At 72.8% G+C, this 55,625-nt stretch carries 60 protein-coding genes, 2 pseudogenes and 1 riboswitch (1 of these 63 running past the window's edge); of the genes and pseudogenes, 34 read left to right on the top strand and 28 right to left on the bottom strand.

Annotation, left to right across the window (positions count from 1 at the left end; genetic code table 11):
* From BXY45_RS06370 to BXY45_RS06380, 3 genes and pseudogenes are all read right to left on the bottom strand, one after another.
* Nucleotides 1-2,006, bottom strand: a pseudogene (locus tag BXY45_RS06370) (hypothetical protein); the annotation flags it as partial.
* Between the two features lie 99 nt (nt 2,007-2,105).
* The gene (locus tag BXY45_RS06375; RefSeq protein ID WP_109773501.1) at nt 2,106-2,582 is read right to left on the bottom strand and encodes a MerR family transcriptional regulator; all 477 of its coding nucleotides are present in this window, start codon (nt 2,580-2,582) and stop codon (nt 2,106-2,108) included.
* A 9-nt stretch (nt 2,583-2,591) separates the two neighbouring features.
* The gene (locus BXY45_RS06380) at nt 2,592-3,515 is read right to left on the bottom strand and encodes an SDR family NAD(P)-dependent oxidoreductase (RefSeq protein WP_109773502.1); all 924 of its coding nucleotides are present in this window, start codon (nt 3,513-3,515) and stop codon (nt 2,592-2,594) included.
* Between the two features lie 135 nt (nt 3,516-3,650).
* Here BXY45_RS06380 and BXY45_RS06385 point away from each other — a divergent pair, with 135 nt between their 5' ends.
* The 4 genes from BXY45_RS06385 (at nt 3,651) to BXY45_RS06400 (ending at nt 7,158) form a co-directional block, all read left to right on the top strand.
* Nucleotides 3,651-4,187 (top strand): RNA polymerase sigma factor, encoded by a 537-nt coding sequence (locus tag BXY45_RS06385; protein ID WP_109773503.1) that lies wholly within the window; start codon nt 3,651-3,653, stop codon nt 4,185-4,187.
* Nucleotides 4,184-5,584, top strand: coding sequence for a hypothetical protein (locus tag BXY45_RS06390; RefSeq protein ID WP_109773504.1), 1,401 nt, complete (start codon nt 4,184-4,186; stop codon nt 5,582-5,584). Before BXY45_RS06385 ends, BXY45_RS06390 begins: the two co-directional genes overlap by 4 nt.
* 51 nt (nt 5,585-5,635) lie before the next feature.
* On the top strand, nt 5,636-6,316 hold the full coding sequence (locus BXY45_RS06395) for an RNA polymerase sigma factor (protein WP_109773505.1): 681 nt from the start codon (nt 5,636-5,638) through the stop codon (nt 6,314-6,316).
* 233 nt (nt 6,317-6,549) lie between these two features.
* Nucleotides 6,550-7,158, top strand: a complete 609-nt coding sequence (locus tag BXY45_RS06400) for a hypothetical protein (RefSeq protein WP_109773506.1) — start codon at nt 6,550-6,552, stop codon at nt 7,156-7,158.
* Nucleotides 7,159-7,306: 148 nt separating this feature from the next.
* On the opposite strand, the gene BXY45_RS23720 is transcribed toward BXY45_RS06400, so the two are convergent.
* A complete protein-coding gene (locus BXY45_RS23720) occupies nt 7,307-7,840 on the bottom strand; it encodes a S1 domain-containing protein (RefSeq protein ID WP_211319282.1) in 534 nt (177 codons plus the stop codon).
* A 31-nt stretch (nt 7,841-7,871) separates the two neighbouring features.
* On the opposite strand from BXY45_RS23720, the gene BXY45_RS06410 reads away from it, so the two are divergent.
* Nucleotides 7,872-8,354 carry a hypothetical protein gene (locus BXY45_RS06410; RefSeq protein WP_146211107.1) on the top strand — a complete coding sequence of 161 codons (483 nt, stop codon included), beginning with the start codon at nt 7,872-7,874 and terminating at the stop codon, nt 8,352-8,354.
* Between the two features lie 168 nt (nt 8,355-8,522).
* Nucleotides 8,523-9,218, top strand: coding sequence for a TolB family protein (locus BXY45_RS06415; RefSeq protein WP_170131341.1), 696 nt, complete (start codon nt 8,523-8,525; stop codon nt 9,216-9,218).
* 159 nt (nt 9,219-9,377) lie between these two features.
* Here the strand turns inward: BXY45_RS06415 and BXY45_RS06420 are convergent, their stop codons facing one another.
* Nucleotides 9,378-10,004, bottom strand: coding sequence for a TetR/AcrR family transcriptional regulator (locus BXY45_RS06420; protein ID WP_211319283.1), 627 nt, complete (start codon nt 10,002-10,004; stop codon nt 9,378-9,380).
* Nucleotides 10,005-10,185: 181 nt separating this feature from the next.
* On the opposite strand from BXY45_RS06420, the gene BXY45_RS06425 reads away from it, so the two are divergent.
* From BXY45_RS06425 to BXY45_RS06435, 3 genes are all read left to right on the top strand, one after another.
* Nucleotides 10,186-11,310: an MFS transporter gene (locus BXY45_RS06425; protein ID WP_211319284.1), complete on the top strand. Its 1,125-nt coding sequence runs from the start codon at nt 10,186-10,188 to the stop codon at nt 11,308-11,310.
* 108 nt (nt 11,311-11,418) lie between these two features.
* On the top strand, nt 11,419-12,342 hold the full coding sequence (locus tag BXY45_RS06430) for a LysR family transcriptional regulator (RefSeq protein ID WP_170131342.1): 924 nt from the start codon (nt 11,419-11,421) through the stop codon (nt 12,340-12,342).
* 113 nt (nt 12,343-12,455) lie between these two features.
* Nucleotides 12,456-13,040, top strand: coding sequence for a hypothetical protein (locus BXY45_RS06435; protein WP_146211109.1), 585 nt, complete (start codon nt 12,456-12,458; stop codon nt 13,038-13,040).
* A 5-nt stretch (nt 13,041-13,045) separates the two neighbouring features.
* Here the strand turns inward: BXY45_RS06435 and BXY45_RS06440 are convergent, their stop codons facing one another.
* Entirely contained in the window at nt 13,046-14,743 is a 1,698-nt protein-coding gene (locus BXY45_RS06440) for an amidohydrolase (RefSeq protein ID WP_218566897.1), read from the bottom strand.
* Between the two features lie 65 nt (nt 14,744-14,808).
* Between BXY45_RS06440 and BXY45_RS06445 the strand changes: the two genes are divergently transcribed.
* A complete protein-coding gene (locus BXY45_RS06445; RefSeq protein ID WP_109773512.1) occupies nt 14,809-15,801 on the top strand; it encodes a pirin family protein in 993 nt (330 codons plus the stop codon).
* Between the two features lie 115 nt (nt 15,802-15,916).
* Nucleotides 15,917-16,990: a GGDEF domain-containing protein gene (locus BXY45_RS06450; RefSeq protein ID WP_146211110.1), complete on the top strand. Its 1,074-nt coding sequence runs from the start codon at nt 15,917-15,919 to the stop codon at nt 16,988-16,990.
* Between the two features lie 19 nt (nt 16,991-17,009).
* Here the strand turns inward: BXY45_RS06450 and BXY45_RS06455 are convergent, their stop codons facing one another.
* Nucleotides 17,010-18,131: a YihY/virulence factor BrkB family protein gene (locus tag BXY45_RS06455; protein WP_109773514.1), complete on the bottom strand. Its 1,122-nt coding sequence runs from the start codon at nt 18,129-18,131 to the stop codon at nt 17,010-17,012.
* A gap of 271 nt (nt 18,132-18,402) precedes the next feature.
* Nucleotides 18,403-18,565, top strand: a riboswitch (cyclic di-AMP (ydaO/yuaA leader).
* Between the two features lie 139 nt (nt 18,566-18,704).
* On the opposite strand from BXY45_RS06455, the gene BXY45_RS06460 reads away from it, so the two are divergent.
* Both BXY45_RS06460 and BXY45_RS06465 read left to right on the top strand, forming a co-directional pair.
* A complete protein-coding gene (locus tag BXY45_RS06460) occupies nt 18,705-19,091 on the top strand; it encodes a C40 family peptidase (RefSeq protein ID WP_170131343.1) in 387 nt (128 codons plus the stop codon).
* A gap of 80 nt (nt 19,092-19,171) precedes the next feature.
* Nucleotides 19,172-19,390, top strand: coding sequence for a hypothetical protein (locus BXY45_RS06465; RefSeq protein WP_109773516.1), 219 nt, complete (start codon nt 19,172-19,174; stop codon nt 19,388-19,390).
* Here BXY45_RS06465 and BXY45_RS06470 read toward each other — a convergent pair.
* Both BXY45_RS06470 and BXY45_RS06475 read right to left on the bottom strand, forming a co-directional pair.
* Nucleotides 19,360-20,178 carry a nitrilase-related carbon-nitrogen hydrolase gene (locus BXY45_RS06470; RefSeq protein ID WP_109773517.1) on the bottom strand — a complete coding sequence of 273 codons (819 nt, stop codon included), beginning with the start codon at nt 20,176-20,178 and terminating at the stop codon, nt 19,360-19,362. The genes BXY45_RS06465 and BXY45_RS06470 overlap by 31 nt on opposite strands.
* A 158-nt stretch (nt 20,179-20,336) precedes the next feature.
* The gene (locus BXY45_RS06475) at nt 20,337-20,522 is read right to left on the bottom strand and encodes a hypothetical protein (protein WP_146211111.1); all 186 of its coding nucleotides are present in this window, start codon (nt 20,520-20,522) and stop codon (nt 20,337-20,339) included.
* A gap of 431 nt (nt 20,523-20,953) precedes the next feature.
* Here BXY45_RS06475 and BXY45_RS06480 point away from each other — a divergent pair, with 431 nt between their 5' ends.
* Both BXY45_RS06480 and BXY45_RS06485 read left to right on the top strand, forming a co-directional pair.
* A complete protein-coding gene (locus BXY45_RS06480; RefSeq protein ID WP_146211112.1) occupies nt 20,954-22,678 on the top strand; it encodes an exonuclease domain-containing protein in 1,725 nt (574 codons plus the stop codon).
* Nucleotides 22,679-22,730: 52 nt separating this feature from the next.
* Complete coding sequence (locus BXY45_RS06485) at nt 22,731-23,504, top strand: DUF429 domain-containing protein (protein ID WP_109773520.1); 774 nt, start codon at nt 22,731-22,733, stop codon at nt 23,502-23,504.
* Between the two features lie 14 nt (nt 23,505-23,518).
* Here BXY45_RS06485 and BXY45_RS06490 read toward each other — a convergent pair whose 3' ends face one another.
* On the bottom strand, nt 23,519-23,968 hold the full coding sequence (locus tag BXY45_RS06490; RefSeq protein ID WP_109773521.1) for a MarR family winged helix-turn-helix transcriptional regulator: 450 nt from the start codon (nt 23,966-23,968) through the stop codon (nt 23,519-23,521).
* Nucleotides 23,965-25,101, bottom strand: a complete 1,137-nt coding sequence (locus BXY45_RS06495) for a CE1758 family FMN-dependent luciferase-like monooxygenase (RefSeq protein ID WP_109773522.1) — start codon at nt 25,099-25,101, stop codon at nt 23,965-23,967. Before BXY45_RS06495 ends, BXY45_RS06490 begins: the two co-directional genes overlap by 4 nt.
* 351 nt (nt 25,102-25,452) lie before the next feature.
* On the opposite strand from BXY45_RS06495, the gene BXY45_RS06500 reads away from it, so the two are divergent.
* Both BXY45_RS06500 and BXY45_RS06505 read left to right on the top strand, forming a co-directional pair.
* Nucleotides 25,453-26,013, top strand: coding sequence for a hypothetical protein (locus BXY45_RS06500; protein ID WP_109773523.1), 561 nt, complete (start codon nt 25,453-25,455; stop codon nt 26,011-26,013).
* A gap of 136 nt (nt 26,014-26,149) precedes the next feature.
* Nucleotides 26,150-27,217 carry an acetamidase/formamidase family protein gene (locus tag BXY45_RS06505; RefSeq protein WP_109773524.1) on the top strand — a complete coding sequence of 356 codons (1,068 nt, stop codon included), beginning with the start codon at nt 26,150-26,152 and terminating at the stop codon, nt 27,215-27,217.
* Nucleotides 27,218-27,293: 76 nt separating this feature from the next.
* Here BXY45_RS06505 and BXY45_RS06510 read toward each other — a convergent pair whose 3' ends face one another.
* The 3 genes from BXY45_RS06510 to BXY45_RS06520 are packed head-to-tail and all read right to left on the bottom strand — an operon-like array spanning nt 27,294 to nt 30,132.
* Entirely contained in the window at nt 27,294-27,794 is a 501-nt protein-coding gene (locus BXY45_RS06510; RefSeq protein WP_109773619.1) for an arsenate reductase/protein-tyrosine-phosphatase family protein, read from the bottom strand.
* A 32-nt stretch (nt 27,795-27,826) separates the two neighbouring features.
* Nucleotides 27,827-29,647, bottom strand: a complete 1,821-nt coding sequence (locus tag BXY45_RS06515) for a dihydroxyacetone kinase subunit DhaK (protein ID WP_211319286.1) — start codon at nt 29,645-29,647, stop codon at nt 27,827-27,829.
* 59 nt (nt 29,648-29,706) lie between these two features.
* A complete protein-coding gene (locus BXY45_RS06520; protein WP_109773525.1) occupies nt 29,707-30,132 on the bottom strand; it encodes a hypothetical protein in 426 nt (141 codons plus the stop codon).
* A 451-nt stretch (nt 30,133-30,583) separates the two neighbouring features.
* Between BXY45_RS06520 and arfA the strand changes: the two genes are divergently transcribed.
* The 3 genes from arfA to BXY45_RS06535 all read left to right on the top strand — a co-directional run bounded on the left by arfA (nt 30,584) and on the right by BXY45_RS06535 (nt 34,225).
* Nucleotides 30,584-32,161, top strand: a complete 1,578-nt coding sequence (arfA, locus tag BXY45_RS06525; protein ID WP_109773526.1) for an arabinosylfuranosidase ArfA — start codon at nt 30,584-30,586, stop codon at nt 32,159-32,161.
* 242 nt (nt 32,162-32,403) lie between these two features.
* Nucleotides 32,404-33,018, top strand: coding sequence for a type II toxin-antitoxin system PemK/MazF family toxin (locus BXY45_RS06530; RefSeq protein WP_109773527.1), 615 nt, complete (start codon nt 32,404-32,406; stop codon nt 33,016-33,018).
* Nucleotides 33,019-33,250: 232 nt separating this feature from the next.
* Nucleotides 33,251-34,225, top strand: coding sequence for a hypothetical protein (locus BXY45_RS06535; RefSeq protein ID WP_109773528.1), 975 nt, complete (start codon nt 33,251-33,253; stop codon nt 34,223-34,225).
* Nucleotides 34,226-35,067: 842 nt separating this feature from the next.
* On the opposite strand, the gene BXY45_RS06540 is transcribed toward BXY45_RS06535, so the two are convergent.
* Nucleotides 35,068-35,961 (bottom strand): LysR family transcriptional regulator, encoded by an 894-nt coding sequence (locus BXY45_RS06540; RefSeq protein WP_211319287.1) that lies wholly within the window; start codon nt 35,959-35,961, stop codon nt 35,068-35,070.
* An 88-nt stretch (nt 35,962-36,049) separates the two neighbouring features.
* Here BXY45_RS06540 and BXY45_RS06545 point away from each other — a divergent pair, with 88 nt between their 5' ends.
* The 5 genes from BXY45_RS06545 (at nt 36,050) to BXY45_RS23725 (ending at nt 39,956) form a co-directional block, all read left to right on the top strand.
* Nucleotides 36,050-36,958 (top strand): aspartate/glutamate racemase family protein, encoded by a 909-nt coding sequence (locus tag BXY45_RS06545; protein WP_109773530.1) that lies wholly within the window; start codon nt 36,050-36,052, stop codon nt 36,956-36,958.
* A gap of 21 nt (nt 36,959-36,979) precedes the next feature.
* Nucleotides 36,980-38,056, top strand: coding sequence for a zinc-binding dehydrogenase (locus BXY45_RS06550; protein WP_109773531.1), 1,077 nt, complete (start codon nt 36,980-36,982; stop codon nt 38,054-38,056).
* Nucleotides 38,053-38,412: a TraR/DksA family transcriptional regulator gene (locus BXY45_RS06555; protein ID WP_245961673.1), complete on the top strand. Its 360-nt coding sequence runs from the start codon at nt 38,053-38,055 to the stop codon at nt 38,410-38,412. Before BXY45_RS06550 ends, BXY45_RS06555 begins: the two co-directional genes overlap by 4 nt.
* A gap of 415 nt (nt 38,413-38,827) precedes the next feature.
* Nucleotides 38,828-39,274, top strand: coding sequence for an HIT family protein (locus tag BXY45_RS06560; RefSeq protein ID WP_109773532.1), 447 nt, complete (start codon nt 38,828-38,830; stop codon nt 39,272-39,274).
* A gap of 340 nt (nt 39,275-39,614) precedes the next feature.
* The gene (locus BXY45_RS23725) at nt 39,615-39,956 is read left to right on the top strand and encodes a DUF1905 domain-containing protein (protein WP_211319288.1); all 342 of its coding nucleotides are present in this window, start codon (nt 39,615-39,617) and stop codon (nt 39,954-39,956) included.
* A 71-nt stretch (nt 39,957-40,027) separates the two neighbouring features.
* Here BXY45_RS23725 and BXY45_RS06570 read toward each other — a convergent pair whose 3' ends face one another.
* Nucleotides 40,028-42,271, bottom strand: coding sequence for a DEAD/DEAH box helicase (locus BXY45_RS06570; RefSeq protein WP_109773533.1), 2,244 nt, complete (start codon nt 42,269-42,271; stop codon nt 40,028-40,030).
* 209 nt (nt 42,272-42,480) lie between these two features.
* Between BXY45_RS06570 and BXY45_RS06575 the strand changes: the two genes are divergently transcribed.
* Together BXY45_RS06575 and BXY45_RS23130 are read left to right on the top strand one after the other, a co-directional pair.
* The gene (locus BXY45_RS06575) at nt 42,481-42,735 is read left to right on the top strand and encodes a ribbon-helix-helix domain-containing protein (protein WP_109773534.1); all 255 of its coding nucleotides are present in this window, start codon (nt 42,481-42,483) and stop codon (nt 42,733-42,735) included.
* On the top strand, nt 42,728-43,099 hold the full coding sequence (locus BXY45_RS23130; RefSeq protein WP_109773535.1) for a PIN domain-containing protein: 372 nt from the start codon (nt 42,728-42,730) through the stop codon (nt 43,097-43,099). Before BXY45_RS06575 ends, BXY45_RS23130 begins: the two co-directional genes overlap by 8 nt.
* Before the next feature lie 3 nt (nt 43,100-43,102).
* Here the strand turns inward: BXY45_RS23130 and BXY45_RS06585 are convergent, their stop codons facing one another.
* On the bottom strand, nt 43,103-43,774 hold the full coding sequence (locus BXY45_RS06585; RefSeq protein ID WP_109773536.1) for a class I SAM-dependent methyltransferase: 672 nt from the start codon (nt 43,772-43,774) through the stop codon (nt 43,103-43,105).
* Nucleotides 43,775-43,917: 143 nt separating this feature from the next.
* Here BXY45_RS06585 and BXY45_RS06590 point away from each other — a divergent pair, with 143 nt between their 5' ends.
* Together BXY45_RS06590 and BXY45_RS06595 are read left to right on the top strand one after the other, a co-directional pair.
* Entirely contained in the window at nt 43,918-44,307 is a 390-nt protein-coding gene (locus BXY45_RS06590; RefSeq protein ID WP_109773537.1) for an NAD-dependent epimerase/dehydratase family protein, read from the top strand.
* A gap of 76 nt (nt 44,308-44,383) precedes the next feature.
* On the top strand, nt 44,384-44,998 hold the full coding sequence (locus BXY45_RS06595) for a short chain dehydrogenase (RefSeq protein ID WP_109773623.1): 615 nt from the start codon (nt 44,384-44,386) through the stop codon (nt 44,996-44,998).
* A gap of 65 nt (nt 44,999-45,063) precedes the next feature.
* On the opposite strand, the gene BXY45_RS06600 is transcribed toward BXY45_RS06595, so the two are convergent.
* The 3 genes from BXY45_RS06600 to BXY45_RS23135 are packed head-to-tail and all read right to left on the bottom strand — an operon-like array spanning nt 45,064 to nt 45,897.
* The gene (locus tag BXY45_RS06600) at nt 45,064-45,330 is read right to left on the bottom strand and encodes a type II toxin-antitoxin system RelE family toxin (protein WP_109773538.1); all 267 of its coding nucleotides are present in this window, start codon (nt 45,328-45,330) and stop codon (nt 45,064-45,066) included.
* Complete coding sequence (locus BXY45_RS06605) at nt 45,327-45,605, bottom strand: type II toxin-antitoxin system Phd/YefM family antitoxin (protein ID WP_109773539.1); 279 nt, start codon at nt 45,603-45,605, stop codon at nt 45,327-45,329. The genes BXY45_RS06600 and BXY45_RS06605 overlap by 4 nt, the downstream gene beginning before the upstream one ends.
* Nucleotides 45,606-45,642: 37 nt before the next feature.
* On the bottom strand, nt 45,643-45,897 hold the full coding sequence (locus BXY45_RS23135; protein ID WP_170131344.1) for a hypothetical protein: 255 nt from the start codon (nt 45,895-45,897) through the stop codon (nt 45,643-45,645).
* 88 nt (nt 45,898-45,985) lie between these two features.
* Here BXY45_RS23135 and BXY45_RS06610 point away from each other — a divergent pair, with 88 nt between their 5' ends.
* Nucleotides 45,986-46,675, top strand: coding sequence for a Crp/Fnr family transcriptional regulator (locus BXY45_RS06610; RefSeq protein WP_170131345.1), 690 nt, complete (start codon nt 45,986-45,988; stop codon nt 46,673-46,675).
* A gap of 27 nt (nt 46,676-46,702) precedes the next feature.
* On the opposite strand, the gene BXY45_RS06615 is transcribed toward BXY45_RS06610, so the two are convergent.
* Nucleotides 46,703-48,445 (bottom strand): MFS transporter, encoded by a 1,743-nt coding sequence (locus tag BXY45_RS06615; RefSeq protein WP_170131346.1) that lies wholly within the window; start codon nt 48,443-48,445, stop codon nt 46,703-46,705.
* Nucleotides 48,446-48,542: 97 nt separating this feature from the next.
* Nucleotides 48,543-48,716 carry a hypothetical protein gene (locus BXY45_RS23140; RefSeq protein WP_170131347.1) on the bottom strand — a complete coding sequence of 58 codons (174 nt, stop codon included), beginning with the start codon at nt 48,714-48,716 and terminating at the stop codon, nt 48,543-48,545.
* Nucleotides 48,717-48,879: 163 nt separating this feature from the next.
* Between BXY45_RS23140 and BXY45_RS06620 the strand changes: the two genes are divergently transcribed.
* Both BXY45_RS06620 and BXY45_RS06625 read left to right on the top strand, forming a co-directional pair.
* On the top strand, nt 48,880-49,518 hold the full coding sequence (locus BXY45_RS06620) for a GAF domain-containing protein (protein ID WP_170131348.1): 639 nt from the start codon (nt 48,880-48,882) through the stop codon (nt 49,516-49,518).
* Nucleotides 49,496-50,311, top strand: coding sequence for a S8 family serine peptidase (locus BXY45_RS06625; RefSeq protein ID WP_170131349.1), 816 nt, complete (start codon nt 49,496-49,498; stop codon nt 50,309-50,311). The genes BXY45_RS06620 and BXY45_RS06625 overlap by 23 nt, the downstream gene beginning before the upstream one ends.
* Before the next feature lie 27 nt (nt 50,312-50,338).
* Here BXY45_RS06625 and BXY45_RS06630 read toward each other — a convergent pair.
* Nucleotides 50,339-51,349, bottom strand: a pseudogene (locus BXY45_RS06630) (GlxA family transcriptional regulator); the annotation flags it as partial.
* Between the two features lie 52 nt (nt 51,350-51,401).
* On the opposite strand from BXY45_RS06630, the gene BXY45_RS06635 reads away from it, so the two are divergent.
* Nucleotides 51,402-51,827, top strand: coding sequence for a cupin domain-containing protein (locus BXY45_RS06635; protein WP_109773544.1), 426 nt, complete (start codon nt 51,402-51,404; stop codon nt 51,825-51,827).
* Nucleotides 51,828-51,839: 12 nt separating this feature from the next.
* On the opposite strand, the gene BXY45_RS06640 is transcribed toward BXY45_RS06635, so the two are convergent.
* Both BXY45_RS06640 and BXY45_RS06645 read right to left on the bottom strand, forming a co-directional pair.
* Nucleotides 51,840-52,325, bottom strand: coding sequence for a hypothetical protein (locus tag BXY45_RS06640; protein ID WP_109773545.1), 486 nt, complete (start codon nt 52,323-52,325; stop codon nt 51,840-51,842).
* A gap of 43 nt (nt 52,326-52,368) precedes the next feature.
* Nucleotides 52,369-53,088, bottom strand: coding sequence for a hypothetical protein (locus tag BXY45_RS06645; protein ID WP_109773546.1), 720 nt, complete (start codon nt 53,086-53,088; stop codon nt 52,369-52,371).
* Nucleotides 53,089-53,181: 93 nt separating this feature from the next.
* On the opposite strand from BXY45_RS06645, the gene BXY45_RS06650 reads away from it, so the two are divergent.
* Nucleotides 53,182-53,718, top strand: a complete 537-nt coding sequence (locus tag BXY45_RS06650) for a GNAT family N-acetyltransferase (protein WP_109773547.1) — start codon at nt 53,182-53,184, stop codon at nt 53,716-53,718.
* 46 nt (nt 53,719-53,764) lie between these two features.
* Here the strand turns inward: BXY45_RS06650 and BXY45_RS06655 are convergent, their stop codons facing one another.
* The 3 genes from BXY45_RS06655 to BXY45_RS06665 all read right to left on the bottom strand — a co-directional run.
* A complete protein-coding gene (locus tag BXY45_RS06655; protein WP_146211113.1) occupies nt 53,765-54,892 on the bottom strand; it encodes an acyltransferase family protein in 1,128 nt (375 codons plus the stop codon).
* A gap of 112 nt (nt 54,893-55,004) precedes the next feature.
* Nucleotides 55,005-55,469, bottom strand: coding sequence for a MerR family transcriptional regulator (locus tag BXY45_RS06660; protein ID WP_211319289.1), 465 nt, complete (start codon nt 55,467-55,469; stop codon nt 55,005-55,007).
* A gap of 86 nt (nt 55,470-55,555) precedes the next feature.
* Nucleotides 55,556-55,625 carry the 3' end of a SulP family inorganic anion transporter gene (locus BXY45_RS06665; protein WP_109773550.1) on the bottom strand. 1,520 nt of this gene lie beyond the right edge of the window, so the window shows 70 of its 1,590 coding nt (coding positions 1,521-1,590); the start codon falls outside the window, past its right edge; its stop codon occupies nt 55,556-55,558.

Raw genomic sequence — 55,625 nt, forward strand, 5'->3', positions numbered from 1 at the left:
TTGGCGTTGTTCGAGGTGCTGCCGGTGAAGCTGGGCCGGTTCGGGGCAGGTGGAGGTGTCCCGGTGGCATTGGGGCGCGGCGGGGTGGGGTCGCTCCGATGGGCCGGGCACTGGGCCGGCTGCTCGGAGGTGGGGGGTGCATTTGTGGGGCGGGGTCGATCTCGCCCACCGGGTGGACTCGTCGCTGTCGCCGTCGATGAGGGCGGCGATGAGCCCGGCGGGGAGGTCGGTGTCGGTGCTGGTGGTGGGGTCGCTGACGATCCCGACGACTCCTCGGGTTCGCGGTCGTGGTGGCCGTGGTGGCCGTGGGGCTGGCTGCTGGGTTCAGGGGCGGGGAGGTCGGTGTCGGGCCAGTCATCAAGATCGCCGGGCCAGTCGTCTGGGCCTTCGGGGTCGTCGGGCCATCCGCCGGGCCCGTTAACCTCGCCGCCGTCTCCGGGGCGGCCGTCCGGCCCGTCGTCTGGCGGGCCGTCGGGCTCCTCATCAGGCCCGTTGTATGGGTCGTCTGGCCCGCTGTCCGGATCCTCGGGACCCTCGTCACCTTCGGGGCCGTTGGAATCCTCGTCGCCGTCGGGGTCTTCGAGGTCATCGTCGATGAGGTCGTCTGCCAGGACGACGATGTGGATCTCCGACAGGCGAGCTCGCTGCTCCGGGGTGGGGATCCGCACCGGAGCGCGGTTATCCGCCGCAGCCCGCGCCGCGGAAGCGTTCATCGACCCGGACTCGTCGCCCTCGTCGCCCTCGTCGTCCTCGTCGAAGTCCTCGACATCGTGCTCATCACGGTCGTCGTCGGTGTCCTCGAGGTCGTCAGCGAGGTCGTCAGCGTGACCGCCGTCGGCGAACAGCTCCTCCCCGAGCGGGGAAGAGCGGTCAGCAGCCGGCTCGGTGGGCTCGCCGGCCTCGCCGGGGACGGGGTCGCCCAGGGCCTGCGCGATCGTCACCGGGGTCGCTTCGATGTCACCCAGCACCAAACTCGCCAACGCGTCCGCGCGCAGCTGCCCCTTGGTGCGGGTCTCCGGCTCGCCCTCACCAGCATCGCCGTCACCGGCGTCGGGGTTCTCGGTGTCACCCGCCAACGCGTTCGCCGCGATCTGGTTGATCACCTGCCACACCCGCGTCGCGTCCCCCAACTCCATATCCGCCACGATCCGCGCACACCCCGGCAGCGGAGACGCACGCAGCACCACGTCACGGTCATTGATACCCGCGGCCATCGCCCGCGCCGCATACCCCGGATCAGCAGCCAACGCCGCTTCCTCCAACGTTGCTGCCAGGCGAGCCCGGCTCAGCGTCGCCGCAGCAGCCACCGCCGTGGCCTCCACGACCCGGCGTGCCCGCTCACCCTCGACGCCTTCGGGCAGGCGCCGGCACACCGTGACCAGCTCCCGCCACTGCGACGGCGTCATCACCCCGCAGACCAGGGCCTCTTCAGCAGCAGGAAGGAAGCAGAGCTGCCGTGCCTGCCCGACCAGGGCTGTCGCTGACCGTCCGGAGATCCGCAGCACCGGGGCGAGTTCATCGGAGGCAGGGCGGCGGGAGTCCTTCCACGTCGCCCGCGAGGACTGCTCCGCCAACTTCGCAGTGTCCAGGCCAGCGATGAAGTTCAGCTGCAACGCGTACAGGTAGGAGGCGCACCGGTCGCTGGCGGCGATGACCTCGGTCCACTCCCGACTCGACAGGCCCAACCCGGCGGGGTCGACCTCGGGGGCTGCTGATGCAGAGGACTGGTTGGCGTTGACGACGGTCAGCAGCGTCTCCAACGCTGCCATCTGCGCCGACCCCGGGGACTGCTCCACTGCAGCGACCACGCAGCCGCGGAGGCGCCGTCGTTCGGCGATCGACCCCGTCAACGGCTCCGCTGCCAGGACCTTCGTCCACCAGGGGATGCTGAAGGGGACCAGGCGCTCGCCGTCGTCGTCCAACGCGAAGGCGGGCGTGGCGGAATTGCGAGTGGGCTCGTCGTCGTAGTCACCGACGGCCCACTCTGGAGCCCCGCTCGAACTCATGTTCCCACCGTAGAGGCAACCACCGACAGTCCGGTCGGACTCGTTTCAGCAGCTCAGGAGCGTGATCGGGGCCTCACGGAACGTCATGCTCGGCACGGCTTAGGCGCCAGAACTACCTCCGTAGAGCTCGATCTTGTACTCGGTGACCTCCAGCGCCAGCGAGAGCTCCCGCATCCTGCGCAGGATCCGTTCCCGCTGCTCGAGCATGATGCGCCGCCGCTCGTCGACGGTGTGCTCGCCCTGCTCGACCAGTCGCACGTAGCGCGTGAGGTCGTGCATGGTCATCCCCGACAGCCGCATGCGGGTCAGGAACACCAGCCGCCGCAGGTCGGCCGCGCGGTACAGGCGGTGGCCCGAGGGGCTGCGCGCCGGCCGCACGAGCCCCTGCTGCTCGTAGTAGCGCAGCGTGTGCGCGGTCAAGCCGACCAGCGCGGCCGCCTCGGCGACGCTCCGCGGCGCATCGTCATCGGCGTCGAGCATCGAGTCGTCCAGCAGCTGGTGCAGCGCCTCGACCACCGACCTGCCGACTTCCGGGGGAGCGGCGAGCAGCTGCTCGATCAACGCATCGGTGGACACGGCCGCACCCTACGAAGAGCAGGAGGACGACGATGGCGACGCCAGCGTCGTGCTGAACGCTCGCGTGGCCGTCGGAGCGTCGGGGAAGTCGGCGGACCGGCTCAGATCGGCCCAGGCCCTCACGTCCTCCAGCGACCGGGTGTAGGTCCGTTCGAGGTTCCTCACCGCCTCGGCGCCCAGCGGCAGCCGCAGCGGCGCCTGCGGAGCGTCGAGCGCAGCGCGGATGGCAGCGGCCGCCCGCGCGGGGTCGCCCTCCTGCCTGCCGTCGGCGCCGGCCATGTCCGCGCGGATCGCCCCGACCACCCCGTCGTAGTCAGCGCTTGGGGCGGCTGCGCGCAGCACGTCAGCGGCGTTGAACTCGGTCCGGAACCTGCTTGGCTCCACGATCAGCACCCGGATCCCGAACGGCGCTACCTCCCCGGCCAGGGCCTCCGACCAGCCTTCCAGTGCGAACTTGCCCGCCGAGTAGCTGCCGACCGCCGGGAACGACAGGCGTCCGCCCTGGCTGCTCATCTGCACGATCGCCCCAGACCCGGCCGCCCGCAGGTGTGGCAGCACTGCGCGGACGAGTGCCGCCGGCCCGAAGAGGTGCTGGTCGAGCATGTCGCGCAGCGCGGCATCGCTGACCTCCTCGGCCGTGCCGACCTGCCCGACCCCGGCGTTGTTGACGAGCACATCGACACGTCCGAAGACCCGCATCGCGTGCTCCACGACACCGCCAGCCGCCGCCGTGTCGCGCACGTCGTGCTGCACCACGGACAAGCGCTCCCCGAACTTCGCCTGTAGATCCGCGAACCGCTCGAGCCGACGGGCGGTGCCCATCACGTGCTCACTGGCCTCGAGGGCCGCCCGCGCCAGGGCGAGGCCGAGCCCGGAGCTCGACCCCGTAATGAGCCACGTCCGCGTCGATGCCTTGTGTGGTGTCTCGATCATGTCGAGGACGCTAGAAGTTCGAGCGCGCTCGAAGGCAAGCCCCGAATCCCCGAAGCCTCGGCTTCTCAGAAGATCCCGGGCTCGTCCCAACCATCTGGTCAGCTCGTGCGTATGGAGGGGCCGAGGAGGTGGGGGATGGGCCCGGACGCACGATCGGCCGAGGAGTCGTTCGACGAGTTCGCTGCGTTCGCGCTGCCCCGCCTGCGACGGGTCGCCTACGCCTACTGCCAGGACTGGCACCGCAGCGACGACGCCGTGCAGGGCGCCTTGGAGCGGGTCTACAGCGCGTGGTCGCGGGTGCGCAGCGGCGACGCCTACGGCTACACCCGCACCACGCTCGTCCGGCTGCTCGTCTCCGAGGGACGCCGCCCGTGGCGTCGCCACGAGGTCACCACCGACGATCTCACCCCGCACGAGCACTCACGCCGCAGCGCCCCGGCGAGCACCGGCCATCCGCCCCCCACCGAGCAGGAGCTGTTCGCGCTGCTGGCGGACCTCTCGCCGGGGCAGCGCGCCGTCGTCGTCCTGCGCTACTTCGAGCACCTCTCCGTGGCGGAGACCGCCCGGACGCTCGGGTGCAGCGAGGGCACCGTCAAGAGCCAGACCCACGCCGCGCGGCAGGCCCTGCGTGAGCTGCTGACCGACCCCTCCGAGCAAGGAGCACCGCGGTGACCCCACGCGACAGGTCCTCCTCCTTCGGTCATGAGGACGACGACGACGGCGGGCGCGGCGCCGTCGACCTCGACTTTGTCGATGACCCGGACGCCACCGAGCACGACCGCGCTCTGGACGCCCAGTTGTCGCGCCTGGTCACCGACCGTCTTCTGGCCGTGGAGCTGCCGCCCACACGGGTGGACCTGGAGGCCGCGAAGCGGCGGGTCGACGCGGCACGGCCTCGTGCGCGGCGCCGCAGGGCGTGGGTGTTCACCGGTGCGGCAGCTGCTGCGGCGGCGGCCGTCGTCGTCGTCGTCGTCGTCGTTGTCTCGGGTGTCGGGGGCGGTCCTGCTCTGGTGAGTCCCCTCGGCCCGCAGGTCCAGGGGACCGCCAGCCCGAGTCCGGTCCCTCGCGAGAGCGGCCCGGTGCCGCTGCGGGACGGGGTGCCTGACCTGCCCGCTGACGAGGTCGCCCGGCTGGAGGCGCTGCACGCGCCGGGGCCGCTGCCGATGCCGTCTCCGCCGGGTCCGTTCGGTGCCATCACCCAGCCCGAGGACTGCGGTCGCATCGAGATGGACCTCGAGGTCCATCCGGCCGAGCTCGACGGGCTCGACGCGAGCGGGATGAGCCAGGTGTGCGCCGTCACGGAGAACGTTGGGGGCGCACTCGGCACCAACGGGGTTCTCACCCAGCTGGAGACCGTCTACCGCTTCTACCTGCCGCCGGGAGTGGACCTCGACGCCATCGACAGCATGTCCGCGACCGACGCCGGCGTCTCGTGGACCGAAGTGCTCGTCAACGAGCCCACGGATCCGATTGCTCCCGACGACCGCCCGACCGCCGAGATCGGCGGAACGACCACCGTGCGGTGGGGAGCGTGGGACCCAGCGCTCGCGTCAGTGCGTCGCACCGGACCGTCCAGCACAGAGATCTCGTGGGTCGAGCCGTATGCCCGCTCCACGTCGGACGGCTACTCCGCCCTGGCGGTCCGCGCGACCGTCGCTGCGGCACCGGTGCGGGCCGTCCGTGCGGCGCTCGGCTTCACCAACCAGGGCGGGAAGCAGGTGCTGCACAGCGACGACGGCACGTTGCTGCTCGTGCCGTCGTCCCCGCCGCAGGACGTCATGCAGGCGCTCAATGGTGGCGTCCTGACCCGGACTGAGGAGGGCTGCCTTGGCCTTCACGACGACGCGGGCGGCTTCCAGCTGGTGCTGTGGCCCTACGGGTCGACGTGGGATTCGGCGACGCAGACCCTGTCCGTGCCCGCCACGGAGGGTTCCGGTCGCCAGGGGAAGACGTTCCGCCTCGGTGAGGACGTGCTCATCGGCGGTGGCGAAGCGGGCAGCATGGCGCCGCTGGGACTCCTGCCCGCCGCCTGCGCAACGGAGAAGACCTGGATCGCCGGCATCTCGTGACCTGTTGGACGACCGACGTAAGGATCGCGGCGTGCCAGCACATCACAGGGCATGAGCCTTCCTCACCACGACGCCGATCCACCACGTGGATCGAGCGCCGGACCTCCTGCTGACGCCAGCGCCGACCCCGACATCGCCAGGTTCAACGAGCTGTGGGCGTCGTGCTCCTCGCGGGTGCTGGCCTACGCCACCCGGCACGTCGGCCGTGATGACGCGCAGGAGGCGCTCGCGGAGACCTTCCTCGTCGCGTGGCGTCGCCTCGCCGACGTGCCCGAGCAGCCGCTGCCGTGGCTGCTCGTTGTCGCCCGCAACACGATGGCCAACCAGCGCCGTTCCGCTTACCGCCGCACCGCGCTGCACAGCGAGCTCGCTCACCTGCACGCGTCCGCGGCGCCCGCAGCCGCTGCCGACGTCACCGTCGGTCAGCGAGCTGACGTCTTGGCCGTTCTCGCCGCACTCTCTCCCAGCGAGCGCGAGGCGCTGCTGCTCGTCTCGTGGGACGGGCTCAGCGTGCCCGAGGCCGCTCGCGTCGCGGGCTGCTCGACCTCGGCGATGCACGTCCGTCTCTTCCGCGCCCGCCGTCGCCTGCGGGCCTCCTCCCTTGAGCCGATTGGGGACGACGACGAGGGCCGCCCAGCCGTGACCGCTCCGCCCAGGCAGCAACGAGCGACCAACCGCACTCCCGCCACTGCCCCCGCAACCGTCACGACGTCCGCTAGGAGCCCGCGATGAATCGCCCCGCCAACTCGCAGAACGTCAGCGCTGACCGTCTCGCTGTCTTGGCCTCCCTCCGCCCGGGTTCGGCTACTGACCAGGGCTGGGATGCGGAGACGCATGATGCGGTGCGCCAGCGCGTCCTGACCGCAGCTCGTTCTGCCGCAGCTCGTCCCGAGGCTGGCCGCACCTCACTGATCAACGCTCCTCGTGCCAACGTTCCGCGGAGGAGGGTGGCTCGTCACCGCGGCGTGACAGTCGCCGTCGCCGGAGCCCTGGTGCTCACCGGGGGAGGTGTCGCAGCAGCGGGCGGCCACCTGCCGCTGGCGTTCACGTCGGCCTTCGCGTCGTGGGCGGAGGACTGGTCCATGAACGGTGTCCACGGCGTTGACTCCGACACCGCCGAGCGCGTTGCCACCGCGCCCGGTCCGGACGGCACCACCTTCACCGTGATGGCCGCCCCGAGCACCACGCTCGACGGCGCCGACGCCGCGTGCACCGTCGTCGTCCTCGAACGAGCCGGGAGCCTGCGCAGCGCGGGACCGTCGGAGTTCCTGGACGTCTTGGACTCCGGGTGTGCCCCCGGTCTGCAGGGGCAGCCGTTCGGCGTCGCGTCCGTGAGCCTCGTGAGGGCCGACGATGCACCGGAGTGGACCAGCCAGGACCTCTACGTCTGGACCGCCGCCGCGGGACACGCCGCCACCGCCGAGGTGATCACGGCGGACGGACGCCGGTGGCCGGCGGTGTCGTACGACGGCACGCTCTACGGCTGGATCCCCGCTCCGCGTGAGGGGACCGCACTCCCACAGCTGATCGGCTACGCCGCCGACGGCTCGGAGGTCGGACGCAGCGACCTGTGACCTCGCGAGACCTGTCAGTACACGTAGACAGAAGCCCTCAGGCCGTCGGAGCGCAGCTGCGCCCAGTGTCGGTCTCCGGTGAGGACCGGCTGGCGGTGGGGTCCCTCGTCGGACGTGGTCGGGCGGGGTCCCAGGCGTGGGGTCAGCATCATGGCTGCTCGACCGCCGTCGTCGGAGTGTCGAAGGTCAGCATCAGCGACGTGGAGTACGCGCCGCCGTGGGCGTCCGTCGCCGCCGTCCTCTCGACGGGACTGTGCCCGGCGGGCCACGCGGACGTCGCCCGGAAGTCGTAGCCGTCCTGGCGCGCTGCCTCCCACTCCAGCTCCACGCATTGACCGGCGGTGAGGCTGGCGTACCCCTCGACGAGGACGACGGAGAAGTGCGCCCAGCACCCTCCTGGGGTCTGGGGCGCATCGATGACGCCCCAACCCTCCTCGTCGTGCCACACGCGAACCACGCCGCTGGCTCTCCCGGCGGGAAGCTGTGGCACCTCGGCCGGCGACAGCGCACGCACAGCGCTGACCAGCTGATCCTTACCGGGAGGGCTGCCGTCGGCGTTCGCCACGGTCACGGTGCGCTGCTGTCCGTTGACCACCCAGCGCAGCTCGTAGGTCACGGCGTCATCGGGCAGGGCGGACACCGAGACCTGCAGCCCGTCCACCGTGATCGATCGCTGCTTCACAGGGGCCAGTGTGATCGGCCAGCGCGCACCAGTGAAGGTCCGGTCCGCGTCATGGTGGGGGATCGCCGACTGGCAGCGTCGCCTCACGGGAGCGGTGCAGGGGGCGGCGGAGGAGTCGATGATGCGGAAGATCACCGTGGCGCTGGCGGTGGGTGTCCTCATGCTCTGCTCGGCGGGTTGCGCCGGTGGAGCCGCGCGCCGGGCCGACAGTGGACCCACCGCCGAAGACTCTGCTGCGGCGGGGCCGGGGAGGTTGGCGCTCGTCGGGTTCCACACGGGCGATCTCGTCACCGGGGTGATCGTCGTCGACCTCTCCTCCGGCTCGTCCGCACGTGTTGGCGGTGGCCAGGAGGCGTGGTCTCCGGTGTGGCTCGGCGACGGGCGCCGCCTTGCCATGATTCGTCGCGCTACCCCCGACGCTGTCGGCCAGCTGGTCACCGTCCGGACCAGCCTTCGCGACGACATGGAGGGCGACGACGTCAGCGGTGACGGCGCACTCGTGGCCGCCACGTAGCAGGTGCTCGATGCGAGAAGCACGCCCAACGGCCGGCGACTCGTGTGGATCGGACGCTCAGCAGCAGCCTCGCCGCTCTGCGACGCCCCGCCCCCGCGTGAACCGCTCGGCCTCTACGTCGCGGACGTTGCCGACACCGAGACCCCGGACGGTACGGGTCTCACCGGCGTGCGACGCGTCGCTGACCTGGCCCCCACCGCGAACCTCGCCGTGCCATCGCCGGACGGGCGCACTGTCGCCGTCGTCGACCTCGGCGAGAACGCCGGGCCCTGCGACGGCGGCACCGCGCGCCTCGTGCTGTTCGACGTCGCGACGGGCGCCCAGAGCGCCGTTACCGGCCTGACCGAGCGCATCGGGGTGCCGCACTGGAGCCCGGACGGGCACACCCTTGCGCTCGACGGCGACGACTTCGCCACGGGTCAGACTCGTGACGTGGTGCTCGTTGACGTGCCCAGCGCGACCGCCCGGCGCATCGTGACTGCCAGCAGCGTCGAGTCCTCCCCGGTCTTCTCCCCGGACGGACGGCACCTGGCGTTCCTCCGTCACGACGACGGCGCACGCGGGCTGGCGAGCGCCTCCATCGTGCTGGCTGATGCCGACTCCGGTCTTGCACGGGTGCTTGCCCTGACGGGTACCGACGACGAGGACCTCGTCTGGTCGCGAGACGGTTCCCAGCTCGTGGTGGCCGGTGCCCGCATCGAGCCGACGTGTGACGGGGACGGCGGGAGCAGCGGCGATGACGGTGGGTGCGACGTCGCGGGCGCTGATCCGGGGGTCCGCACGGTCGATGTCGCCACGGGTGAGCTGCGGTCCCTGTCCGTCACGGCCGCTCTCCTGCAGTCGCAGCTCACCGTCTCCCCCTGACGGTGAGGATGTAGGCGAGCCCCGCAGCCACCGGGTCTGACCCGTCTCACGCCCACCGTGGAGCTCCCCACCTCTGCAGCGACACTCCACAGGTCCGGGTGCACCCCTCCCTGTCAGTCTGAAGTGAGGCGAAGAGCGGATGCGTCACACAGCAACTGATCATGAATCCGCTCGGCTCCCTGGACCAGCTTCCGGGGGCGTCAGGTCAAGAAGGTGTTCCACGACCTCGCGTCCGCTGCGGAGCATGTGGTCGTCTCCGTCGATGCCGCGCTGGGACATGCCGCCCTCGAGCAGCAGGAAGATCTGGCGCGCGGTGGACTCTGCGTCGTCGACGGGGCCACGGCTCCGTCGGAGGAGCTCGGTCAAAAGGTCCAGCACTGCGCGCTTGTGAGCCCGGATCACGTCCCGAGCGGGATGGTCCTCGGGGAGTTCGCCGGCGGCGTTGATGAAGGCGCAGCCACGATCGGACGGCTCAGCGTCCAGGGTGTATGAGTCCCATAGTGCGAGGATCGGCGAACCTGGCGCCTGGTTGACGCGTCGTTGCATGCGCTCCCACCAGCGCTGGTGACGTAGCTGCAGGTAGGCCCGGATCAGTCCGTCCTTGGAGCCGAAGCGGTCGTACAGGGTGCGCTTGGTGACGCCCGACTCTGCCGCGATGGTGTCGACCCCGACTGCGTGCAGGCCGCCTCGGTAGAACAGGTCCGAAGCGACCTCCAGGATGCGCCGGGCACCGGGGGTGAGCGTGGGCGGGCTCAGCAGGTCGGCGAGTTCCTCAGTCGGCTCCACAGCCCCCACCCCTCCGGAAACGTGCGTTGACTTCACAGACCTGTGCACTCTACTGTCGCGACCAAGTTCACAGATCTGTGAGATCGGAGCGGTCGTGCTGCAGGACAACCCGACAGGCGCAAACTCGAGCGCGACAGCACACGAACGGGGCCGGGAGCGGCAGATCCTGTGGGCGGGAGCCTTGCTGATCGCTGCGACCTACGGGCTCGGGCGCTACGCCTACGGGTTCTTCGTCCCCGTCTTCCGCGTCGAGTTCGACCTGAACACCAACCTCATCGGCATCATCGCCGCAGGCTCCTACGTCACCTACTGCCTGGCGATCGTGGCCAGCACCGTGCTGACTCCGCGCCTCGGGGCGCGGACGGTGGCCGTGGGCGCCGGATGCCTGGCGACGCTGGGTCTGGCCATGGTGACCTTCGCCCCCACCGCCGGCGTCGTGGCCGCCGGAGTGCTCATCGCAGGGTCCAGCACCGGTGCCTCCTCGCCCCCGCTGGCCCAGGCCGTCGCTCACGCCATCGCTGAACGGTCGCGAGACCGGGTCCAGACAGTGATCAACGCCTCGGCCGGCGCGGGCATCGCCGTCATTGGTCCGGTCGCGTTCCTGACCCAGGAGCACTGGCGGGCCGCGTGGTTCGTCTTCGCTGCCGCATGCGCTGCGGTCACGGTCTACGTCGCCATCGCTCTGGCGGCCTCGACAGGTGAGCGGGATGACGCAGCACCGCGACCGGCGCTGCTGCCCCGCCCGCTCCTGCCCTCGGGCAGTGCGCGCCTGATCACTGCCTCCGCGCTCATGGGCGCAGCCAGCGCCGCCGTCGCAACATTCGGTCGCGACGTGCTGACCAGCATCGGGCGCATGAGCGAGACGAGCTCGACCACGGCGTGGATCCTGCTGGGAGCCGCTGGTGTGCTGGGGGCTTCGGCTGGTGACCTCACCCGTCGGTGGGGCCTTCGAGCGGCCTGGTCGAGCACGATGGCATTGATGGGGTGCGCGACCGTCCTGCTGGCGTCCGCACCAGGCATCGACGTCGTGGCGTGGGCTGCCGCTGCCGTGTTCGGCGCGAGCTACATGACCCTCACCGGGCTCCTGCTGATCTGGGGCACGCAGACGTACTCGCTCAGCCCGGCTGCCGGGGTAGGTCTGGCCTTCCTCGTCATGGCTCTCGGGCAGGCAGCAGCGGCGCCGATCGTCGGCGGACTCCTCGCGCGGTACGGCGCGCTCCCGGCCTTCGTGGCCGCGGCCGTCTTGGCCATCGCTGGGGCATTCCTCGGACCCACGAGAGCCACCGACCCCTGTCGTGCGAGGTAAGTGCAGTTCACCAACGCCGCTCAGCCTGCTCAGGCGATCCGTCCCTCAGGAGGGGACGACGGCGACCGCCGTCGGGCGCGTCGGGCGACTGCGTGGCACGGTCTGGCCGTGGAGGTCGATCTCACCGCTGTCGCGACCTTCCTCGCCGTCGTCGAGCACCAGCACTTCGGGAGGGCTGCCACCGAACTGGGGGTGTCCGTCTCGGCAGTGACCAAGCGTCTGCACCGCCTCGAAGCAGCGCTCGGTGTGCCGCTCGTGGAGCGCGACTCGGGCGGCTTCACGGGCCTGACCCCCGCCGGACGGCGCTACGTGCAGGTAGCGCCGCTGCTGCTGCGGGCCGAGCGCGACGCCCGCCTGGTTGCGGTCGGTGGGTCCCTCACCACGCTGCGCATCGCTGTCCCCGCCGGAGTCGGCGTGACCGCGCCGCTGCTGCCGGCCGCCTTGTCAACGCTGGAGGTGGCGCTCAGCCATGCCCACCCCGGAGTGGCCGTCACCTCGGTGCCGACCGCCTTCGCGTCCCTCACACCCGACCTGCTGGGCGGCGTCGTCGACGTCGTCCTGACCTTCGGCGGTTCACCGGAGGTCGGAGTGCACGTCACGCGCCTGTCGGACGTCCGGCGGGTGGGTCTCGTGGCCGCCACCCACCCGTTCGCGCATCGCGGCGTCGTCGACGTCGAGGAGTTCGCCCGCCAGCCCATGATCTTCGGGCGCGGCCTGCCCGACGAGTACATGCACCCCTTCGTGCTCGCTGACGTGCGGCCCCTGACCGAGGCGCGCCTCGTGGGGCTCGACGCGACGAACACGGCCCACGTCGCCCAGCGCGTGCTCCTGGGCCGGGAGGTGACGGTGGTGCCACTTGCGCTGACGGCCAATCTGCCGCCGCAGCTGCGTCGGGTGTCGCTGCGAGGGGTCCCACCCGCGTGGTACACCGCGCACCGCCGCGCCGTCGACCACCGACCGGAGCTGCTCACCGCCGTCGACCTCATGGCCGACTTCACCGAGACCCTCACGCTCGCGGCCCTGCGCGCCTGAACTCTCCGTTTCCTCCCCGGCAACAACGCCGCGCCCCAGTGGCGCCGTCACTACCGTCCGGGCCACCGATCCATCGGCGAGGGGAGGATCAGGTGCGTGCTGGGTGGGCAGTGGTGGCAGGAGGGGCGCTCCCACTGCTCCTCGGTGCGGCCCTGGGGAGCGCGACGACGACGGCGAGCGCGGATACGTGGGCGGCCCCGATGCCGCCGGGCGCTTTCCTGGCGCTCTCGCTCGGGCTGGCGGTGAGCCACCTGCTGGTGCTGCTCGCCTACACCTCCGCACGGCGGTCGACGAGCGGCGTGGCGTCGGCGGCCGCGCTGGTCGGCGCGGTCGGGACAGCGGCGCTCGTCGCGTGCGAGGTGTGGTCAGGCACGCTGGCCCGCACTCCGCTCCACGCGCCGGTGCTGGGCGCTCTCGACGCCGCCTACGGCGTCAGCTCCCTGGCCGTGCTGGTCGGGACACTCGTGCTCGCGGTGGTGCTGCTGCGCTCGAGGCCCCGCCTGCCACTGGCGTGGCCCGTGCTGGTCAACGGACTGGCGTTGCTGGTGGCGATACCGCTGAAGTTCTTCACCAGCGACGGCGTGGGCGTAGCGGCGCTCACGGTGTGGAGCCTCACTTACGTGTGGTGGGGCCTGCGGATGAGGAAGGCCTCCCGCCGTCACGCGCTACCGGAGGCGATGGACGCCAGGACGGCGTAGGCCGTTCACATCGCCCGGTGGACGACCCGACCGTCGACCACTGTCAGCGCCACCCGCACCTCACTGCGCACGACGGCGGCGGCGGTGCCGGGCGCCAGCGGGTCGGCGTCGAGGGCGACGACGTCGGCGACGTCCCCGACTGCCACCCCGGACCTGCCCCGGGCGCTCGCGGCGAGCGCCTCCGCGGTCGTGATCGCTTGCTCCGGATGCCACGGCGGGCGTGGGCGCCCCTGGCTGTCGAGCGCGGCGCTGGAGGGGTTCGTGCGCGGGTCGGTCCTGTCGACGGCGGCGGCGATCGCCAGCCACGGGTCGAGCGCCGCCACAGGAGCGTCCGACCCCATGGCCAGGCGTGCACCGGCGTCGAGCAGCGCACGCAGCGGGAAGGCGCGGTGCGTGCGGCCGGGCCAGTGGACCTCCGCGACATCGCGGTCGTCGAGCAGGTGGGCGGGCTGCACGCTGGCGGTCACGCCGAGCGCGGCGAAGCGGGCGACGTCGTCGTGCGCCACCAGCTGGGCGTGCTCGATGCGGCCACCCCCACCTTCAACCGGTCGGCTGGCCTCCAGGGCGTCGAGAGCAGCGCGGACGGCGGCGTCACCGATGGCGTGGACAGCGGGCTCCAACCCACCTGCGCGGCCCCGGCGCAGCAGTCCCGCCAGCTGGTCCGGGGGCCAGGTCAGCTCGCCGTGCGCACCGGGTCCGGTGCGCCCCGGGTAGGGCTCCAGGCAGCACGCGGTGCGCGTGTTGAGCGAGCCGTCGGTGATGACCTTCAACGGTCCAGCCACCACCAGGGGGTTGCCGGCGACCAGGGGAGCGCGGCCGCGCAGCCCCGCGGCGAGCGCCTCGTCAAGGTGCTGCGGGTAGGTGCCGGCCTCCACCCGCAGCCCGGCTGACGCCGCCCGACCCCCGGCGGCAGCGCGCCGGGCCCACACCGCCGCGGTGCCGCCGGGGGAGTCCGTCATCTCCAGGTCGACGACGCCGACCACACCGCGCGTCGCCGCTTCCGCCAGCGCCTCGGCGACGGCGGCATCGAGCTCCGCCTCACCGACGCGACCCAGTGCGCGCTGCACCGCGAACGCGCCCTCCTCGCGTACGAGGCCGTGCTCGTCCGGAACGACGCCCAGTGGAGCGGCCACCTGCCGGGCGGCGGCGCTCGACAGCCACGCGCAGTGCAGGTCGCCGGAGACGAGCACCACGGGGCGCTGCGCATCCCCGGCCGTGGCGACCGCGTCGTCGAGGAGCGCCGCGGAGGGCGCGTCAGGCCACAGCCCGTCGCGGAAGCCGTACCCGACCAGCACGCTGTTGCTGACGGACCTGCCTCGCTCCGCCGCTGTGTGCTCAGACGCTGTGTGCTCAGACGCTGCGCGCTGCGTCACGGCGGCCGCTGCCTGCGCGGCGCTCGCCGCTGTCGACACGTCGAGCCGGCGGCGCACCTGCGCCCACTGCCCCAGGTGCACGTGCTCGTCCCAGAGACCGGGTAGCAGCCAGCGCCCGTCGAGATCGACGACGACGGCGGCAGCGTCACCAGCGCCAGGCGGCAGCAGAGCATCGCCGGCCGCGCTCGCCGTCGTCGTCGTGCTCATCGAGGGGGTGATCGAGGAGACCGCGCCGCCACGCAGCAGCACGTCGACCAGGCCGCTGCCCGAACCAGCAGGATCGACGAGGCGGCAGCGGCGCAGCAGCAGAGCGTCGGTCGCAGCGGTCACACCGGCATCCTCGCCGAGGCGTGCCGACCGCCGACCAGGGGCAGACTCAGGGCGTGGACGCGGGAATGCCGGAACGGCTGCTGGAGGGTCGCGAGGTGCCGCTGGGCGGCGTGCGCGGCATGAGCGTGCAACGGTGGCTGCCGCATCGCGAGGTGCCGACCGTCGGTGCGTGGTGCTTCCTCGACCGGATCGGCCCCCAGCGCGTCGACATGCGCGTCCAGCCGCACCCGCACACGGCACTGCAGACCGTCACCTGGCCGCTCACCGGCGAGATCCGCCACCGCGACTCCGTCGGTAGCGACGTCGTGGTGCGCCCCGGTGAGCTCAACCTCATGACGGCCGGGCGCGGCGTCTCGCACAGCGAGTTCTCGCTGCCGGACGGGTCGGGTCGGGCGCCGGTGCTGTCCGCCGTGCAGCTGTGGGTGGTGCTGCCCCGCGACCAGGACGACGACCCGCCGCGCTTCGAGCAGCAGCGCGAGCTCCCCGTGCTCGAGGTAGGAGGCGCTCGCGGGGGCGTGCGGGCCACGGTGCTGGTGGGGTCGCTCGGCGGGGCGACGTCGCCGGCGGGGGTGGCGCCAGGTCTGGTCGGTGCCGACGTCGTGCTCGACGAGGGCGCGGACGTCGAGGTGGAGGTCGACCCGGCCCACGAGCACGCGTTGCTCACCCTCGACGAACACGGCATGGGCGATGAGGACGACGGGGGCGGCACGCGGCCGGCACTGCGGTACTGGGCGCCAGGCCGCTCTAGTCTGCGGCTGCGCCGTGCCGACGGTGCCCGCCAACTGTTGCTCGGCGGGGTGCCGACCACCGACGACCTCGTGATGTTCTGGAACTTCATCGGCCGCACCCACGAGGACGTCGCCGCCGCACGCGCCGCCTGGGAAGACCCCGACGACGCCGCCGAGCGCTTCGGCCGGGTGCCCGGTCACGCCGCCTCCGAGCGCATCCCGTCTCCGCCGCTGCCGCCGGTGCGGCTCACGCCGCGCCGTCCACGTCCGGTCAAGTTCGGGCGTACGGAGTCCGGCGCTCCCACCCCCGAGGCGCCCGCATTCAGCTGAACGGGGCTTCCCTCGCCTCCGAGCGGGGGAATGATCTTCCCGCGGGTCGAGGCGCGACGACGCGCCACCGATGGAAGAGGACACCCCGCACCCTGTGCGGGTCGACAGTGACGGAGTGCACGTGCCAGAAGCCGGCCGCACCGCCGACGACGGGCGCCCCCGCGCCCGGGTGCTGGCGTGCCTGGTGCTGGCCGCTGTGGCCGTGGGGTGCGTCGCGGCCCTCGACCCGACCACGCTGCGTCCCGGCGCGTGGACGCTCGCCTTCATCGCCAGCTTGGTGCTGGGCACCGCTGTCGGCACGGCGCTGCTTGCCGTCGCGCGTCGCTGGTCCGGCGCCGCCCTGGCCGCAGTGGTGTGCGGGTTGCAGGGCATCGTCGTGCTGTCGGTGCTGGCCAACCAGTCGCGCGCCGGTGGTGTACTCAACGTCGTCCTGCTCCTGCCGCTGGCCGTGTACGCCGCCGTCTACCTCTCCCGCCGGCAGTGCCGCGTGGTCATGGCGGCGCTGGTGGCATGCGTGGGCGTCGTCATGGGGGCGGTGGCGGACGGCGTCCTGCAGTGGATCTCGCTGACGGCGCTCCCGGTGCTGGCCTTTCTCGGCACCAGCGAGGTGGTGCTGCGGCTGCGCACGCACCTGGAAGGTGCCCTGGCGTCGCTGGTCGAGCAGGTCGCCACCGACCCTCTGACCGGGCTGCTGAACCGTCGGGGCCTCGAAAGCCGATTGCCGCGCGCCGCGGACGCCCCCACGGGGTTCCGCTGCGTGCTGATGCTCGACATCGACCACTTCAAAGCCATCAACGACAGGTTCGGCCACGAGGTGGGAGACGAGGTGTTCCGCCGCTTCGCCGCGGGGCTGGCGCACGAGACACGTGCGGGAGACCTCGCCGTGCGCCTCGGCGGGGAGGAGTTCCTCGTGCTGTCCACCACCGCCCCGGACCAGGTGAGCGACTACGCCGAGGCCCTGCGCGCCCGAGCCGCCGAGTGGATGGCCGAGTGGGCGGTCACGGTGAGCGTCGGAGTCGTCAGTGCCACCGCCGGTGAGGACGGAGTCGCTCGCGGCGACGTGCTGGGGGCGGTGGCCGCCGCCGACGAGTGCCTCTACCGCGCCAAGCAGGAAGGCCGGAACCGCACGGTGGTGCGCCCCTGGAACGACGCTCGACCCTCCGACGGAGTCTCGACCTCCGTCGGCTGAGACCCCGGATCAGCGTCGGTCAGCGCGCCGCGCCGGACCCCGCGCCGGCGCGCTCGACGTCGTCCTCGTCGATCTCTGGGGCAGTCTCAGAGGCAGCCTCCGGGGCAGCGCGGACGGTCGGCTCCTCGGGCGGGGCGTCCTTGTCGAACGTGGCCGTGACCGTCTCGAAGCCCTTGTACGTCTCGCTGCGCGCGTAGCCGGTGTAGGTGCGCACGTCCTGCGGGGTGAGGTCGACGTCGTCGGTGAACGGCGTCAGGAGTGCCCGCGGGTACAGCCGCCGCTGGCGGACCACGTTGATCTCGGCGGCGAGCACGAGCGCCATCGACTGCAGGTACAACCACGCCACCAGACCGAGGACGACGCCGAACACCCCGTACACGTCCCCGGCGTGCTGCAGGTACGCGCCGCCGAGGCGCGCGAACACCGTCTGCAGCACCTCCCACAGCCCCGCGGCGACCAGCGCGCCGATCAGGACGTTGCGCCACCCCAGGTGCACCGCGGTGAGGACCCTGAAGATGACGATGAAGATGCCCGTGTTGATCGCGAACGGCACCAGGGTGCCCGCCGCCAGCAGCAGCCCACCGCCCACCGGCACGGCCTGCGCTACCTGCGGCAGCGCCACGGAGATCGCCGTGGCGACGATGGCGAGCAGGCCCAGCGCCACCATGAGCACGATGCTGCGCAGGCGCGACAGGATCGGGTTGGGCTGCTTGTACCGCGGCACGGCGTAGATCCGGTTCAGCGCGGCCTGGGTGGCCTGCATGACGCCCATCCCGCCGTAGAGGGTGCCGAGGGCGCCGATCGTCAGCGCCACGCCGCTGCCACGCAGCCCGGTGATGCTGCCCTGCAGCGCGCTGCCGAGCACGGGCACACCGGCAAGGACGTCGATCGTCGTCGTCACGGCCCGGTTCGAGAGGTCCGGGTCGGCCCCGGCGAACGGCTGCAGCACGAAGCCCAGCACGGACACCAGGAGCAGCAGCAGCGGGAACACCGAGACGAAGCCGTAGTACGCCATGAGCGCCGCCAGGTGCGGACCGCGATCTTCGGCGAACTTGTAGACGACGGCGAGCGGGAACGCGCTGGCCGGGTGGCGCCGTTGGAACGCGTCGATGCGATCGATGAGCTTGGGACCGTGGGCCACGCGCTCATCGTGACCCAGCGGAGATCATTCGGCGCGTCGAGACCCGGTCGGACGAAGGGCCGGACGACGGTTTGTCGAGCTGCTGGAGGAACGCTCGGGCATAGCCCGGACGGGTGACGCCCGGTCGCAGGACTTGAGTTCTGGTCATTGACACCTCATCGATCATGCTTCCGAGCTGGGATGTTTGTGCGATTCCGTCACTTCCCGGTACTTTCTGCTCGCTCTCGGAGATGACCCGAGGGTCCTCATCGCGCACGCCGAGCCCCTGCCAGCGCGACCGAGGCCACAAACCCGTATGGCAGGGGACGGGGGAACCACTTCCGGGCGTCGTGCTTCATCAAGCGCGGCGTCCTTGGGGTGAAGCTCGCCTAGCGAGCCGGGGGACCTCACCTCCCGAACCCGACAGCTCACCTCGCAGGCGTCGGAGAGGCTCACCCCCCTATGTCGATGACCCATGCCCATCGCGGGCGTCATGTCTCCTGCAACCGTTGCTCGGCCTCCGCTGCCGGCACGTCCCGTCCCCGCCGTGCTCTGGCTCGCGCTGCAGCGGGTCTCGCCCTGACCGGTGGCCTCATGGCCGCGGCCGCGGTGCCGGCCAACGCCGCACCGGTGCTCGACAGCGGCGCCGTCCTCGCCACGGCCAGCCAGTACATCGGCACGCCGTACCGCTTCGGTGGCAACACCCCGTCCGGCTTCGACTGCTCCGGGTACACCCAGCATGTCTTCGCCCAGAACGGCATTTCCATCCCGCGTACCGCTGACGCGCAGATGGACGCCAGCACTCGCATCAGCGCCTCCGAGGCGCGTCCGGGTGACCTGGTGTTCTTCGTCCGCGGTGGCCGCGCCTACCACGTGGGCATCTACACCGGTGACGGTCAGATGATGGACTCCCCGCGCTCGGGCAAGTCCGTCACCGAGCGCTCCATCTGGGGCAGCAACGTGGTGTACGGCCGCTTCTGAGCGTCCGCCTCCATGGCACGCACCCCCCTCACCTCCTCGGCGGCGACGTCGAGCGGGCGAGGGGGGTGCATGCTGTGAGGGTGAACACTCCCACGTGGATCCGCGTCGTGTCCTTCGTGGTGTCGCTGGGGGCGTTCGTGCTGACCCGCATGATGACGCGCGGGCTGCCGTGGTGGCTCTCGATCGTGGTGGCCTTCGTCGTGATGCTCGTCGCGGGCCGCCTCGCGGCGATCGGCGCAGCCGAGGCGCACGTGTGGTGGCGCCGTCGTCAAGAACGCGGAGCGGTCACCCGGTCGTAGAGCTCGGGCCGCCGGTCCAGCCACAGATCGGACAGGCCACTGACGACCTTGTCGCGAGAGGCCTCAGGGTCGATGTCGGCCCATGCCGCGCTCCGCCCCTGCCCCGCGGCCGCCAGCAGCTGCCCACCGGCGGACAGGACGCAACTGCCGCCCGTCCAGCCCGGGCCGCTGCGGTCGGCGCAGACCACCGCCACCCGGTCCAGACGGGCCGTGGCCGCCGCCACGAGCTGGCCGTCCGGTCCACCGCCCTCACCGGGCTGGGCATCGGGCCACGCCACGGGCACCGCCAGCACGTCAGCGCCGCCGAGCGCCGCGGTGCGGGTCCACTCGGGGAAGCGCAGGTCGTAGTTGATGACGACGCCGACCCGCCCGTGCAGCGTCTCCACCACCGGTGGCGCCGCGGAGCCCGCCGCGAACACAAGGCGCTCGCGGTCCCATAGGTGCGCGCACCGGTACACGGCCCGCACGCCGGTCGCGTCGACGACGGCGGCACTGTTGTAGAGCTGCCCGTCGTCGCCGGCCTCGCAGAACCCGCCGACCACCACCGCGCCGTGCCGCGCGGTGCACGCAGCGGCCCACGCCGCGAAGACGCCGTGCCCGGGGGCGATGGCCACCGCGCGCGCTGCCTCGGGGTCGGACAGGACACCGCCGGTGGTCACCAGCGCAGGTAGGACCACCAGGTCAGCGCCCTCGGAGATGGCCTCGCGGACCGCGTCACCCGTCAGCTCCGCGGTGGCCGCGAGGTCGTCGGGGACGGGGGCCAGCTGGCACGCGGCGATCCTCGTCACGCCACCATCCTGCCCGGCGCAGGTGCCGCCGGCCCCGGGAGCCCGTCAGAAGCGCGTCACAGGCGGGTCAGCAGCCGATCAGCCGGCGGTCAGCGCGAGATCACCGGCCTGGTCAACGGCGGAGTCACTGGCTTTGTCTGCGGGCGATCAGCAGATGATCAACGAGGGGGAGCGGCGACAGCAGCCGGCTGCTCGCGCTCGGTCTGCGCCGGCACGGTCGCGCGCAGGGAGCGGTAGCGGGAGGGGCACTCCGGTGAACCGGCCGGGGGGTGGGGGTCGGCGACGACGCGCTCCACGTGCCAGCACCGCAGGCACCTCATCGCGACGACTCCCGCTGGGTCCACGCCCACCAGCTCGAAGCCCTGGCCTCCGCACGCATCGCACGTCACGGCAGGTCACCTCCCCGTTCAGCCGGACATCCTCTCCATCGAGGATCGGCAGGCGCTCACTGTGCCCTTGAACGCATCCCTCGGTTGGCCGAACACGCCAGAACACGCGGGCCGTCTACCGCAGGGGACACGGCCCGGGAGCCGTCGGCAGCGCCAGCGACCGTCCCCGCCGGTCCCCAGAGTCCCCGCTCTGCGGCCAGATCGTCCGTGATCGTCACGGTTCGAGGGGATTCGGTGACGGCCCGTCGTCGTACGCCTCTGACGACGGGTCTCGGCGTTCCAGCCCGCGGCGAGTCCCATCAGGCCAGACTCAGGTCTGGGGCCGCTGTGGCGGACGAGGTTCTTCGTGACGGAAGGGCAGTGGCATGGGCGTGCTGGACCGGCTGATGAGGCGCGCTGACGGTGCGCGCCGCTTCTCGCTCACCGCTGGCTCCTGCGCGAGCGGCGCAGCTCCCGCGGGGGTAGCGGTCATGCCGACCGCCCTGCGCGGCGGTGAGCCGGACGCCCTCCGCACCGCCGACGTCGCCGGGCGCGCCATCACCGAGCCGCTGTCCGTCGTGGCCGAGGTCGCGGCTCGCGCCGCGGGCGTCGTTCCCGACGTCCTGCCCCTCAGCGCGACGCCCGTGACAGGCTTCGACGCCGCCACCGGTGACGAGGCCTCTCGAAACTGGGGCTACGCCGTCCTCGACATCGTCACCAGCGGCCCCTCCCCGGAGCGTGACCGGTTGCTGGAGATCGCCGTCGTCCAGCTCGACGCCGACGGCGCCGTCGTCGGTGAGTGGACCTCCCTGGTGCGCCCCTCCGTGGTGCCCGTGCCCGACCCCGCGGCCGATCTCGCTGCATCTGACACCGCCGCATCCGACGCCACGGGCCCCCTCGCGAGCCTCCGGGCGAACCTCGACGTGGGTGAGCTCGCCGCCGTCGTCGGCGTCTCGCGGGAGGAGCTGGTGACGGCTCCGACGTTCGCCGACGTCGCCGGGGAACTCGTCGAGGCGCTCGCGGGCCGCGTGCTCGTCGCCCACGGTGCCGCCGCCGACCTGGCCCACCTGCGCGCCGAGCTGGCCGCCACGGGTGTGGCGCTGCCGATGGCTCCCGTGCTGTGCACCCTCGAGGCGAGCTGGCGGCACCTGCCCGGTCTGCACCGACGCCGTCTCGTCGACTGCTGCCGTGCCGCCGGGGTTGCCCTCGACGGCGTGCCGACTGCCCTCACCGACGCCCGCGCCGCCGCTGGACTGCTCCAGCGATACCTCGCCCGTGCCGGCGAGAGCTGCGAGGGGCAGGCTGCGGTGGTCGCCCGCGCGGCCAACACCCCGTGGCCACAGGTCGAGGTTCCGCCGATGAGCTGCGCCGTCGCGCGCACCGACGCGCAGCCGTCGCTGGTCGCGCAGCCGGGTCGTCTCGCCGTGGCGCTGGAGTCGCTGGCGCTCGACGGGCCCGACCTGCCCCTTCCGGCCGTCGCCGCGCACGTCGAGCTGCTCGCCGAAGCACTCGCTGCAGGTCCCCTCGACGACGACGACGCCCGCACCCTCGCCCTGCTGGCCGACGCCGCCAACCTCACCCGCGCCCAGGTCCGCGCCGCCTCCCGCGGCGTGGTGCTCGCGCTGGCCGGGGCGGTCGGCCGCGAGCCGGATGCCGGCGACGCAGAGCGCGAGGAGCTGCTCACCGCCGCGCGGGTGCTCGGGGTGGACGTCGACGACGTCCTCGCGACGCTCACCGCCGCGGCCGTGGCCACCGGGTCGATCCCGCGGGTGGCCGTCGGTGTGCCCGGCCCGATGACGCAGGCGCTGGCGGCGGTGCGCGTGCCCGTGCCGCGGACCGAGCGCACCCCGCAGGACGTGGCCGAGTCGGTCATCGGTGAGCCGGCCGCCGGTGAGCTGGCCGCTGACGACGCGCTCGCCACCCCGCTCGACCTGCACGAGCCGTCGGTCCGCGCTGCTGTCCGCGCCTGGGCACGCGAGCGTGGCCTGGAGATCAGCCCGCGCGGCAAGCTGCCGCGCGCCGTCGTCGAGGCCTACGAGGCCCAGCGCACGACCCCACCGACAGCCCGGCCAACAACCCAGCCAGCACTCCAGCCAGAGCCGCTGGCCGCAGGGCTGGTCAGCTCCCGCTGACATCGCCGGGCACCATCGCCGCGTGTGAGGGTGCTGGTGTGAGGGTTGTGACGTGAGAGTGCTGGGCGCCGACGTCTGGGACGGGCGCTGGGTCGGCGTCGTCCTCGACGACACTCACACCACTCACCACAACGGCACACGCGGCATCTCCGTGCAGGCGCACACCGCCGCCGACGTCCGCACGCTCGTGACGATCGCGCAGCGGGGCGGGCCCCTCGCCGTCGTCGGGCTCGACATCCCCATCGGCTTGGCCGAGCGCGGTCATCGCCTCGCCGACCTGGCGGCTCGCGCGGCGCTGGGCGCGCGGCGGTCGTCGGTGTTCCTCACACCCGTGCGCGCTGCGCTGGAGGCTGGCTCGCACGCTGGAGCGGTCGCCATCTCCCGCCGAGCGACCGGCGCCGGAGTGAGCATCCAGGCCTACGGGTTGCGGGCGAAGATCCTCGAGGTCGACGCCTGGGTCCGCGACACCGCCGGTGCAGGTGCGGATGGTCGGCCGCGCGTCGTCGAGGTGCATCCGGAGGTCGCGTTCGGTGTGATGGCGGCGATGGAGGCGGGAGTCGAGGCAGGAGACGCGCGAGGGTGTCTGCCGCTGCCGGACCGCAAGAAGAGCTGGGCGGGCGCCGCGCGGCGCAGGTCGCTGTTGGCGGCGCACGACGTCGTCGTCCCCGATGACCTCGGGGAGGCCGGACGTGCTGCTGTGGACGACGTGCTCGACGCCGCCGCCGTGGCGTGGGTCGCCCGGCGCGTGGCGCAGGGCGTGGCCCGCTCGTGGCCGGACCCGCCGGAGATCACTCCCGATGGCTGGCCGGCCGCCATCTGGTCCTGACGCTCCGACCGAGATCATGCGCTGGATGCAGGGAGGACCTTCCGGCACAGCTCACGGAGCGCGGCGAGTTCGTCGTCGTCGAGGTGCTCCCCGAGCGCGTCGGCGATGGCGGCCGCGTGCCGGCGCCCCACCTCCCGCTGCACCGCTCGCCCCGCGTCGGTGAGGACGAGGACGACGCCGCGCCGATCGGCCGGGTCCGGCTCGCGCTGCAGCAGCCCCTGCGCGACGAGCCTGTCGACGAGTCGACTGAGCGACGGCTGCGGTAGCAGCACCGCGTCGGCGAGCGCGCCGAGCCGGGCGCGCCCGCCGACGCTGGTGGTGAGGGTGTAGAGGACGTCGTACTCGCGCAGGCCGACACCGTGCTCGGGTGCCCACACGTCCTGCTCGGCGAAGCGGCGCACCAGCGAGGCTTGGGTGCGGAAGAGTGCCTCCCAGGCCTCGACGGCGAGCTTGGTGCTGGTCACGCCCGCTGCTGCTGAGCCTGCGTGGTCTGCTGCGTCGTCTGCTGCGCGGCCTTCTGCGCGCGGGCGGCCACCCGGCTGGCGTGGCTCGGCGGGTCGCTCGGCACCCCGGCGGGACGCCGAGCCTCCATCTCCGCGCGCAGCGCTGGCACGACCTCCTCCGCGAGCAGGTCGATCTGCTCCAGCACCGTCTTCAGGGGCAGGCCCGCGTGGTCGATGAGGAACAGCTGACGCTGGTAGTCACCGAAGAACTCCTGGAACGTCAGCGTCTTCTCGACCACCTGCTCCGGCGTGCCCACCGTGAGCGGCGTCTGGCGCGTGAACTCCTCCAGGCTCGGGCCGCCGCCGTACACCGGTGCCTTGTCGAAGTACGGGCGGAAGTCCCGCACCGCATCCTGGGACCGCTTGCGCATGAACGCCTGCCCGCCGAGCCCGACGATCGCCGTGCTGCCCGGACCGTTGCCGTGGTGCTCCCACCGCTGGCGGTACAGGTCGATGAGGCGGATGTAGTGCTCCTTCGGCCAGAAGATGTTGTTGGCGAAGTAGCCGTCACCGAAGTACGCGGCGATCTCGGCAACCTCCGGCGTGCGGATCGAGCCGTGCCAGACGAACGGCGCGACGCCGTCCATCGGCCGCGGGGTGGCGGTGAACTGGTGCAGCGGGCTGCGGAACTGACCCTGCCAGTCGACGGGGGAGTCCTCGTCCCACAGGCGGCGCAGCAGCTGGTAGTTCTCCACCGTGAGCTGCACCGACGCGCGCGGGTCCTTGCCGAACGCGGAGTAGCCGGCCATGGAGTTGCCGCGGCCGAACATGACGTCGGCGCGGTCGTCGGAGAGCACCTGCAGGGTGGCGTAGTCCTCGGCGAGCTTCACCGGGTCGTTGGTGGTGATGTGCGCGATGGACGTCGAGAGGCGCAGCCGCGAGGTCCGGCCCGCGATGTAACCGAGCACCGTGGTGGGGCTGGACGTGACGAACCCGGTCTCGTGGTGCTCGCCGAGGGCGAAGACGTCCAGGCCGGCGGCCTCGGCGTGCTGGGCGATGGTGACGAGGGAGCGCAGGCGCTCGACGTCGTCCGGGACATGACCGGTGTGGACGTCGGGGGTCTGGTCCGCGACGGTGAACACGCCGAACTGCACGGTGCGCCTCCTGGGCTTCTCGCTGGGCGGCTGGGACGAACCGCTCCGCCAAGTCTATGCATGTGCATGGACTTGGGGCTCAACCGCCCGGCGTGCCGCGGTGTTCCCGCGCCCGTCGGGGCTCCTCCGTGGTCGCAGCAGTGACGGCAGACGTGCAGAACTCCCGTGGCGAGGGTGCTGAGCGGCGTGTCGCCTACTTCTGCACGTTCGTCGTCACCACCGCTGGACGCGTTCCGGGGTGCCGGCGTCCCGCCGGGCATGCAGAAGTGCTGTCGGCGCCACTTCCCACGGTGTCGCGCCCGAGTTCTGCATGTTTGGCGGGCCGGGTGGTGGGCGTGCGACGCTCCGGACGTGAACGAGGCGTGGGACGACGACGGCGGCGGCTTCTCCAAGCACGTGGACGTGGTCTTCGACACGCACGCCGGTCCCGCCGTCGCGCACGGACCGCAGGCCGAGCCTGACTCACCACCGCTGCGCGCAGCCTCCCTCGCCGCCGTCCACGCGCTGGTCGCGATGGCGGCAGCCGACGGCATCGCTGTCGAACTGGAGATGCCGGCCACCCGCGAGCGCGGCTGGCCGGCGTCCTGGCCGCTGCCGCCGGCGTGGTTCCGCGTCATCGGCGAAGGGGACGCGGGCCTGTTCGGCAGCGACGGCAGCGAGAGTGCCGCCGAGGAAGCAGCGCGTGTCGCCGAGGAAGCAGCGCGTGTCGCCGACACCGCTCATGGGGAGGTGGTCGAGTCGCTGTGGCCACACCGGCCGACCAACTGGCCTCCGTGCCCGGAGCACCCGACCACGCACCCGCTGCAGCTGACCCCCGGCGACGACGCCGACCCGCGCCCGCTCTGGACCTGCCCGAGCACGGGCGACGTCATCGGCCCGCTCGGCCCTGGGGAGATCCATGCCACTCCCTGACTGGCACGGGGTGGCCCTGTGCCAGTCCTAGGCGCAGTGTCACGGGGCCACCCCGTGCCATTCAAGGAGGGGGGCGGCCACTTCAGAACGGGAGAGCGTGCTCGCACGCGGTACACGCCTGTGGTGGGGTGGCGGCATGGAGGTCGTCGAGGTCCACCCGAGCGTCGAGCAGTACGCCTACACGTTCGGCGGCGCTGCGCCGCTGCGCTCCGTGCGCCCCGGGCAGGCGCTGCGCCTGTGGAGCGAGGACGCCTTCGGGGGGAGCCTGCGCACCACCGCCGACGTCACCTCCAACACCCCGCCGGCGCCCGGCCTCAACCCGCAGACCGGTCCGTTCTTCGTCGAGGGCGCGAAACCCGGCGACGTCCTCGCGCTCCACCTCGTCGATCTCGAGCCCGCCCGTGACACGGGTGTCTCCAGCCTCGTGCCGTTCTTCGGCGGCCTCACCGGTACCGACACCACCGCGCTGCTCACACCGTCCTTGCCGGAGCGGACGTGGATCTACCACCTCGACTCCGCCCGCCGCACGCTCGCCGTCGAGCTGACCGCGGGCGGCTCGCGCGAGGCCTTCAGCGTCGAGTTGCCGCTGGATCCGATGCTCGGCACCGTCGGCGTGGCGCCCGCCGCCGGTGAGGTCCGTACCTCGCTGGTACCGGGCGTGTTCGGCGGCAACCTCGACACCCCGCAGATGCGCGCCGGCACCACCTGCTACCTGCGCGTCAACGTCGAGGGCGCCCTGTTCAGCCTCGGCGACGGCCACTACCGCCAGGGCGAGGGCGAGACCTGCGGCACCGCCGTCGAGGGCGCCATGACCACCACGCTCGTCGTGGACCTCGTCAGCTCGGAGCAGCTGGCGTCGTCGTCGATGAGGACGACGACGGGAGCGCCCGCGTCCGCCCCGGCGACACCGCGCCTGGAGGACGACGACCACTGGATCACCGTCGGCACGGGCCGTCCGCTGGAGGACGCGTGGCGCGCCAGCCAGGTGGAGATGGTCCGCTGGCTGCGCGACCTGTTCGGACTAGACGACCTCGACGCCTACCAGCTGCTCAGCCAGGTGGGCCTGGCGCCGCTGGCCAACGTCGTCGACCCGGCCTACGCGGCGCTGGCCAAGGTGCCGAAGGCGCTGCTGCCCGCTCCCGCCGGCGGCGCGTTCGGCGGGGTGCACGCCCGCCTGCGCGCCGCGGCCAGCACCCTCCGCTGACCCCCGGCACGATCAAGGAAGTTCAGCACAGCGGAGCGTGCAGAACTTCCTTGATCGTCGCGGAGGGGGTGGGGGATCAGGCGTGCTGGGCCAGCGCTTCCCGCACGTGCTCGACCACGCCGTCGGCGGCCGCCTCCATCTGCGCGAGGCACTCCTCGAAGTCGCTCATGTCGCCGTACCAGGGGTCGGCGACGTCGAGCCCGGCGCCCACCAGCCCCGATGCCGCCGGGTCGAACGAGCGCCACAGCGCCACCCGGTGCGACACCCCGGGCGCCAGCCGCTGCACGGCCCGCCGGTGCGCGGCGGTCATCGCGAGCACGAGGTCGCGCTCGTCGACCTGCCACGCCTCCACCTGCCGCGCGCGGTGCGCCTCGGGGGAGTCGTCAGCGGGCACGTCGTACCCGGCGTCGACCAGCACGCGGCGGGCGCGGCGGTCCATCGGGCGGCCCTCCTCCTCGTCGGAGATGCCGGTGGAGTCGACCTCGACCCGGCCGTCGAGCCCCGCCTCCGCGAGCCGGTGCCGCAGCACCACCTCCGCCATCGGGGAGCGGCAGATGTTGCCGGTGCAGACGGTCATGATCCGGTACGGGCGCTTCGGGAAGGACGAGCTCACCCCCCGATCGTCCCGGATGCGATCTCGGACGGCGACGGCAGTGCCTGCACCTCGGCCGAACCGTCGATGACCTGGGCGAGGACGACGACGAGCGCCGCGACCGCGACCGCGCCCGGGTCGGGAGCACCGAGCGCTCGATCGCCCAGGTAACGGGAGCGACCGCGGCGCCCGACCAGCTGCGCCGTGCCGAGCGCGCCGTCGACGGCGGCCCTCGCCCCGTCGACGAACGAGGCGCCGGCGGCCAACGCGTCCGCAGCGGGCACCAGCGCGTCGAGGAACGTGCGATCTCCGACGTGCGCCCCACCGACGCGCGTCACCGCCTCGGCTCCCGCACGCAGCGCCGCGGCGACATCGCCGGGGGAGGCGTCACGGCGCACCGCCGGCGCGAGCTCGCCGAGCACCAGCCCGAGCAGCGGCCCGCTGCTGCCACCGACCTCGTCGAGGAACGCTCCCGCGGCGTCGGTGAGGGTGCCCCCGCGCCGACGCGCGTGGCTCAGGCCGGAGGCGAGGTTGTCGCCGAAGTCGCCGTCGCCGGCGAGCTGGTCGAGGCGGGTGAGGTCGTCGTGGGCGCTCGCCACGGCCTCGGCCCAAGCCGCGAGCACCGCGGCGCCAGCGTCGTCAGGGTCGGAGGCTCCCCGCCGTGCGGAGTCCTCACTTCCGGAGCCCGTGCTTCCAGAGCCCGCGCTCCCAGATCCGGCGTGCTCCCGGATCTGGGGGGCGTCCGGTCCGGGCAGCGCCGGCAGCGACGGCGTGGCCGTCGGAGCGGCGAGCAGCTCCGCCCACCCCGGGCGCAGCGCCAGCAGCGTGAGGGAGAACCCGCGCATGTCGAGCGCCGCCGTGAACGTGCCCACGAGCGAGGTCGCCACGCGCACGCCCCGCTCGGCGAGCAGGTCTCCCACCAGCGCCCGCAGCGCGTGCAGCTCCAGGGACGTCGCCCCGCCCAGCCCGTTGACGAGCAGCGCGACGCCCTCCTCGCCCACCGGCGCACCGGCGGCCTCCAGACCCGCGAGCAGCTCGGACACCATCCCGGCCACCAGCTCGCGTGTCGGCGGGCGGGCGATCGTCGAGGCGGCGCGCTCGCCGTGGATGCCCACGCCGCGCTCCAGCTCGTCACGGCCGAGCGTGAACGCCGGCTCACCGGTGGCCAGCGACGTCTGCGCCCGCGACGCGACCGCCAGGCTCCGGGCCCGCGCCGCCACGTCACGTCCGAGGGCGGCCAGCGTGGCGAGGTCGTCGCCGCGGTCGGCCGCAGCTCCCAGCACCTTCTCCACGAGCACGGTGGCGGCGGTGCCGCGGCGCTGGCTTGCACCGTCGCCGTCGCCGTCGCCGTCGCCGTCGCCGTCGTCCTCGTCTCCTGCCGTGCCCTCGGTGGCGAGGTCGTCGTCGACCAGCACCGTCTCCACCGGCACGCCCTCCGCGCGCAGCCGCTCCGCGGCGATGGCGAAGCAGATGACGTCTCCGGTGTAGTTCTTGACGATCAGCAGCACCCCGCCGGACCCGGCCACGCCCCGCGCGGCCTCGTACACCTGCCGGTGGTGCGGTGAGGTGAACACCAGGCCGGGACAGGCCGCGTCGAGACCACCCGGCCCGAGGAAGCCGGCGTGCATCGGCTCGTGACCGGCGCCGCCACCGGAGACCAGCGCGACCCGTCGCCCGGGCGCCTTGCGCACCGCGTACAGGTGCAGCGGGTCGAGCACCACGCCGACGTCGGCGGGGTGAGCCATCGCCAGCCCGCGGGCGGCGTCGGCGACCGCCGTCGCCGCGTCGGGCAGGAAGTGGGTGTCGGTACGGGAGCCCTGGTGGACGTCATCAGCCACGGCTCCGACGCTAGCGCCGCATGCGCGTTCGCGCGATCAGCGGTCTGCGGCAGGCAGAGCTACAGCCGGCCGCTGAGCAGTTCGCGGGTGCGCAGGTCGATGACGACGGCGCCGGCCAGGTCCGCCCACTGCTCGAGCTGCACCGGGTCGGGCACCGGTGGGGGCCCCTGGGCGACGTGCAGGCTGACCAGCCCCGGCAGCACCCCCGGGGGACCGGCGAGGGCCGCCGGGCCGACGCCGATCGGTGCGTCGGGGTGGCGGGAGGCCCGCTGGTGGACCCGCACGGCGGTGCCCGGCAGCAGACGGTCGGACAGGTCGAGGTGGTGCCAGGCGTGGACGGCGGTGCGGCGGCGTCCACGGGCGCCGTCGGCGAGGCCGTCCTCGCACTCCAGGAGGATCCACCCGTCGGTGCCCACCGAGGTCACGGTGCCGCGCCGCCATCCCCAGGGACGGCGCTGCACGACCTCGGCCAGCAGCCGCGGCATGCGGTGACCAGGCAGGTGGGAGCGGCAGCTCTCCGCGGTGGGTGCGAGGGGGCCCCCGGCCCGCTCGCTGTCCTGGCCTGCTGAGGCAGAACGGTCGAGCTGGTCGGGGTGTGGGGGGACCGGAGACGTGCAGGTGGTCAACGCCCGGCCCTCCTCGTGTGGCTCAGTGCGACGGGGCCGCCGCGGCGCCGACACTAGCCGCAGTGCCCTGTCCTCGGTCGACCGTGGGTCGAGCTCCTGCGGCGTCTGGGTGACGTGCGGCTGAGATCCCGCCGGGAAGTCCTGGGCTGTGGTGGCGGGGCTGCGGACGCGTCCGCGTTGACACGTGTGGTGGCACCCGACAAGGCTTACGACGTTGTCAGGCATGACCCTGCGAGCAGACGTCGGGTGACGATCACCGGTGAGCGTCGCCCGTGCCGCCCCTGCGCTGATTCGTCGGAAAGGACGCCCTGTGCCCCGCGCCCGCATCGCCGTCGACGCCGCCTACACGACCGCCCCGGTGCCCCGCCGCCTGTTCGGCTCGTTCGTCGAGCACATGGGCCGCTGCGTCTACACCGGCATCTTCGAGCCCGATCACCCGAGGGCCGATGCCGACGGTCTGCGTTCCGACGTGCTCGACCTGGTCCGCGAGGTCGGCCCGACCGTGGTGCGCTACCCCGGCGGCAATTTCGTCTCGGGGTATGACTGGGAGGACGGCGTCGGCCCGCTCGACGCCCGCCCCCGCCGCATCGACAGGGCATGGCGCACGGTGGAGACCAACGCCTTCGGTCTTGACGAGTTCGCCCGCTGGGCCGACAAGGCGGGCACGGAGATGATGTACGCGGTCAACCTCGGCACCCGCGGTCTGCAGGAGGCCTGCGACCTGCTCGAGTACGCCAACCACCCCGGCGGCACCCTGTTCTCCGACCTCCGCAGCGCCCACGGCCGGCAAGACCCGTACAACATCCAGTTGTGGTGCCTGGGCAACGAGATGGACGGCCCGTGGCAGACCGGCCACAAGACCGCCCACGAGTACGCCCGCCTCGCCGGGGAGACCGCCCGCGCGATGCGCCAGATCGACCCGACCATCGAGCTCGTCGCCTGCGGCTCCTCCTCACGGTCCATGCCGACGTTCGGCGAGTGGGAGCGGATCGTCCTGGAGGAGACCTACGAGGACGTCCAGCTGATCTCCGCGCACGCCTACTACGAGGAGTCGGAGACCACCCCGCTGGCCGACTTCCTCGCCTCCGCCGTCGACATGGACCTCTTCATCGACTCGGTGGCCGCCACCGCCGACGCCGTCGGCGCGAAGCTCAAGAGCCGCAAGAAGATCGGCATCAGCTTCGACGAGTGGAACGTCTGGAACCAGACCGCCTGGCACTCTTCCGAGCGAGCCCGCGGCCTCATCGCGTGGGACGTCGCCCCGCGCATCATCGAAGACGAGTACACGGTGCAGGACGCCGTCGTCGTCGGGACCCTGCTCAACTCCCTGCTGCGCCACGGGGACCGGGTGCTCGTCGGCTGCCAGGCGCAGCTGGTCAACGTCATCGGTCTGCTGCGCAGCGAGCCCGGTGGCGCCGCGTGGAAGCAGACCATCGCCCTGCCCTTCGAGCAGGTGCGCCGTCGCTCCCTGGGTGGTCACGTGCTCGACGTGCGCACCTCGTCGGACCGGTACGAGACGGGCAGGTACGGGGACGTCGACCTGGTCGACGCGTCCGCGGTGGTCCACCACGACGACGGCGGCGGGCTCGCGCGTCTCACCCTCTTCCTGGCCAACCGGTCGCTGGAGGAGTCTGCGGACGTTGCGGTCAGCCTCGGGGGCTTCGCCGACCTTTCGGTGGGTGACGCCCTCGTGCTGGCCGCCGCCGACGGGCAGGACCGGTACACCTCCAACCGCGAGGCTGCTCCCGACGCCGTGCGGCTGCGGCCGCTGGCCGCCGCGGGCGGGACGGTCGCTGTGGAGGCGAGCGAGCGAGGCGCGCAGACGGCGCGGATCACCCTGCCGGCGCTGTCGTGGGCCGTCGTCGAACTGGTGCCCGCCCCTCGCTGATCCGGCCTCGATCGGCTCCCTCCGCGAACGGCTCGAGCCGGGGGTCGTCACGGACGGCGAAAATCGGCGCGGATGGTCGCGCACCGCCTTCGCAACGATCATGCGGTTCTGCGCCACATCCCCGCGCCGCCTGCGGGGAGCCTGCCCATCCCGGTCGCGGCCCCGCAGGTGGAGGGTCAGGGGCGCTCGCCACCACCTGTTCCGGGGCGACCGCCCCACACGGCGAGGCCTACGGTGGTCGCGTGGCGAAGGGGATCCTGACGCAGCTGCTCGACCTCGCGAAGGCCGTGGCCTCCGCGGCCCGGTCCACCACCCCTCCCGCCGAGCCTCGGGCAGATCGGCAGGCGCAGCGTCCCGCCGCGGCTCCGCCGAGGCGCCCGTCGTCGTCCTCGAAGGCGGAGCGGCCGTCGGAGCGCTCGCGCCTGCGCCGCGAGCCGGCTCCGGCGCCCACTCCGCCCCAGCGTGATACCGGCACCGGCGGCGCACGCTACGCCCCCGAGGCCGACGGCCTGCCCGACCCCGGCGAGGTGGTCTGGGCGTGGGTGCCGTACGAGGAGGACGCCTCCCGCGGCAAGGACCGCCCCGTCCTGGTGCTGGACGTGCTGGACGACGGCGACGTCGTCGGGCTCATGCTCACGAGCAAGGACCACGCCAGCCCGCGTACCCAGGGTCAGCGCGACAGTGACGGCCGCCGCTGGATGGACGTCGGCACGGGTGCGTGGGACTCGCAGCGCCGGCCCAGCGAAGTCAGACTCGACAGGGTGCTGCGTCTCCCGGCTGCGTCAGTGCGTCGTGAGGGGGCGGCGCTGCCTCGCGAGATTTTCGATCGCGTCGTCGCAGCGTCACGGTCCCAGTAATCAGCACTTGTAGTGCAACTCCACGAGTCATTATTGCTGGCAGTGCGAGTCACGCGAAGAGAGTCAAGACTCGCGTCGCGCACTTGGAATGCCAAGAGATCAGGCCGCCGCGTAGGTCGCCGAGTTGCCAAGAACGCACGCGTGACGCCGGTCGTGACGCACCGCTCATGGTGGGTGACGCGTTTCCGTCACCAGGCGCGGCGGGCGCCCGTCCGCCGCTACGCTGCTGGACGTGGATGTCGCCGAGGTGCTCCGCCGCGCGGCGGCCGCCGTCGACCGTTCCGGGGTCTCAGGAGACCTGCGGGCGGTGGCCTTCACCACCGCCGTCGACCTCATGCTCCGCACCGGCGGGGAGCACGCCCCGGTCCTGTCGGACGGCGGCGAGGCCGGAACGTTCCCGCCTGTCGGACCCGCCGCTCGCACGGCGTTGCCGGCAGACCGACCTGCCTCCGGCCTCGACCACCCCTCCACGGCGGGTCCGTTCCCCGCTGCAGGCTTCGGTCCCACCGAAGACCTCGGCGACCCTGCCTGGGACCTCGACGAGAGCGCCGAGCACCGCGGCTGGCCCCAGCCCCAGAGCCCGCGCGTGCTGCGCCCGGTGAACAGCGCTCCGTCGGCGCGGACCAACCCGCGGCTGGCGGTCCGGTCCGACATCGAGGACGACGGCTACTCCAGCCGCGCCAACCGCGCCGCCGACCGAGCGGGGGATCGGGCTGCCGATCGAGCTGCCGAGTGGGCCGCCGCCCGTCGTGGCCCGGAGCGACTGGTGGCGGTGACGCCTCGCACGTGGGCGACCGCGCCCGGCGCCAGCGAGGAGCCGTGGGGCTCCATCGCCGACGCCCTCGGCGTGCGCCCCGAGCTGCTCGACCGGGTCTGGGAGGAGCGCGGCGGCAAGCTGCAGCTCGCCGGAGACCCGGCCCGCCTCGGCCGTACCCGCGCGCAGCGCGTCGGCACGGCCGCCGTCCTTCTCCTGGCCGCGCTGCGCTGGAGCGGGCGCGACGGTGGCGAGCCTGTGCCCGACGCCGTCGTCCGCGCCGAGGTCGAGCGCTTGGGCCTGCTCGACACGGGCAACTACACCAAGCACCTCGCCGGACGCCGGCACCTGCTGTCCACCACCGGCTCGGGTCGTACCGCTACGTACAAGCTGCGGTACGACGGCCTCGAGGAGGCCCGCGTCATCGCCCGGGCCCTCCTCGACGAGGCCTGAGCCTCACCGCCCCTTCCCTGCGCGCCAGCTGGCGGATCGGCCGGCACGGCTCCTGCTGACGGGCCGACTGCGCTGTAAGCCCACGGCGCCGCGGGCTGCCCCGCGTCAGGTGACGCCGGCGGCCGTCGGCGTCCGTGCCCGCCCCGCGAGGAAGCCCCTGGCCGCAGGCACCGCCCACGAGTAAACCCTGCCAGTCATCCTCGGGCGAGTGCGGCTGTGCCAGAAACGAGTGTGTCGCGAGTACCCCTAGTGAGATAAGCCGTCAGAATCACGTCGAGACGAGTAAACCCCAGGTCGGGCGTGTTCGACTCGCACTTGACTCTCACGCGTGTGACGCGTCGCACCTCCGTGAATGACACGACCGCAGCGCGTCGCACCGTCGTGAACGACAGGCGCGTCGTGCGTTGGCCCGTCGTGAACGACAGGGGCGTTGTGCGTCGCGCCGTCGTGAACCACCACCGCGTGGCGCGTCAGCTACTCGTGAACCACACGGGCGTCGTGCGTCGCGCTGGCGTGAACCACAAGCACGTGGTCCGTCGCGCCCGCGCGGGGCAGGTCGACGTGCTCGTCCTCAGGCCGGCTGAGGATGGTCGGTTCCTAGGGTCGGTGCCCTTCTCTCGGACGCCGAACCGGAGTTGGTCGTGGACATCGAGCTGGACACCCTCGCCGGGGACGGATCCGTGTCGGGAGCTGTGCAGCGTTGGCCCCTTCGGCGTGACCACGCGGTCACGCCGAAGGGGCCAACTCACCACAGCTCCCGACACGACGACGGCCTCCGCGGGGCGGGCGTCAGGGATGGTGGACTCACGGTGGGCCTGACAGCCCCGGGGGGATTCCCTCGTCTAGCTGGCCCCGTCGAGCTCAGTCACCCCGCGCCGCAGCTCCTCGGCGAGGGCGCGGACGGCGGGCACACGGCGCGACTCCGGCCGCAGCAGCAGCTCGACTACGCGAGCGTCCAGACCACCCACGGGACCGTGGAGGACGCCGGGCGCCGAGCTGGCGCGCAGCGCCCACACGGGCAGCAGCGCTACCCCCAGCCGCGCGGCCACGAGGTGCTGGACGGCGACGTGGTCGTCGGTCTCCAGGCGCACGTCGGGGGTGAAGCCTGCCGCCGCCGCGCACCGCACGAGGTGCGCCCGGCAGCGAGGGCATCCCGCGATCCACGGCCGGTCCGCGAGATCAGCCAGGTGCCCCGGCGCTCGCTCACCGGCCGGGACCACCGCGTGGACGGGGTGGCGGCCCAACGGCAGACGCAGCAGGTCTCCGGGCACCGGCTCTGGGTCTCCCTCGTAGCGGAAGACGAGCGCCAACGACACCCGCCCCGCCCGCACGGCGGCCTCCGCCTCCGGCGGTTCGGCCTCGGTGAGGCGCACCGACAGGCCCGGCGCGCGGTCCGCGAGCGCCGCGAGCGCTCTCGGCAGCAGGACCGCCGAGGCGGTCGGGAAGGCGGCCAGCGCCACGTCGCCGCGCACGAGGCCGGACAGCGCGGCCAGGTCCTCCTCGGCGGCGCGCAGGACGTCAGCCAGCTGCTCGGCCCGCTCGGCCAGCACCCGGCCCGCTTCGGTCAGCGCACTGCCTCGACCCTGACGTACCAGGAGGGTGGTGCCGGCCTCCGCCTCCAGCCGGGACACCTGCTGGCTCACGGCCTGCTGGGTCATCCCCAGGCGGGTCGCCGCGCCGGTGAGGGATCCCTCGGCCTCCACGGCGAGGAGCACGAGTAGGCGGCGGGGATCCACGCCCCGCACCATCCCACAAGCGACGCTTGTGGCTGCCTCTGAGCTGGGCGGACTACCGCGGACCGCGGCCCGCGGCCACCGTGGAGGGATGAACGCGCCGACCCCTGAGCAGCAGACCCCCGGCCCCCAGACCTCGACGACGACGGCGGCTGCGGCTGCGGCTGCGACGACGGCTGCGCCTGCGCTGGGGACGACGACGATTGGCGTACTCGGCGGCATGAGCTGGGAGTCGACGGCCCTGTACTACCGGCTGGCCAACGAGCTGGTCCGCGAGCACCGTGCCCTCGGCGCCGGCAACGAACCCGGCGAGCCGCTGGCCAGCGCCGACCTGCTGGTTCGCAGCCTCGACTTCGCGCGGGTCCGCGAGCTCCAGCTGGCCGACCGCTGGGACGTCGCCGCCGACCAGCTGCGCCGCGAGGGCCTGGCTTTGGCCGGGGCGGGCGCTGGCGTCGTCGTCCTCGCCACGAACTACATGCACAAGGCCGCCGGTCCGCTGGAGGAGGCGCTCACCGAGCGGGGTGTGAGGTTCCTCCACCTGGCCGACGTGGTGGCCGCGGCAGCGCTGGCGCGCGGGGTGCGCAGCGTGGGGCTGCTGGGCGCCGGCGGCACGATGACCGAGCCGTTCTACGTCGAGCGCCTAGCCGCCTCCGGGGTCGAGGTGGTGGCGCCGGACGCCGCCGGGGTCGCCCGCGTCGACCACGCCGTGTTCGGCGAGCTGTGCCGCGGCGTCTTCTCACCGGCCACCCGAGCTGACCTGGCGGCCGTGGTGGCCGGTCTCGTCGACCGCGGCGCGCAGGCGGTGGGTCTGTGCTGCACCGAGCTCGAGCTGCTGCTCGGCCCCGACGACGTCCCCGCCGGTGTGCCGCTGCTGCCGTCGGCCCGGCTGCACGTGGAAGCGGCGCTGGCCGCCGCGGGCCAAGTGCCGGCGCAGGTGCCGGCGCGGGGGCCGGTGCGGGCGCCGATGGCCGAGCCCCGTCTCGTCGGAGGCGCCGTCTAGCCTGCGCCTACCCTCCCTGACGTGCGCGCCCTCCAGTACACCGAGCCCGGCGGTTCCCTGACCCTCGTCGACCTGCCCGATGCCGAGCCGCCCGCGCAGGGCGCCGTGCTGGCGGTGGAGGCCACCGGGCTGTGCCGCAGCGACGTGCACGCCTGGGCCGGGCACGACAGCGACATCGTCGTCGGTCCCCATGCCGGTCCCGGCGGCACCCCTGCCACTCACGTGCCGGGCCACGAGCTCGTGGGTCGGGTGGTGGCCGTCGGTGAGGGCGTCGACCCGGCGTGGGTGGGCCGGCGCGCCACCACCCCGTTCGTCCACGCCTGCGGTAGCTGCGCGGAGTGCCTGGCCGGTGACGGCCAGGTCTGCCGCGACCAGACGCAGCCCGGGTTCACCACGCAAGGATCGTGGGCCGAGCAGGTGGTGGTGCGCCACGCGACAGTCAACCTCGTGGAGGTTTCCGAGGACGTCGACGGCGGAGCCGCGGCCCTGCTCGGCTGTCGCTTCGCGACCGCCTACCGCGGCCTCGTGCAGCGCGCGCAGCTGAGGGCCGGCGAGCGGGTGCTCGTGGTGGGCTGCGGGGGCGTGGGCCTGTCGGCGGTGATGGTGGCGGCGGCGCTCGGCGCCGAGGTGGTCGCCGCCGACGTCGATGCTCGGGCCGTGGCCCGCGCCGTGGAGCTGGGTGCCGCGAGCACGGTGACCACCGCTGGGCTGACGCCGCGGGAGGTGGCCGACGCCGTCCTCGCGACGGGGGGTTCGGTGGCGGTCAGCGTCGACGCCGTCGGGCGCCCCGGAGCCCTGGACGCCGGGCTGCTGTCCTTGGGACGTCGGGGGCGCCACGTGCAGATCGGGCTCGTCGCCGCCGAGCCGGTGGTGGAGGTCTCACGGGTCGTCAGCCATGAGCTGGCGCTGTTCGGCAGCCACGGCATGGACGCCCGCAGCTACCCCGAGCTGCTGGAGCTGGTCACCAGCGGCCGGCTGCGCCCGCAGGATCTCGTGGCGCGCTGGCTGCCCCTGGACGACGCCGCCGGCATCGAGGAGCTCGTGCGCGCGATGGACGCCGGCACCGCACCGGTGGGCGTCACGATGATCCGCCCGTGAGCCAGCTGTCCCTGGCCGACGTGGTGGCCGCCCTGGAGGCCGAGCGCGCGGACGCCACCGCCCAGGTGCGCGACCTCGACCGTGCGGTCGCCGGGGTGGTGGAGGCGTCGCGAGACTCCAACGCCGACGACGAGCACGACCCGGAGGGCGCCACCATTGCCTTCGAGCGGGCCCAGGCGATGGCTGTGCGTGACCGTCAGCGGGCGCGGCTGCGTGAGGTCGATGCCGCGCTGGAGCGTGTCGCCGACGGGACGTTCGGTCGATGTGAGAAGTGTGGATGTGAGATTGCATCCGGCCGTTTGCTGGTCAGGCCCACTTCTCACACGTGCGTGACCTGCGCAGATGTGAAGCGCTGACGGATCTCACATCTGTACTGTGAGGCGAGAGTCTCCTTGATGTGAGATCAGGGTGAGAGTGAGTTGTGTGATCAGCCATGCTGTCAGCGCGGTGTTCACCCCGCCATGACTGTCGATGCGCCAGCCGTCTCACCTCAATCCGAAGAGAGGATGGGGGGTCGGTGCGTGGAGCTGTGAAGCGGTGGCCCCTTGCGCGTGAGCGCGTGGTCACCCTGAAGAGTTGAACCGAGCACGGCTCGGTTCACAGACGCTCCGGTCCAGGGGCGGCAGTTCCGGGCGCTCGCGTCACAGCGGACCGTCGACCTGAATCGGGGACTCGGCCCATTGTTCAGCGAGAAGGAGCGGATCAGCGGTGCGCGGGTCGCCCTGCTGCGTCGCAGGTTTCCCGCGGGCTCGTGCGGGCAGGAGACCGGGCGTGGCGCAGGAGTTCACCCCGCGGGGATCGGACCGGCCGTGTGCGTTCTGCGCGATCGTGCGGGGCGAGGTGGCGGCCGAGGTGGTGCTCCGTACTGACGCGGTGGTGGCCTTCCTCGACGCTCACCCGGTCTTCCCTGGGCACGTGCTGCTCGTGCCGGTCGTGCATGTGCAGACCTGGGACGAGCTGCCGGTCGAGATCGCGGCCGAGTGGCTTGCCGCCAGTCAGGCGCTGCAGCGTGCTGTCGAGGCAGCCACCGGCGCCGAGGGTGCGCTGCTGCTCACCAACAACGTGGTCAGTCAGAGCGTCCCGCACGTGCACTTCCACGTGATCCCGCGGCGGCGCGGAGATGGGCTGCGGTTCTTCCTCGGACCCCGACGCCGGTACGCGGCCGGGCAGGCGCGTGAGGTGGCTGACTCGGTCAGGCAGCATCTCGCCGCCCGCTGACGTCCCGGGGCCCGACACGCAGTGGCCTGAAGCCTTGTGTCGATCTCCTGCACCGGTGCGCGCCTCGGGCAGCGCGCCGGCCTCCCCCGGTCACGTTCATGCACCTGCGCGCCACCTTCACTCCGTGATCATGGACTTCCCGAACAGCGACTGGCCGCCATTCCGTGACCGTGGACGCTGTGTTCCGGTGTGGCCGCTCAGACCGGAACACAGCGTCCACGGTCGGGTGCCTCCCGGTGAGAGGTGGCGCGGAGGTCCTTGGTATCGGAGGGGTGGAGTGAAGGGTGCCCAGGGGCAGCCGGGAGTGTCGGGCGTGCCGTCGGTGTCCCAGAGTGGGGGCGTGGGCGAGTCAGCGGAGGGTGCGCTGGGAGCGGAAACGCGGTACGAGTTCACCGCCGAGCTGTGGCGGTGGGAGGCCCGCGCCGACGAATGGGTGTTCGTGCGGCTCCCGCAGGACGCCTCGGACGAGATCGCCGCCGTGCCCCGTCCGCGCGCTGGCTTCGGCGCGGTGAAGGTGACGGCGTCCATCGGTGGGTCGCGCTGGACCACGTCGATTTTCCCGGAGCCGGGTGCTGACGGCGAGGGGGTGCGGTACGTGCTGCCGCTCAAGAAGGCTGTCCGCGTCCGGGAAGGCTTGGAACTCGGCGACGAGGTGCGCGTCGCCGTCGAGACCCACCACTGAACGCATCACTGAACCGCGTCATTGACCCCGGCGATGACCGCGCTCGCGGCAGGCGCTGGTGGCGCCCGCACTCAGGCGCGCTTGAGCAATGCCAGCGGATAGACGGGCCCGGCGCCGGCTTCGCGCAGCAGCACCGACGCGACGGTGAGCGACCAGCCGGTGCGCGTCTCGGCGTCGACCACGAGCACCGGCGCCCCCGCAGCCTCGGCCAGCACCTCGTGGCCGGTCTCCGACAGCCGCAGCCGTGCCAGCGCGACCCCCGCGGCTGCGGACGCGGGTGCGGGCCCGGCGCCTTCGCGCCGCGGAGCCTCCAGGGGCGCCCCCGCAACGGCCTCAAGCGCGGGCAGCACCCTCAGCCGGCCCACCTCGCCGAGCGCCTCGGCGAGGGCGCGGGCTGCCTGCTCGCGCGGCGATGCGCCTCCAGAACCGTCGGGGAGCCACGTCACCCACGCCGGCCGGCCCGCGGGCCAGCGCCAGCGGCCCAGCGTCCTCACGCACCCGTCGACCACGTCGGCCCACGACGCCGCCGATGGTCCTTCGCGCAGCACCGCGGCCACCGCCTCACCCCAGGCCGGGTCTTCCCCGATGGCGAGGGCGCGGCCCGGTTCGGCGCGCACGCCCTCGGCGATCCGACCGCGGCGCCCGGAGGTACCCGACGGCCACATCTTGCGCGGCTCCAGGACGGTGGTCTGGCTGCGCAGGTGGCGCAGCGCCGCGGCGGCCAGCTGCTCGTCGACGGCCAGCCCCGGCGCGGGCAGGCGGCCGGTGCAGGCGGAGCAGCGGCCGCAGTCCGCGGCGCCGTCGTCGTCGAGTTCCGAGCGCAGCACCCGCAGGAGGCATGGTTGCGACCCGGGGGGCTGCTCGGCGGGAGTGGCGGCGTAGCGGCGCATCACCGCCTGCTCGGCGCGGCGCGCGGCGGCGACCCCGGCGATGCGCTCGGCGTCGTAGTGCCACGGCTGGCCCGTGGTCTGCGTGATCGTCCGGTAGCCGCCGGCGACGCGCTCGACGGCGCCGTCGACGTCGAGCACCTTGAGCAGCGCCTCCAGCCGACCGCGGCGCAGCCCCGCCTCGATCTCCAGCTTCGGCAGGCCGACTCCTTCTTGACCGCCGCTGAGCCGCTCCAGCACCTCCAGCACGCGGCGCACCACGGGCTCGGGCGGGAAGGCGGTGGAGTCGAAGTAGGCCCAGATCCGCTCGTCGGCGGCGGTCGGCAGCAGCACTCCGACAGCGCCGTCGAGGGCGCGGCCAGCGCGGCCGACCTGTTGGTAATACGCCACGGGTGAGCTCGGTGCCCCGAGGTGGACGACGAAGGCCAGGCGTGGGTGGTCGTAGCCCATGCCCAGGCTCGAGGTGGCGACCAGTGCGCGCAGCTCGCCGGACAGCAGCGCCGCCTCGAGGCGCTCACGCTCAGCGGGCTCGGTGGCCGAGGAGTACGCCGCGACCGCGTGGCCGCCGCCCTCGTTCGAGGCGAGGAACTCTGCGAGGCGCGCCGTCTCGGCCACCGTGAGCGTGTAGATGATCCCGCTGCCGCTGCTGTCGCGCAGGAACTGGGCGGTCCACGCGTAGGCGTGCGCGACGTCCGGCGTCGGCACCACCGCCAGCTCCAGGCCCTCCCGGTCGAGGGGGCCGCGCAGCGTCAGCGCCGGGGTCCCGTCGGCCGAGAGCTGCGCGGCGACGTCGGCGGAGACGCGGGCGTTGGCCGTCGCCGTCGTCGCCAGGACCGGGGTTCCCTCGGGCAGCCCGGCGAGCACCGAGGCGAGGCGGCGGTAGTCGGGGCGGAAGTCGTGGCCCCAGTCGGAGATGCAGTGCGCCTCGTCGACCACGAGCAGGCCCAGCCGCGGCGCCAGGCGGGGGAGCACGCGCTGGCGGAAGCCGACGGAGTTGAGGCGCTCGGGGCTGACGAGCAGCACGTCGACGGCGTCGGCGGCGATCTGCTCCTCGATGGCGGGCCAGTCGTCGACGTTGGCGGAGTTCAGCGTCACCGCCCGCAAGCCCGAGCGCGTGGCCGCGGCCACCTGGTCGCGCATCAGCGCGAGCAGCGGAGAGATGACGAGCGTGGGGCCCGCCCCGCCCACCTCGGCGTGGTGGCGCCGCAGCGCGGTCGCCACCCAGTACACCGCCGACTTGCCCCACCCCGTGCGTTGGACGACGACGACGCGACGGCGCTCGGCGACGAGCGTGCTGATGGCGGCCCACTGGTCGTCACGCAGGCGGGCGTGCTCGCCGGCCAGGGCCCGCAGGTGCGCCTCGGCGGTCTCGCGCAGGTCCGCAGGAAGAGCGGGGGTAGCGGCGGTGGAGGTCGAGGCGGTGCTCACGGGGCACCACTCTGCCCTGCACCACCGACAGCCCGGCCGGTCCCTGGCAGCTGTAGCCGGGGCGCCAGGCCGTGCTCGCCGTACCGGCTGCCGAGGAAGGCCGCCCAGCCGTGCTCGGTGACGAGATAGGCGTCGGAGGAGGTGCTGGTTCCCGGCGAGCGTGTGCCGTGGTGACGATCACCGGGAGCGCAGCTCGGTATGATTCCGGTATGACCAGCAAGATCGCCATCAGCCTGCCGGATGAGCTTGTGGCCGCAGCCCGTGAGGCTGTAGCCGACGGCCGTGCAGCCAGCGTGTCCGCGCTGGTGGCCCAGGCGCTGCGTGAGCACCTCGAGCGGCCCACCCTCACCGACATCGTCGCCGAGATGGTGGCCGAGGTCGGAGAGCCGGACGCGAGCGACCGCGCCTGGGCCGCTGAAGCCCTCCGCGGAGGAACGCGAAGCCAGGCCGTGGCCGGTGCCTGACGTCGTCCTCGATGCTGGCGCCCTCATCGCGCTCGATCGCGGATCGCGTCGCATGGCCGCTCTCCTGGACGCCGTGCATCACCGTGAGGGCACCGTCGTCGTGCCGGCCGGCGCGCTCGCCCAGGTCTGGAGGGACGGCGCGCGCCAGGCACGCCTGGGCAGGCTGCTGCGCAGCATCGCCGTCGTCGTCGATCCCCTGGACGGACAGACGGCCCGCGCAGCGGGGGTGCTGTGCGGAAGGGCAGGTACCTCGGACGTGGTCGACGCGAGCGTTGCGCTCGCGGCTGCCCGCAGGGGATGCGCGGTGGTCACGACAGACCCGGAAGACCTGTCACGGCTCGGCGCCGACGTGATCGCCCTCTGAACGTCAGCGCGGAGCGACCCAGACCGCGACGTAGCGCCAGAACAGTCCGCGGTGGATGCTCACGCCCGGCAGCGTCCGCCGCATCGTCGTCGCGACCTCCTCGAAGGACTCCTGCGGCTGGCGCGTGGGCGCCCGCATGTGCGGGGGAGGGGAACTCGCGGCGCGCGGCTGCTTCACCAGCCCGATCACAGGGTTGAGCACGACCGACGCCCACGAGTGGAGCCTGTCGGCAGGGGTGTCGCGGTAGCAGCCGATGACCACGAGGCGTCCGCCGGGACGCAGCGCCGAGCGGACCGCTTCCAGCGTCGGTTCCAGTGGCAGGTGGTGCAGGCTCGAGATGAAGGTGACCAGGTCGGCCGAGCCCTCGGGCAGAGGCCCGAAGGGAGCGTGGCGGACGGTGACGTGGGGCAGGTCACCGGTCGCGTGGGTGGCCAGGGCAGCGCTCTGCGCGTGCGGCTCGATGCCGATGACCTGCGGCACCACGGACGCCAGCCGTTCCAGCAGGCGGCCGGTGCCGCAGCCGACGTCGACCGCGCAGGTGCCACCCGCGGCGACCACGCGCCGGGCGTGGTGCAGCACCAGCGGTGCGTACACCTCCCCGTGAGACCACGGGTGGCGAGTGTTGACACGGTCCAGGGTCTTCAGAGCCGTGGACATCACTGCAGGCGCCGCCATGTCGCAGAGTGTGACCGTCAAGGCCGAGAGATCGCTGTGAGTCATGCTCTGCCGGCACTCACAGCACGGGAGGTGTGATGAAGGCAGTGGTCCTGGGGGCAGCGGCATGACCGGACGAGCCGTCGCCGCGGCGCTCGGGAGCATTGGGTGCTCGACAGGCTGCTCGCGGGGCAGCGGGCCTGCCGCACGCGGCCACCGCCGGCAACCACCCGACGGCCGCCGCCAACCTCGCGAGCCTGGCGCTGCAATGTGCCGAGCGGCCAGCTCACCGCGTGCTCAACAGCGCCGATCCTGGAACGCCCACGGCCGCCGAGGTGGTCACCGCTGTCGCAGACGCGATGGGTGTGCAGGTAGAGGTCGTCGACGACGACGAGCGCGGTGAAGTGTCGCCGTGGAGCACCTGGCCGCCGTTCTTTCTCGACACGTCGGCGTCGCTGGCCACCGGGTACCGTCCCGTGGGCACGCACGCCGAGACGGTCGTCGCGTGTGTGGAGGAGCTGGTGGGGCGCTTGCGCTGTCAGCCGGGCGGGTGAGGCCGCCGAGGGTGCCTCGGACGACCGTCCGCTTCCCGGCTCGATCGTCGGAGCACGGCTGCGGGAGGCTGTCGCCATGAGCAAGCGCGTCATCGTGATCGGAGCGTCCGGGGCTGCAGGCTCCGCGGTCGCCGCAGCCCTGGGGGAGCGCCACCAGGTGCTGTCAGCCTCACGCAGCGGCCAGTACCGGGTCGACGTCACCGACCCCGTCTCCATCACCGATCTCTACCGGCGGGCCACCGCCGAGGGGCCGGTGCACGCCGTCGCCTTCGTCGCCGGGGTCACTCCCTTCAAAGCGCTAGGGGAGCTGGCGTTGGACGACTTCCGTGCCGGGCTGGACGACAAGTTGCTGGGGCAGGTGGAGCTGGTGCGCCAGGGCATCCACCACCTTGCCGACGGCGGCAGCTTCACGCTGATGGCCGGGGTGCTGGCCGATGACCCGATCCTGACCGGTGCTGTGGCCAGCACGGTCAACGGAGCGCTGGAGTCCTTCGTCAAGGCCGCCGCGATCGAGCTGCCGCGCGGGCTGCGGATCAATGCCGTCAGCCCGGAGGTGCTCGTCGAGTCCTGGGATGACTACGGGCCGTTCTTCCCCGGGCACGTGCCGGTTCCGGCGGCGGAGGTCGGTCGGGCCTACGTGCGCTCCGTGGACGGTGCCCAGACCGGCCAGGTGTACAAGGTCGGCTTCTGAGCTCCCGGCGGCGACGGCGCGCCGGCCGCGATGACGGCGGCGGGTTGGGGATCCCTGCGGGTCCCTCAGGGGCGGTAGGCGTCGCGGCGGTGCTGCATCCGGATGACGCGGACCACGACGCGGTGCTCCTGGATCTCGTAGATGACCCGGTAGTCGCCGCGTCGGGCGCTGCGCAGGCCTTCCACCGAGCCCCTCAGCGGCCTGCCCACGCGGTGCGGGTTCTCGGCCAGGGGGCCTCGCAGGAACTCCAGTACCGCCGCCGCGACAGCCTCGGGAAGATCGCGTGTGAGGGCTCGTCGTGCGGAGGGGGAGAGCTCGACCTCATAGCTCACGAGGGCAGGCGTCCGGCCGCTCGCATCTCGGCCTCGACCTGAGCCAGGGGTACAACGTCGTCGGGGTTCTCCCGGTAGGCCTTGATCTCAGCCATCGCCTCGGGGTCGCTGAGGATCTCCAGCGTCTCCAGGAGGGACTCGAAGTCCTCCGCGGAGAGCAGGACCGCAGCGGGGCGGCCGTTGCGCGTGATGTGGATGCGCTCGTGCGTCTCGACCGCCGAGTCGACCAGCTTCGACAGCTGTGCGCGGACCTCGGCGAGCGGCAGCGTGGTCATGTACAGGATTCTAGCCGTCGTGTCGCCGGGTTGGCCTCTATAGCACCACTGCTGCCCATCTTCGACGCGTCAGCCGGTGCTGCCGGGGCCACCCGGGGCCGGCGGGCAGGGGCTCAGCTGCGGTGGCCCGCAGCTCGGCTTCGACGGCGTCGCCCTCGCCCTGGTCGACGGGGCGCCAGCCGCCGTGCTCGGCGATCGCGGTGTGGACGATCTGGTGGTGGCGCTGCATCGCGGTGTTCATCTGCTGCGGGACCTCGGCCCAGCGGCGGGTGCAGCCTTCGACGTCGGTCATCACGAGGACGGCGGTGGCCGTCCCGCGCTCTACCGGGGCGTCATCGCACAGGGCAGGGCCACACGGAGAAGTGTGGTCCACTGCCCCCGTGGCGGACGATCAGCGGTCGCGCTCTGCCGGTTTGGGGGGAACGCAGCTGCTCGCCGGCCTCCCGGACCCGGCGCGCAGCGAGGTGGAGGCAGCCGCACGACGCCGCACCTTCAGCGACGGGGAGCTCGTCGTACGCCAGGGCGAACCGGCCAGCAGCCTTTTCGTGGTCGAGGCGGGGCGCGTGATGGCGCGACTGGTCTCCGCCGCGGGCGACGAGGTGACGCTGTCCGTCTCGGGCCCCGGTGACGTGGTCGGTGAGCTCGGCGTCGTCCTCGAAGGGCAGGTGCGGACGGCGTCGGTGCGAGCCGTCGGCGACGTGGTTGTCAGGGAGCTGCGCCGCGAAGACCTCGACCGTCTGCGCGCCCGCTTCCCCGCGGTGAGCGACCTGCTCCTGAAGGTGCTCGCGCACCGGGTCGACACCCTGAGCCGGCGGCTCCTCGAAGCGCACCGCGTGCCCGTGGAGAAGCGGGTCGCCCGGCGGTTGTTCGAGGTGGGCAGGCTCTTCGCCGATGGGTCTGCGCCGGTGGTGGTGCCACTGACCCAGGAGGACGTCGCCAGCATCGCGGGGACCACCCGCCCGACGGCCAACCAGGTGCTCAAGGCGCTTGAAGCCGACGGCGTGCTGCGGCTCGCGCGCGGGCGGGTGGAGCTGCTCGACATCCGGGGTCTGCGCGAGCGCTGCCGCTGACCCAGCAGCTGACCCGACAGCTGAGCCTCAGCCGACCCGCGTCTTGAGGGGGCCGGTCGGGTGGGTGCGTCGCAGCCTGGTGGTGGCCAGGAGGCCGACGGCGGTCTCGAGGGCGTCGTCGCCCCGGACAACCTCGAGCAACAGGTTCCCGGGGAGGCGTAGCAGCGTGCACGGCACCAGCGCGGTCACGGTCGCGGTCCGTGGCCGGGCGTGAAGGAGGCCGATCTCACCGAAGCAGCTCTGCGGGCCTAGCTCCGGGACGTCGGGCTCGCCCGGGGTCGTCGCGGTCGTGCTCACTGCCAGCGCACCCTCGACCACCACGAACACGTCGACGGCGGCGTCACCCTCCCGCACCACCACAGCCCCGGCGGCGACGCGCTCCTCCGCTGCCGCCTCAGCGAGCCGTTCCAGCGCCGCCGGACTCGCTCCGGTGAGAGCGTCGACGCCGGCCAGGATGCGCGTCCGGGGCGCCAGGGCCTCGACCCGTGCCCGTGAAGCCCGGTCGAGCGCAGCCGCCGTCGGGGTCGCTGCAACAGCGGCCAGGAGCGGAAGCACCGCCACCACCACCAGCGCCCACCGGACTCCGGCCAGCTCCACGACGACCCCGCTGAGCAGGCTGCCGAGCAGGATGCTGGCGAAGGCCGCCGAGTCGATGAGCCCTGAGGCCCGCCCGAGCAGGCCGGTGGGGAGGTGGCGCTGCAGGAGCGTCACCATGAGGACCTCGGTGATGAGGTAGGCGCCACCCAGGAGCAGGGCCAAGGCACACCCCACCACGATCCCCGGGGCGACCGCGAGGAGCAGCAGGCAGAGCGCGGAGAGCGCGACGCAGGCCACCACCGCTCGGCCCACGGCGGTGCCGGCGGCGATGCGGCTGGCCAGCGGAGCACCGACCAGCCCTCCCGCACCCGCGGCGGCCAGCAGGTAGCCGGCGCCCGCCGTCCCCGTGCCCAGCAGCTCCAAGGAGACGACGACGAACAGGACGCTGGTGGCGCCGAAGGTGAAACAGGCGGCGATGACAGAGCTGACGGCCACGGCGAGGGTGCTGTCGGTCAGGAGCAGCCGGGCGACCCCCGTCGTCGACATCGCCTCGGGAGCCTCCGAAGCCTGGACCTCCTCGTCCGGGGTGGGAGACGACGACGCGGCGGGCGCAGCCGTCGTCCCCGTCGCCGGTGCGTGGGAGCGGAGGGCCAGCAGGCAGACGAACGCCACCACGAAGGTCGCCGCGTTGAGGGCGAAGGCTGTGGCCGGTGACCCCAGGAGCAGCAGGACAGCGCCCGCAGCCGGCCCCACGACCACGGCCATCGCCGACAGAGACCCCGTGACGGCGTTCGCAGCCGCGAGGTCGCGCTCGGGGACCACGGTGGGTACCAGCCCCGCGACGGCCGGCCCCACCACCGTCGACGCTGCGTTGACGGCGGTCGCGAGGAGGATCACCACGAGCACGGGCGAGCCCGCGGCGGTCGCTACGGCCATCCCGGCGGCGAGCAGCGCCATGACCGCATTGGCCGCCAGGAGCAGCCGGCGGCGGTCGACCCGCTCGGCGAGCGCGCCCGCGAGCGGAGGGAGGATGACGAGGGGCAGCATCCGAACGACCACGGCGCCGGTGACCCACGCCGCTGAGGCGGTGCGGTCGAACACCACCGCGGCGAGCGCCACCACGTACAGCAGGTCACCAAGCTCCGAGACGGTGCTCCCGAGGGTGAGCCAGCGGAAGCCGGGATGGGTGAGCGCGGCCCGGTAGGTGCCGCCTCGACGGGTGGAGCTGGCCACGGTGTCCTCTCGGGGTCGGAGCGGGGGCTGGGCCAGCGGTCGGCGCTGACAGGCTGCGCCGAGCAGCGCTGTCAGCGCCACGGCGCCGGCAGTCGGGTCAGGGGCGCGTGCGGCTCACGACCTCGCTGGTCGGCCACTCGGGGAACGAGTGGCCGGAGACGTCGTCGTCCTGGTCGTCGTTGACGATGGCGGCGGGGCGGAAGGCGTGGCCGGTGGTGTCGTCCACCTCGGGAGCGAGGTGCTCGGCGCCGGGCTGCGTGGTGTTCGACATGGTGTCCTCCTGGCTGTGCGGCCGCTGCTCCGGTGAGCGGGGCGGTGGAGCGGTACGGCGAGGAGTCTGGAACGGTCCGGCGCGGCTGACTGTCAGCCAGCTGACAGAGCCTGTGTCGGCTCGCTGACAGACGCCGGTGGCGGACCGCGTGCCAGGATCGGGCGTGATCTCGCCCCAGGTGGATGGGCCCGGACCAGGGCACGGAGACGACTTCCTCCAGGCCTGCACCGACCTCGGCGTCGCTCTGTTCGGGGCGGTGGCATGTTTGGTGGCCGTCGTGGAACCCGACGAGGAGCACCTGGTGTTCCGGGCTGCCAGTGGCCGCGAGACCCAGGGAGTCGTGGGCTTGCGCCTGCCTGTGGGGCGTGGCGTCGCGGGCTGGGTGGTGTCGTCGGGGCAGGGGATCGCCGTCGAGGACGTCCGCGCTGATCCGCGTTTCGCGCGCGATGTCGCCGAACAGACCGGGTACGTGCCGGCGTCGATCCTGGCTGCTCCGCTGCCTGCGGCAGCCGGCACCGACGAGGCGCTCGGCGTGGTGGAGGTGCTCGACCGCCGCCGCTCACCGGACCGTGATGACGCGCGCCTGCTGTCCCTGCTCGCGCGGCAGCTGTCGCTGGGCCTGCAGCTCGAGCAGGCGGCGGACGACGAACGGCAGCTGGCCGCCTCGCCCGCTGCCGCCGCGCTGGCGGAGCTGTCCGCTGTCGCCGGCCCCGAGTCCTCCGAGGCGCGGCTGGCAGCCACCCTCGTGCTCGGACTGCGCGACCTCGCACAGGAGCGGCGTGGACGTCCCGGCCTGGGCTGAGGCCTTCGCCCCGGACCGCCTCGGAACCGTCGACCCGCTGCCGCTGCCGCAGCGGATCACCTCGGAGTGGGCCTTCGGCGACGGCTCGGGGCGCGGCGTGAAGGTGGCGATCATCGACAGCGGCGTCGACGCCCGCCACCCGGCGGTCGGCTCGGTGGCCGGCGGCGTCGTCCTCGAACACGACCCGGAAGCCCTCGACGGTGTACGGGTGGTCGAGGGGCCCCATGAGGACCTCTTCGGCCACGGCACGGCGTGCGCGGGGATCGTGCGCTCCCTTGCCCCCGAGTGCCAGATCTACAGCGTGCGGGTGCTCGGGCAGCGCCTCACGGGCAAGGGCGTCGTGTTCGCCGCGGGTATCCGCTGGGCCGCTCGCCACGGGATGCACGTGGCGAACCTCAGCCTCAGCTCGGCCCGCCAGGACCTCTACGGCCTGTTCCACAGCGTCTCCGACGAGGCCGCCTTCGCCGGGCTCTCGCTGGTGTGCGCGGCGAACAACTCACCGGGCCCCAGCTACCCGTCGCTGTTCTCTTCCGTGCTGTCGGTCGCCTGCCTACCCGCCGGCTCTACCGGGTTCGCCTACAACCCTGCGCCGCCGGTGGAGTTCGGGGCGCCCGGCATCGATGTCGACGTCGCCTGGCTCGACGGCGCCCGGATCACCTCCACGGGCAACAGCTACGCGGCCCCGCACATCACCGGGCTCGTGGCCCGGGTGCTCGGCGCCCACCCGGGACTGCGGCCGTTCCAGGTCAAGACCGTGCTGCAGGCCGTCGCCGACAACGCGCGCCGCCCCTGACACTCGGTCGACGACGACTCGACGGTGCTGACGGCGGTAGTCGCTGGGGCTGAGTCCGGTGGCGTTGCGCAGGTGGGTGCGCAAGCTGGTGGCTGTGCCCAGGCCGCTGCGATGGGCGACCTGCTCGACCGGCAGGTCGGTGGTCTCCAACAGGCGGCGCGCGTGCGCGACGCGCTGAGCGTGCAGCCATGCGAGCGGCGTGCATCCGAGGTGCTGGGAGAAGCGTCGGTGGAGGGAGGCTCTGCTCAGCCCAGCCCGGGCGGCGAGTACGGCGACGTCGATCGGATCGGCCAGGTTCGCCCGCGCCCAGGCGAGCGCGTCGGCGAGGGCGTCCGGTGCGCTGGGTCTGGGGAGCGGCGTCTCGATGTACTGGCGCTGTCCACCGGGGCGGTGAGCAGGGAAGACCAGCCGGCGAGACACCGCCGCCGCGACGTCGGCCCCGTGGTCAATGGCCACGATGTGCAGCGCCAGGTCCAGCGCCGAGGCACTACCAGCAGCCGTCAGCAGGCGCCCGTCGTCGTCGACGAACAGGACCTCCGGGCGTAGGTCGACGTCGGGGTAAGCCCGCCGGAACCTCTCGGCCCACTGCCAGTGCACCGTGGCCGCGCGCCCGTGCAGCAGACCGGCCTCGGCGAGGGTGAACGCGCCGCTGCACATGCCGACCATCCGCGCTCCGCGGGCGTGGGCCGCGCGCAGGGCCCCCAGCACCGCGGGGGTGTGGGGCTGGTCGGTGTCGGGACGGTTGGGGACGACGACGGTGTCGGCGTCGTCCAGCGCCTCGAGACCTGCGGTGGCCGTCATCACGAAGAAGCCCTGGCGCATGCGCACCTGCGGGGCGGTGGTGGCGAAGCGCAGGTCGTAGAGCAGGCCACCGACCTCGGGGCGCTCGATGCCGAGGACCTCGGTCATGCAGGCCAGCTCGAAGGGGTTGGAGTCTTCGTCGACCAGGACGACGACGCGGTGCAGCCGGCGGTGCGGCTCGTCAGACGGGTCGGACCGCTCCCGCCGCGCTGGATCGTGAGACGAATCTTGCGGCACGCGCTGTTTCTCGCACTCACCGATGTTGCCGCGCAAGCCGCAGCCTCGTTCCATGAGCGCAGATCACCTCGAAGGCCCCAGCCCCCGCCTCACCCCGAGCGTCAACGTCGAGGAGGTGCTGGCCGGCTTCGAGGAGCTGTGGGCGCCGCGGGTGGTGGCGCGGGTCAACGACTACGCGGTCAAGGTGGCGAAGGTGCGCGGCGAGTACGTCTGGCACGCCCACCAGGACACCGACGAGCTGTTCTGGGTGCTCTCGGGGCAGCTGCACCTGCACCAGCGCAACGCGGGGGGCGAGCACGTGGTGGTGCTCGGCCCCCAGGACATGCACGTGGTTCCTCGGGGTGTGGAGCACCGCCCGGTCTCGGCCGATGGAGCGGTGATCGTCATGGTGGAACCAGCGGCGACCCTGTCGACGGGCGACTACTCCGGCCAGGTCCCCGATCACGTCACATCGACGCGTGGCCTCGCCGTGGACTGACCGGGCGGGTCCCTACATCCGTTCCAGGCGGATCCCGCGGTCGTCACACTCAGCGGTCAGGCGGCGCGCGTTCGCCAAGGACGCTGCCCCCAGCGCCAGGACCTCCACGTTGACGTTCAGACCTGACCGCCGGCGAAGGGAGGTCCTCTCGAAGGTGGCCCACGTGGACCACTCGGGGCGTCCCGGAGCACTGGCGAACGACACGCGCTCGACGCTGCTCCACGGCACGCGTGTGGTGATGCCCAAGCGGCGCGCCACCACGTCATCGCCGTCGACCCACAGGCCGTTGCAGCCGGGGCCGAGAAGCCACAGCACACACCGCCCCGAGCAGAGGAGCAGCGTGACCAGCAGGGCGAAGATGGCAGCGTCGCTGGGTTCCGACGAGGATGCGACGAGAGCGAGCACGATGGCCAAGACGGCGAGTGCGCCGCCCAGCGGGAGGGCGGGCCACAGGGCGCGGACGGCCTGCCGCCGGTCGGCAACGAGGAGGGGGCGCACGCCCCCCAGTGTCAGCGACTCGGTCTGTGCTCCTCGTCGGCGGTCAGCGCGCCCGCGAGGCCAGGGCCTCGCGTCGTTCGGCCCCGAAGCGCACGGCGGCGGCCACGCGGGGGTCGTCGTCGTTCTCCAGCAGAGTGATGACGTCGTCGGGCAGAACGGCTTGGCCGGTCAGATGCCACCGCTCCGCGACGGTGCCCTGCTGAGCGAGGTGGCAGGCACGCGCGGCGTCCTCCTCGCTGTCGGTGACGTCCGGGCGTGTCAGCCTGAAGGAGAGGAACCCCTGCGGGATCTCGCCGGGCTCGGTGTCGCTCGGCGAGGGGTCCGGAGGCAGGAAACTCACCACCACGGACAGATCGGGGCGCTGCCAGACGGCGGCGATCTGCTGGTCGGTGTCGACTTGCTCGTGGGGGCCGGGCACCGGGCCGCGTGACTCCGGTGCTCCCAGGAGCTCCTCCAGCCGGTCGGCGATCTGCTCGGCGACGCGGAAGAGGGCAGCATCATCAGGGTGGCTGAGGATGATCTCGACGGACGGCGGTGTCAGCTCCGTGATGCCGCTGCCCGGCAGCCCACAGGGGCCGCGCCACTGCCCTCCCCGGCGCCCCCAGGACCATCCGCGCTCGGTCAGCGCCGCGTCGATGCTCGTGGCGTCGGTGAGCAGACCGCCGGTGTTGGCTGCTCGGGCGAGGTCGAGGCAGACCTCCAGCGTCTGGTTCCAGTCGACGCTGTCAGCGATGTCCCCGCTGCCGTCTCCGTGCCCCGTCATCCAGGCATGGTTGATGCGCGCTGACGACCAGTCAAGGTCAGAGCGCCGTTGGCGACCTCGCCCACAGATGGGGGCCTTGCGAAGATCCGTCCTGTGCCCGTCACACTCACCACGGCCCGGCTGCTCCTGCGACCCTGGATCGACGACGACGTCGACTTCATCCTCGACATGTACTCGCGCTGGGAGGTGCAACGCTTCATCGGACTGACCCCGCGCGTCATGACCGAGCGTCACGAGGCCGAGCAGCGCCTTCAGGCCTGGAAGGCCTTCGAGGACCCCGTCCTCGGCATCTGGGCCGTCACCACCCACGACGGCGCACGCGCGGGCACGCTGCTGCTGAAGCCGATCCCCGCCTCCGCACCCACCACACCGCTGCCGCCCTCAGGTGACATCGAGATCGGCTGGCACTTCCACCCCGACGCGTGGGGGCACGGCTACGCCAGCGAAGCCGCAGCACGCGTTCTCCAGCACGCCTTTGACAGCGGACTGCAGCAGGTGGTCGCGGTGACCAACCCTGCCAACACGGCGTCGCAGGCGGTCGCTCGCCGGATCGGTATGGCTCATCGCGGCACCACCGACCGCTACTACGGCACGACGTGCGAGCTGTTCGTCGCCGAAGCCCCGGCGTAGCGGTCGCCGTCGTCGTCCCAGTCTTTGACACCCCAGAAGACCGGGCTCAGCCCTTTCTCGGGGAGACCCACCGAGCGCTCTTGAAGGCCAGCGCCGGGCGTTCCACGAACCGCCACGACAGTGCCGCAACTCCCAGGGCGATGACGATGCTGAGTGTGGTGAAGCCGACAGGCCCGAGGGCGGTGGCGCCGAGCAGGACGAGCAGCACCTGGATCGGCCAGTGCCAGATGTAGGTGCCGTAGGACAGGTCCCAGCTGAGCTGGGGCCGGCGGATAACGGTCATCAGCCACAGGCACACGTAGGCGAAGCCGACCGCGCCCACAGTGCGGTAGTCCTCCAGGGTCAACATCGCGACGAGGGTCAGCAGCCCCGCCCCCAGAGCCAGCAGCGGGTGCATCGGCAGGCGGTGGGCGTACAGCGCTGCGAGCGCCCCGAGCATGAACACGAACAGGAGGTGCGGCAGGTTGTCCGCCGGCAGCGTCACCAGTCCCGCTGCTGAGGCGACCAAACCGACCCACAGCGCGAGCGTGGCCGCGGCCACCAGCCAGGTGCGACGGCGCAGGAGACCGAGCAGCCCGAGGGCGGCAACGGCGAAGTAGCAGAGCGCCTCATAGAAGAGGGTCCACAGTGAGCCGTTGATGACGCCGTCGCTGTGGGGTCCGCCGAGGCCGGCGATGCCGAACTGGTTGATCTGCAGGGCCGCGTTGACCGTCACGTAGCGCCAGGCCGGCTCCGAGGCGGCGGTGAAGACCGACAGGGGCGGGCGTTCGCTGAGCATCGCGGCCACGGGGGCGATGACGAGGGCGGTCACCACCAGGCAGAGCCAGAACGCCGGCGCGATCCGCAACGCCCGGTGCCAGGCGTAACGCCGCACGTCAGCCAGCCGATTCCAGCTGGAGACCATGAGGTAGCCGCTGATGACGAAGAAGCCGTCCACCGCCAGCACGCCGATCTGGGTGCCGTTCACCGAAGGCTGCCAGCCGAAGCCGTTCTCCAGTCCGTGGGAGATGGCGACGACGACGGCCAGCGCCAGCCGCATCAGGCTCAGCCCATTGGCGCGGTGGTCGAAGGCGTCCCTCAGGCTCGGCGCCCACGTGGTGCGCGTGGGCACGTGCCCGGTTCCAGCGGCGGACCGCGCCAACGTGGCGGCGGTCGAAGGCGGGGAGTGGCTCACGGTGGGCTCCGTCGGGGCGCAGAGGGCGACCCGACGCGCGGGCTGACATCTCTACCCTAACCCGAGGGTAGGGATAAGCCACCTGATCGCTGCCGCGACACGCGGTGAGTTCTCAGGGAGTGCTGGCATCACCAGCAGCGCTCGTGGCCCTGGCGTGGCGCTCGCGCAGCAGCCCGACGAACTCCTCGGCCATTGCCACCTTCGCGATGAGCTTGCGGCGGCTCTCCTCGGCCTGGTCGAGGTAGTCCGCCAGCCGCGCGGCCAGGTCCGCGGCCTCGGCGGGGTCGCTGTCAGCACCCCCGAAGCTCTCGGCGTCGACGGTGTCGGCAATGGCCATGACGTCGCGCATCTGATCCAGCGTGAACCCCAGCGGCTTCATGCGCCGGATGACCAGCAGCCTGTCGACGTCGTGCCGGCTGTAGAGCCGGAAGCCGCCCTCGCTGCGCGCCGAGGGAGAGAGCAGACCGACCTCGTCCCAGTGGCGCAGGGTGTTGACCGACAGGCCCGTCAGCTCGATGACCTGACCGATCTGCATCGGCTTATCGGGGTCGTCGTTCGAGTGGGGGCGTGGCGGCATGGAGCCACTCTTCCGCACCGCGCCAGGCGGGACAGTGCTGGTGGGTGGGCTGGTGGGTGGGCTGGTGGTCGGGCTGGTGCCGGGGCTCAGCTTCCGCCGCCGAAGTGACCAGCCAGCCGCTCGTGACGTGCGGCGCTGTGGCCCGCCAGGCCTCGG

Origin of the sequence: Quadrisphaera granulorum, from assembly GCF_003149145.1 — a bacterium.
In the GTDB taxonomy this organism is placed as follows: domain Bacteria; phylum Actinomycetota; class Actinomycetes; order Actinomycetales; family Quadrisphaeraceae; genus Quadrisphaera; species Quadrisphaera granulorum.

Coding starts and splice junctions, on each gene's coding strand:
- BXY45_RS06380 (WP_109773502.1), bottom strand. CDS start 3,515: ATGATCGAGACACCACACAAGGCATCGACGCGGACGTGGCTCATTACG.
- BXY45_RS06385 (WP_109773503.1), top strand. CDS start 3,651: ATGGGCCCGGACGCACGATCGGCCGAGGAGTCGTTCGACGAGTTCGCT.
- BXY45_RS06395 (WP_109773505.1), top strand. CDS start 5,636: ATGAGCCTTCCTCACCACGACGCCGATCCACCACGTGGATCGAGCGCC.
- BXY45_RS06445 (WP_109773512.1), top strand. CDS start 14,809: ATGCCGGAACGGCTGCTGGAGGGTCGCGAGGTGCCGCTGGGCGGCGTG.
- BXY45_RS06460 (WP_170131343.1), top strand. CDS start 18,705: ATGGCCGCGGCCGCGGTGCCGGCCAACGCCGCACCGGTGCTCGACAGC.
- BXY45_RS06480 (WP_146211112.1), top strand. CDS start 20,954: ATGAGGCGCGCTGACGGTGCGCGCCGCTTCTCGCTCACCGCTGGCTCC.
- BXY45_RS06505 (WP_109773524.1), top strand. CDS start 26,150: ATGGAGGTCGTCGAGGTCCACCCGAGCGTCGAGCAGTACGCCTACACG.
- BXY45_RS06510 (WP_109773619.1), bottom strand. CDS start 27,794: ATGACCGTCTGCACCGGCAACATCTGCCGCTCCCCGATGGCGGAGGTG.
- BXY45_RS06520 (WP_109773525.1), bottom strand. CDS start 30,132: ATGCCGCGGCTGCTGGCCGAGGTCGTGCAGCGCCGTCCCTGGGGATGG.
- BXY45_RS06545 (WP_109773530.1), top strand. CDS start 36,050: ATGAACGCGCCGACCCCTGAGCAGCAGACCCCCGGCCCCCAGACCTCG.
- BXY45_RS06575 (WP_109773534.1), top strand. CDS start 42,481: ATGACCAGCAAGATCGCCATCAGCCTGCCGGATGAGCTTGTGGCCGCA.
- BXY45_RS06585 (WP_109773536.1), bottom strand. CDS start 43,774: ATGGCGGCGCCTGCAGTGATGTCCACGGCTCTGAAGACCCTGGACCGT.
- BXY45_RS06595 (WP_109773623.1), top strand. CDS start 44,384: ATGAGCAAGCGCGTCATCGTGATCGGAGCGTCCGGGGCTGCAGGCTCC.
- BXY45_RS06605 (WP_109773539.1), bottom strand. CDS start 45,605: ATGACCACGCTGCCGCTCGCCGAGGTCCGCGCACAGCTGTCGAAGCTG.
- BXY45_RS23135 (WP_170131344.1), bottom strand. CDS start 45,897: ATGACCGACGTCGAAGGCTGCACCCGCCGCTGGGCCGAGGTCCCGCAG.
- BXY45_RS23140 (WP_170131347.1), bottom strand. CDS start 48,716: ATGTCGAACACCACGCAGCCCGGCGCCGAGCACCTCGCTCCCGAGGTG.
- BXY45_RS06635 (WP_109773544.1), top strand. CDS start 51,402: ATGAGCGCAGATCACCTCGAAGGCCCCAGCCCCCGCCTCACCCCGAGC.
- BXY45_RS06645 (WP_109773546.1), bottom strand. CDS start 53,088: ATGACGGGGCACGGAGACGGCAGCGGGGACATCGCTGACAGCGTCGAC.
- BXY45_RS06660 (WP_211319289.1), bottom strand. CDS start 55,469: ATGCCGCCACGCCCCCACTCGAACGACGACCCCGATAAGCCGATGCAG.